Origin of the sequence: Bacillus sp. FSL K6-0073 (assembly GCF_038006085.1) — a bacterium.
Classification (GTDB): Bacteria; Bacillota; Bacilli; order Bacillales; family Bacillaceae_G; genus Bacillus_A; species Bacillus_A cereus.
In genome coordinates this window covers 3,793,365-3,851,035 of record NZ_JBBOUN010000001.1, presented here as the reverse complement: position 1 = coordinate 3,851,035, position 57,671 = coordinate 3,793,365, and the positions used below count along the sequence as shown (strand labels likewise).

The following is a 57,671-nucleotide window of genomic DNA, read 5'->3' as shown; positions in this document are numbered from 1 at the left end:
AATGGTAGCTCGCATGGAGCTGCTGGAAGATACAGTGTTAGAAGCGCTGCAAGGGAAGCAATTGCAACCGGTTGTCGTAGAAAAATTCAGATATATGAATTAAAAAACGAAAAAAAACGGACAATTTTTGATGAAACCATCATTCTTACTGTAGAATATGATAAAATTAACGTTATTAAGATCAGAAGGGGTATTGTATACTCCTTCTGATTCTAAGTTATAGAAGGATTGGTATCTAGAAAGGGGCATAGTGATGGAAAAGCAAAAAACTTTTCATGTCGCTGTAGTTGGAGCAACCGGCGCAGTTGGTGAACAAATGTTAAATACTTTAGAGAAACGAGAATTTCCAATCGGGAAATTAACGTTACTTTCATCTAAACGATCTGCAGGTAAGAAACTTGTATTTAAAGGCGAAGAATTTACAGTTCAAGAGGCAACTCCTGAAAGCTTTGAAGGAGTAGATATCGCACTATTTAGTGCTGGTGGATCTGTATCGAAACAATTAGCGCCAGAAGCAGCAAAACGCGGTGCGATTGTTGTTGATAATACAAGTGCATTCCGTATGACAGAAAACGTGCCACTTGTTGTACCTGAAGTAAATGAAAACGACTTAAAAGAACATAATGGTATTATTGCAAATCCAAACTGTTCTACAATTCAAATGGTAGTAGCTCTTGAGCCAGTTCGTCAGCAATATGGTTTAAAACGAGTAATCGTTTCCACATATCAAGCTGTATCAGGTGCTGGTGCGGCAGCTATTGAAGAACTGCATGAACAATCACAAGCAATCTTAAATGGCGAAGAAGTTAAGGCAAATGTTCTTCCTGTATCAGGTGATAAGAAGCATTTCCCAATTGCTTTTAATGCGATTCCACAGATTGATAAATTCCAAGATAATGGATTTACGTTTGAAGAAATGAAAATGATTAACGAAACGAAAAAAATTATGCATATGCCTGAATTAGAAGTAGCGGCAACATGTGTACGTTTACCAGTTGTATCAGGACACTCTGAGTCTGTTTACATCGAAGTAGAAAAAGAAGGCGTAACAGTAGCAGAATTAAAGAGCTTACTTGCAAATGCGGAAGGTATTGTTCTGCAAGATAATCCAGAAGAGCAGTTATATCCAATGCCAGCTACTGCAGTAGGTAAAAACGAAGTATTCGTTGGAAGAATCCGTAAAGATTTAAATAACGATAAAGGATTCCATCTTTGGGTCGTATCTGATAACTTATTAAAAGGCGCTGCATGGAATTCTGTTCAAATTGCAGAGCGCTTAGTAAAATTACAATTAGTGTAAACGGCTAAGAGAAGGTGCAAAATATGAAAATAATTGTTCAAAAATTTGGTGGCACATCAGTACGTGATGACAATGGACGTAAGCATGCGCTTCATCATATAAAAAAATCATTAGCTGCTGGTTATAAAGTAGTTACTGTCGTATCTGCTATGGGCCGTAAAGGTGAACCATATGCAACGGATACGTTATTAAGTCTTGTAAATCAAGAGGAATCTACTATTTCTAAACGTGAGCAAGATTTATTATTATCATGCGGAGAGTTAATCTCTGCAATTGTTTTCTCTAATATGTTGAATGAGAACGGTATAAAAGCAGCAGCATTAAATGGTGCACAAGCTGGTTTTGTAACGAATGATGACTTTACGAATGCAAAGATTATTGAAATGAATTGCGATCGTATACATGAAGAGTTAGAAAATGTAGATGTAATCGTCGTTACAGGATTTCAAGGGCAAACGAAAAAAGGTGATACGACAACACTTGGACGCGGAGGTAGTGATACTTCAGCTTCAGCATTAGGTGTTGCACTTCATGCTGAATATATCGATATATTCACTGATGTAGAAGGTGTTATGACTGCGGATCCTCGTATTGTAAAAGATGCACGTCATCTTCAAACTGTAACGTATAACGAAATTTGTAACATGGCTTATCAAGGTGCGAAAGTCGTTCATCCACGTGCAGTTGAAATTGCGATGCATGCAAAAGTGCCACTTCGTGTACGTTCTACGTATTCTGAAAGTGAAGGTACTCTTATTGCAGCATACGATGGTGCTACAAAAGGGCAGGATGTAGAAGAACGTCCTGTTACAGGTATTGCCCACGTATCGAACGTAACGCAAATTAAAGTACTTGCAAAAGAAACGGCATACGACATACAGCAGCATGTATTTAAAGAAATGGCAAACGAAGGCATTAGTGTTGATTTAATTAACATTTCTCCTACTGGTGTAGCTTACACAGTAAATGATAATGTATCAGCTCGTGCTGTCGAAGTGCTAAAACAACTTGGATATGAGCCAATTGTGACAGAACATTGTGCGAAAGTATCTATCGTTGGAGCTGGAATGGCAGGCATCCCAGGGGTTACTGCAAAAATCGTTACAGCTTTAGCGGAAAAAGGTATTCAAATCCTGCAATCGGCAGATAGTCATACAACAATTTGGGTTCTTGTAAAAGAAACTGATTTAGTGGAGGCTGTAAATGCATTACATAGTGCGTTTGAGCTTTCAAAAGAAAAGCAACTGGAACAATAAGGAGTGAGACCATGATAGATTTTGGGACAATTGCAACCGCGATGGTAACACCGTTTGATATAAACGGGAATATCGATTTTGCAAAGACAACGAAATTGGTAAATTATTTAATTGATAACGGTACAACAGCAATCGTGGTAGGAGGAACGACAGGAGAATCTCCTACATTAACTTCAGAAGAGAAAGTAGCGTTATATCGCCATGTCGTATCTGTTGTCGATAAAAGAGTGCCCGTAATCGCTGGAACAGGTAGCAATAATACGCATGCTTCTATTGACTTAACTAAAAAGGCAACAGAAGTTGGTGTGGATGCAGTAATGCTAGTAGCACCGTATTATAACAAACCGAGTCAAGAAGGAATGTATCAGCATTTTAAAGCAATTGCTGAAAGTACGCCGCTTCCGGTTATGCTATATAACGTTCCAGGACGATCTATTGTACAAATCTCCGTTGATACAGTTGTTCGTTTATCAGAAATAGAAAACATTGTTGCTATTAAAGATGCCGGCGGCGATGTGTTAACAATGACAGAAATCATTGAAAAAACAGCGGACGACTTTGCGGTATACAGCGGTGATGACGGTTTAACGTTACCAGCTATGGCAGTTGGAGCGAAAGGTATCGTTTCGGTAGCATCTCATGTTATCGGAAACGAAATGCAAGAAATGATTACAGCATTTCAAGCAGGAGAATTTAAGAAGGCACAAAAATTACATCAATTACTTGTAAGAGTAACTGATTCATTATTTATGGCGCCAAGTCCAACTCCAGTAAAAACAGCGTTACAAATGGTTGGATTAGATGTGGGCTCTGTACGTTTACCACTTCTTCCATTAACAGAAGAAGAAAGAGTAACGTTACAATCTGTAATGCAATCTATCCCTCGTTAATAAAAAATGACCTAGTGTAGAACTAGGTCATTTTTTATTATATGCAAATCTTTTCCTCTTTTTCTCACCTATATGTGTTTTTATAAGAACATTAATCGCTTCTTCATTATGTGTATAAGAAAATAATCGTACCCCTTTAACTGAGTCAAAAAATGATAGATATTATGGAATGAACGCAATAAACTACGGTGTCTGTTTTTAGAGAAATTCCCTCAAATGTGACGTAATTCATAAAAAAACTCCATTTTGTAAGTGTTTTTGTTGGATTCTAGAAAAATAAATCTTGAAACTCCCTATTATGAAATGAATTTAGCGTATGTATGGCTAGTTCTTCAAAATAATATGGAGTATAAAATCGAAGTAAATATAAAGGAAATACGTTCGATACTTTTGTTGTCATTCCGTTCTTTTACTCTTTCTTTCGCACGATTTAACTTGTGTTCTATTTCTTGTATCAGGTATAATATGGCTAAGTAGCTTAGTACGGGTATGCTTAGCAAAATTGGGAAAAATTATAATTTAATTAAATTTTCATATCATATCGAATAAGATATTTGATTTATATAATGAAAGAGAGGTGAAACCTGGTTTAAAAAATAAACAAGGACATGATATCGCATAACGGTAAGGACATTCGTCTTGGACGGTGAAAATATGGTGGTTGTAGAGTTTCCCCTGGTGTCTCTGCAATTTTAGTGAAATCAGTGTTTGCAAGATTTTTAAACCAGGCAACAACATGAAGAGAAAAGAGAATGAGTCTGTTAAAGTATTTGCTCTTGGTGGAGTAGGTGAAATCGGGAAAAACATGTACTGTGTTGAAATTGATTCTGAAATCTTTATCGTAGATGCAGGGTTAATGTTCCCGGGAGATGAAATGTTTGGAATTGATATCGTTATTCCTGATATTACATATTTAGTGGAAAATCAAGAGCGAGTAAAAGGTTTATTTATTACTCACGGTCATGAAGATCATATTGGTGGAATTGTGTATGTACTTCGTAAATTATCTATTCCAGTCTATGCAACGAAATTAACAGTAGGACTTATACAAGAAAAACTTGGTGAAGCGGGCATGTTAGGCCGTGTAGACCTAAAAACAATCGATTCAAATTCAACAGTAGAATTTAACACTACAACGGTGTCATTCTTCGGAACGACACATAGTATTCCGGACTCTGTTGGCGTTTGTTTCCATACATCAAAAGGTGCAGTCGTATATACGGGAGACTTTAAATTCGATCAAACTCCAATTGGAAATAGTGGAGCAGACCTTGGGAAAATGGCGCAAATCGGAAATGAAGGCGTACTTTGCTTATTATCTGATAGTACAAACGCAGAGCGCCCAGGTTATACAGGTTCAGAAAAAGAAGTTGGTGTAGAAATCTCTAAAGTGTTCTACGGCGCAGAAGGTCGTATTATCGTTGCTTCATTTGCATCGAATGTACATCGTATTCAACAAGTATTTGATGCAGCTGCTGAAACAGGGCGAAAAGTAGCGGTAGTAGGACGTAGTATGGTGAAAGTAGTAGATATTGCAAGACGTCTTGGTTATTTAGATGTTCCAGAAGGTATGGTTATTTCATTACAAGAAGTAGACAACTTCCCAGAGAAAAAGGTAGCTATTTTAACGACAGGTAGTCAAGGTGAACCGATGGCTGCTCTATCAAGAATGGCAAAACAAGCACATAAACAAATTTCAATTCGTAAAGGTGATACTGTTATCATTGCTGCTTCGCCAATTCCGGGTAATGAAATATCTGTATCAAAAATTATTGATTTGTTATTTAGAGCTGGAGCTGAAGTTGTTTATTACGGCGAAAGAAAAGTTCACGTTTCAGGTCACGGTAGCCAAGAAGAATTAAAATTAATGTTAAATTTAATGAAACCGAAGTACTTTGTACCCGTACATGGTGAGTTCCGTATGCAAAAAGCACATGCATATTTAGCTGAAGATGTAGGTATTACAAGAGAAAATATCTTTATCGTAGAAAAAGGCGATGTAATTGCTTTTGGTGACGATGAAGCGAACTTAGTCGGTAAAGTACAAGCTGGTAATGTTTTAATTGATGGATTAGGTGTAGGTGACGTTGGTAATATCGTTCTTCGAGATAGAAAGATGTTATCTCAAGATGGAATACTAGTAGTTGTTGTAACGCTTGGTAAAGATGAAAAGAAAATTATCTCTGGTCCAGAAATCATTTCACGTGGCTTCGTATATGTTCGTGAATCAGAAGCGTTAATTGAACGATCTACAGAGATTGTACGTATGATTGTTGAGCAGTCAATTAAAGAATATTCAATTGAATGGTCAATGTTAAAACAAAATATTCGTGAATTATTAGGGCAGTTCTTGTACGAAGAGACAAAGAGAAAACCTATGATTTTACCGATTATTATGGAAGTATAAAAAGGATCACCCTTATGGGTGATTTTTTTTCTTTTTAACCCTATCGAATGAAATTTATAACTTAAGAAATAATAGTTATATACGAGTGAAAGGGGATGCGAAATGACAGAACGTGATCGATATACAAATGAAGAAAAAGAAGCTGAGCCAAAAGAAGTTGGAAAAGAGGCTTCAATAGTTGAAAAAATTCAACAGCTTGGACAGACAAATGTACCACAGATGAATGAATCACGTATTCATTGTTTAACGATTATCGGACAAGTGGAAGGTCATGTTCAATTACCACCGCAAAATAAAACAACAAAATATGAGCATATCATTCCGCAAATTGTTGCGATTGAACAAAATCCGAAAATTGAAGGTTTGCTTTTAATATTAAATACGGTTGGAGGTGACGTTGAAGCTGGGCTAGCAATTTCTGAAATGGTAGCTTCACTTTCAAAACCAACAGTATCTCTAGTTTTAGGCGGGGGGCATTCCATCGGTGTACCGATTGCTGTTTCTACTGACTATTCGTTTATTGCGGAAACTGCGACGATGACAATTCATCCAATTCGTTTAACAGGTCTTGTCATAGGTGTGCCACAAACATTTGAGTATTTGGATAAGATGCAAGAAAGAGTCATTCGTTTTGTGACGAAGCACTCGAAAGTAACAGAAGATCGTTTTAAAGAGCTTATGTTTGCGAAAGGAAATTTAACGCGAGATATTGGGACGAATGTAATTGGTGGCGATGCAGTAAAGTACGGTCTTATAGATGATGTCGGCGGTATTGGAAATGCGATTCGAAAATTAAACGAATTAATAGATGTTCGCGCGGAAGATAGTACAGAAGGGACAATGCTACAATGATTTTATATACAATTATGCCAGAGCAACTTGTGTATCCGGCCGATTATTCACAATGTGAAAGTCAAAAAGTTGTAAATATAAATGGTGTGGAATTAATGGTTTCTGAAGAGGAACATGGATGTTATTCTATTGTACGTGTGCTAAGTACGGACCCACTTCACTATTTAGAGTTTGAGCCCGGTCAGAAAATAACCTTTTAGCAAAAAGAAGGATTTTGTTTAGAAGCTATGGTATAATATAAAAAACAAGACGGTTGAGCAGCCATGAGTAGGCTGCTTTCTTCTGTTTATTTAGCATTTTACAAGAAGTGTAAAAATAGAAGATATAAAGACCTGAAAAATAGAGAAAACAGACATATAAATAGAGCATTTTGAGGGGAGCTTTACTTATATGTAGAACACGAGGTGAAGAAATGGCAAAACAAAAGCAAAGAGGGACGAAGGCAAAGGCAAGACGTACGATAAAGCCAACTTTGTATTATGAAATCGTCGGTTTAACTCTTTTTGCACTTTCAATCATTACGATTTTACAGCTAGGCGTTGTAGGGAAATCGTTTGTGTTATTTTTTCGCTTCTTCTTTGGTGAGTGGTACATAATTGGTGTGTTAGGTGTAATAGCTTTATCGGTTTCCTTTGTTATAAAACGCGGATGGCCGAACCTTTTAAATAAACGATTAATTGGATTTTATTTAATTGTATTGGCGATATTAATGTTTAGTCATATTACATTATTTAACCTTCTTACAAAAGATGGAGCAGTGCAAAATACTTCTGTTATTGTGAGTACGAAAGATAACTTCTTTCTTGAAATGAAAAAGGGGCCAGATAGCGTTCATTTAGGTGGTGGTATGTTTGGTGCGCTTATGTTCGCAACATGTTACTTCTTATTTGACGAAGTAGGAGCTTATATCATTGGTATTATTCTAGTTATTCTCGGTATACTTTGTATAACAAATAAGCATATTGGAGAAGTGTTAGCTCCAGTTGGTAGAATTCTTAGAAGTCAGTTTCAAGTGATGCAAGGGGATTATAAAGATTGGAGAGCCAAAAGAACGGCTGAACAAACAGAAAAGAAAAAAACAACAAGAAGCACAAGAAGCAAACGTGCTGCAGAACAAGAAGAAATTATTGAGCCGATGGAAGAAATCTCAATTGATCCTCCGATTATTTCGAATTTCACTGAGAATTATCCTGTAAATGAAGAAGAGGATAAACGAATCGAAGTAGAGCAAGAAGATTTAATCACTTCACCGTTTATTGAAGAGACTCCGCCAATTGAAGAACCAAAGAAAAAGCGTGGAGAAAAAATTGTTGAATCGTTAGAGAGTGAAGCGCAAGCACCTCCTATGCAATTTTCAAATGTAGAAAATAAAGATTACAAGCTTCCTTCACTTGATATATTAAAATTTCCAAAGAATAAGCAAGTTACAAATGAAAATGCGGAAATTTATGAGAATGCTCGTAAATTAGAACGTACATTCCAAAGTTTCGGAGTGAAAGCGAAAGTAACAAAAGTACATAGAGGTCCTGCAGTTACAAAATATGAAGTGTATCCTGATATGGGGGTAAAGGTAAGCAAAATTGTCAGTTTAAGTGATGATTTAGCCCTTGCTTTAGCTGCAAAGGACATTCGTATTGAAGCGCCAATTCCCGGGAAATCAGCTGTAGGGATCGAAGTTCCGAACTCAGAAGTTTCGATGGTAACGCTGAGGGAAGTTCTTGATTCTAAGGCTAATAATCATCCGGAAGAGAAGTTGTTAATTGGTCTTGGCCGAGATATTACAGGTGAAGCTGTATTAGCCCGTCTAAATAAAATGCCCCATTTACTCGTAGCTGGTGCGACAGGTAGCGGGAAAAGTGTATGTATTAACGGTATTATTGTTAGTATTTTAATGCGTGCAAAACCACATGAAGTAAAATTAATGATGATTGACCCGAAAATGGTAGAGTTAAATGTATATAACGGTGTGCCTCATTTGTTAACGCCAGTTGTAACTGATCCGAAAAAAGCATCGCAAGCATTGAAAAAAGTTGTGAGTGAAATGGAACGTCGTTATGAATTGTTTGCTCATAGTGGTACACGTAACATTGAAGGATACAACGATTATATAAAAGAGCATAATAGTCAATCAGAAGCGAAACAACCCGAATTACCTTATATTGTAGTAATTGTGGACGAGTTAGCAGATTTAATGATGGTTGCTTCGTCTGATGTAGAGGATGCGATTATGCGTCTAGCGCAAATGGCTCGTGCTGCTGGTATTCATTTAATTATTGCAACGCAACGTCCGTCAGTTGACGTTATTACGGGTGTTATTAAAGCAAATATTCCATCACGTATTGCATTCGCTGTATCTTCTCAAACAGATTCTCGTACAATTCTTGACGGTGGTGGTGCAGAGAAGCTACTAGGTCGTGGAGACATGCTGTTTATACCAATTGGTGCATCGAAACCTGTACGTGTACAAGGCGCATTTTTATCAGATGATGAAGTTGAGAGAGTTGTAGAATATGTTATTGGACAGCAAAAAGCACAATATCAAGAAGATATGATTCCGCAAGATGTTCCTGATACGAAGCAGGAAGTAGAAGATGAATTATATGATGAAGCGGTTCAACTTGTAGTGGAAATGCAAACAGCATCTGTTTCTATGTTACAACGTAGGTTTAGAGTAGGTTATACGCGAGCTGCTCGCCTAATTGATGCAATGGAAATGAATGGTGTAGTAGGTCCGTATGAAGGTAGTAAACCGAGAGAAGTGCTCATTAATGATGTACAAGAAAAAAGTTCTTAAAAAAAGCCTAATTGTTTTTACAATTAGGCTTTTTTATATAGTGTTTTTGTTATATACTATACTCAGTAATAAAGAAAGGGCTTACATTTAGGGTCGCTCTTTAGAATACGAATACTTTGAGTATGTTTTATGTAAATGTTCGATATTTAATGCAGAAAAATGTTAGATTTTGTTGACACGTATGAGAGCAAGTGGTAAGATTACTTCGAAAAGAATCACTGCCTCATATAATCTTGGAGATAAGGTCCATAAGTTTCTACCTGGCAACCATGAATTGCTAGACTATGAGGGGAAAAGTGTGTAACAAAGGATGTAAAGGATCTTTGTGCCGAACTTTTTCTCGAAATGAGGAATGTTTATGGTGCAAAGTTTTTTTTATGCAATAAAGAGTGAAAATTTTATTTAAAAAAATTATTATTATTTATTCGACAATTATACTTATTTTGGTGGATAGTCATTTGTACTATGTTGTAAGTTGAAAAAAGAGAAAAGAAGTCTTACATCAGAGGTCGAATAATTGAAATGCGGGGGAGTCTTATGTCAGTAAAATCCGATAGTCGTCACCTATATCTACGGGTGATTGATCACATCAAAGAAAAAATTAAAGATGGGGCGTATAAAGAACGACAAAAGTTACCATCAGAGTTTGATTTAGCGAAAGAACTTGGCGTAAGTAGAGCGACTTTAAGGGAAGCGTTGCGTATTTTAGAAGAAGAAAATGTTGTCATTCGTAGACATGGTGTAGGGACATTTGTAAATGCAAAGCCATTATTTTCTTCTGGAATAGAACAACTTTCTAGTATTACAGATATGATTTCTAGTGTGGGGAAAACACCAGGAACAATCTTTTTATCATCATCTACTACAACTTTAACAGAAGAGGAAAAAGAGAAGTTTAATAGTGAAGATGGTTTTAATGCAGTGATGATTGAACGCGTGCGTACAGCAGATGGGGAACCTGTTGTGTATTGTATCGATAAACTTGCAAAAGAAATATTGCCAGATTTATCGGGTTACAATGAGGAATCATTATTAACGGTGATACATAATAACACACATAAGCGCATAACATATGCGGTTGCTCACATTGAGCCAATTGGCTATCACCCTAAAATTTCACCGATTTTAGAATGTGAGCCTGAAACAGCACTGCTTGTATTAAAACAAATGCACTATGATCAAAATGATGAGCCAATCTTATATTCTATCAATTACTTTAGAGCTGATAAATTTAGCTTCCACGTATTAAGAAAGCGTATGTAGGTAAATTCCTTTTTAGGGAGGTGACAGCAAGAAGTAAGGAACAGCAGCGTAAGAATAAATATATATCATTTTTGGAGGGGTTTCTAGTATGAAGAAAAAAGCAGGCCTTTTATTATCATTAACATTAGCAGCAAGTACAGTTTTAGGTGCATGTGGTAACTCGGATAAGGCGAGCAGTGACAAGAAAGACACGAAAGACAATAAAGACTTCAAGGTTGGTCTCGTAACGGATGTTGGGGGCGTTGATGATAAGTCATTTAACCAATCTTCTTGGGAAGGGTTACAAAAGTTTGGTAAAGATAATGGTTTAAAAGAAAAGACAAATTATCGTTACCTTCAGTCTGAAAAAGAAGCTGATTATATTCCAAATTTAAAAAAATTCTCGAAAGATAAATATGATTTAACATTCGGAATTGGTTATAAATTAGAGGGTGCAATTAAAGAAGTAGCAAAAGAATCGTCAAAACAACAATTTGCAATCGTAGATACTGTTGTAGATGCACCGAACGTAACGAGCATTACGTTTAAAGATCATGAAGGATCATTCCTTGTAGGTGCGGTAGCAGCTATGTCAACAAAATCAAATAAAGTAGGATTTGTTGGTGGAATGAAAAGTGATTTAATTAGTAAATTTGAAAATGGATTTAAAGCTGGTGCAAAGGCAGTAAATCCAAACATTGAAATCGTATCTGAATATGCAGAAGCATTCGATAAGCCTGAAAAAGGTACAGTTCTTGCTTCAGCAATGTATGGTCAAGGCGTAGACGTAATTTATCATGCTGCTGGTGGTACAGGTAACGGTGTGTTCACAGAAGCGAAAAACCGTAAGAAAAAAGGTGAAAATGTTTGGGTAATCGGTGTTGACCGTGACCAACATCAAGAAGGTATGCCTGAAAATGTAACATTAACTTCAATGATTAAACGTGTTGATGTAGCAGTAGAAAAAGTAGCTAAAGAAGCAAAAGATGGGAATTTAAAAGGTGGGAAAATTGAAGAGTTTGGCTTAAAAGATGACGGTATTGGTATTTCAAAAACAACTGATAACGTGAAAAAAGTTAACCCTGAAATTTTAACAAAAGTAGAAGAGCTTGAAAAGAAAATTACAGCCGGTGAAATTAAAGTGCCAGCTACAGATAAAGAGTATAAAGAATACGAAGCTTCTCTAAAAAAATAAATAGAGAAATAGCAAAGGTTAGTTCATAGAACTAACCTTTGTATGTATAAAACTTCCGAATTGCTTAATAAGTTAATAGTGTAATAGGGAATGTTCCCTGTTAAAAGGAGGAACACAATGGAATACGTAATTGAGATGAATAACATTACGAAAGTATTCCCAGGCATTGTAGCGAATGATGATATTACGCTGCAAGTAAAGCAGGGTGAGATACATGCTTTACTTGGAGAAAATGGTGCAGGGAAATCCACATTGATGAATGTACTATTTGGTTTGTACCAACCAGAGCAGGGTGAAATTAAAATTAAAGGTAAACCTGTAAAAATCACAAATCCGAATATAGCAAATGACCTTGGTATTGGAATGGTCCATCAACACTTTATGCTTGTTCATAATTTTACAGTTACAGAGAATATTATTCTCGGAAATGAACCGAAGAAAAAAGGGAAAATTGCTGTTGAGGATGCTGCTAAAGAAATTCAAAAACTGTCTGAACAATATGGTTTGGCTGTAGATCCATATGCGAAAATACAGGATATTTCAGTTGGTATGCAACAGCGTGTTGAGATTTTGAAAACTCTTTACCGCGGTGCAGAAATTTTAATATTTGATGAACCGACAGCTGTGTTAACACCACAAGAAATTCATGAGCTAATTCAAATTATGAAAAAGCTTGTACAAGAAGGAAAATCTATTGTTCTTATTACACATAAGTTGAAAGAAATTATGGAAGTTTGCGATCGTTGTACGATTATTCGTAAAGGAAAAGGGATTGGAACGGTTGACGTTGCAAATACGGATGAAAATAAACTTGCAGAATTAATGGTCGGACGTCAAGTGAATTTTAAAACAGAAAAAATAGACGCGAAGCCAAAAGAAGAGGTACTTTCAATTGCAAACCTTGTTGTTCACGATGCACGTCAACTACCTGCTGTAAAAGGCCTTGACTTAACTGTTCGTGCGGGGGAAATTGTTGGGATTGCAGGGATTGATGGAAACGGACAAAGTGAATTAATAGAAGCGATTACTGGTTTACGAAAAGTTGAGTCAGGTTCTATTGCAATTAAAGGAAAAGAAATAACAAATTGGCCTGTTAGAAGAATAACAGAAGAAGGAATTGGTCATATTCCAGAAGATCGTCATAAACACGGACTCGTTCTTGATTTTTCTGTTAGAGATAATATAGTTCTTCAAACGTACTATAAAAATCCGTTTTCAAAGAAAGGGATTTTAAATTTCAGCAAAATTACAGAAAAAGCAAAGGCTCTTATTGAACAGTTTGATGTACGTACACCTAGTGAGCAAACGTTAGCACGCGCTCTATCTGGGGGGAATCAACAAAAAGCAATTATTGCACGTGAAGTAGACCGAAATCCAGATTTATTAATTGCGGCACAGCCAACACGTGGTTTAGATGTAGGAGCAATTGAATTTATTCATAAGAGATTAATAGAGCAAAGGGATAAAGGAAAAGGTGTATTACTTTTATCATTAGAGTTAGATGAAATCTTAAATGTTAGCGATCGAATTGCTGTTATTTATGAAGGGGAAATTGTAGCAATAGTTGATGCGAAAGAAACGAATGAACAACAGCTTGGATTGTTAATGGCTGGAGGAACAAAGAAGGAGCAGGTGGGTACAAATGGCTAAAAAGCTTTTAACAGAACGAACGATAAATATTTTAGTCCCAGTACTATCCGTTATTTTCGGCTTACTTGTAGGAGCGATTGTAATGCTAGTTAGTGGCTATGATCCAATTGTTGGTTATAGTGCACTTTGGACAGGAATGTTCGGCAGCGCAAGTGCGATTGGTGAAACGCTCCGTACAATGATACCGCTTATTCTTGCTGGCTTATCGGTGGCGTTTGCATTTCGTACAGGTTTATTTAATATCGGGGTAGAGGGTCAATTGTTAGTTGGTTGGCTTGCAGCGGTTTGGTTCGGTTATGCAGTCTCACTACCAGCGTTCCTTCATATTCCATTATCGATTTTATTTGCCGCATTGGTGGGCGGAATTTGGGGCTTCATTCCGGGATATTTAAAAGGGAAGTTTCAAGTGAATGAAGTTATTGTAACTATTATGATGAACTATATTGCGTTGTATGTAACGTATGACATCATTAAGCGTTTCTTACATGCGGGTAATGACAAAACGTATGATATTAAAGAGAGTGCGTCACTATCTTCAGACTGGCTTGCTTCTATTACTGATGGTTCACGTCTACACTGGGGAATTATTGTAGCAATTTTAATCGCTATTTTAATGTGGTTCTTATTAGATCGAACAACTTTAGGTTACGAATTAAAGTCTGTAGGATTTAATCAGCATGCTTCTCAATATGCAGGTATGAAAGTTTCTCGTAATGTAGTATTCTCTATGACAATTGCTGGTGCATTTGCGGGGATTGGTGGAGCGATGGAAGGATTAGGGACATTCCAGAGTATGACAGCGATGTCTTCGTTTACAGGAGTAGGATTTGATGGGATTGCCGTAGCATTACTTGGAGGGAATAATCCGTTTGGTATAATCCTTTCAGCTTTATTATTTGGTGGTTTGAAAAGTGCTTCCCCTCAAATGAACTTTGAGGCAGATGTACCGTCAGAGCTTATTAATGTAATTATTGCATGTATCATCTTCTTTGTTGCATGTAGTTATGTGTTAAGATGGGCGCTTACACGCATGAGCAAGGAGGGGAAATAAATGAGCTTTTTAGATATATTAGCCATTCTTGTGACGGGTACGTTATATACATCGGCACCTATCATTTTCACAGCACTAGGTGGTGTATTTAGTGAACGATCGGGTGTTGTAAATATCGGATTAGAAGGACTAATGCTATTTGGTGCATTTATTGGAGTTGTTACAAACTTATTGATGGGTGATACTTGGGGAACGATGACTCCATGGATTGCGTTATTATTTGCGGCAATTGGTAGTGGATTATTTGCATTACTTCATGCGGTAGCTTCTATTACATTCCGAGCAGATCAAGTTGTAAGTGGTGTAGCCATTAACTTCTTATCTCTTGGTTTAACAGTATTTGCAATTAAGAAGATTTTTGATAAAGGGCAGACTGACTTTATTCAGTATCGTATTGAAAAGATTGATATTCCAGGCCTTTCGGATATTCCGGTTTTAGGGAAAATATTTTTCTCGAACGTACCAATAACGTCGTATATTGCCATTATTTTAGCATTCGTTGTTTGGTATGTTATTTATAAAACACCGTTCGGTCTTCGTCTACGTGCTGTTGGTGAACACCCAATGGCAGCGGATACGATGGGGATTAATGTATATAAAATGCGTTATATTGGAGTCTGTATTTCAGGAGTGTTTGCTGGAATTGGTGGAGCGATTTTTGCAATGTCAATTTCTAATAACTTCTCAGGGGCAACTATTACAGGACAAGGTTTCTTAGCTTTAGCTGCTATGATTTTTGGGAAGTGGAATCCACTAGGCGCATTAGGTGCAGCTCTATTCTTTGGTTTTGCGCAATCTCTAAGTGTAACGGGCGGAACAATTCCTGTATTAGATCAAATTCCAAGTGTTTTATTAACGATATTACCATATGTATTCACAATATTAGCGCTTGTTGGTTTTGTAGGTCGTTCTGAAGCTCCGAAAGCATTAGGAACTCCTTATGAAAAAGGAAAACGATAAGTATTTTATAAGTATAAAAAAGCTCGCACATTAGTGTGGGCTTTTTTACATAGAATATATTTAATACGGAATTTTACTATGTTCCTTACATATTAAAGTTTTTAGAAAGAATCATATGTAAGCATAATAAGGGAGAAAAGTTGATTTTTTATTTCTAAAAACTGTATATTGAAGAGGAATATTCCTATATACGTAAAGGAGGGCTATAAATGAAACTAATGGAACAACAACTACATGAGTTAGATGGTTTGCGCGTACATATTATTCCGACTGATAAATATAAAACGAATACCTTTGTATTTCGTTTTAAAGCGCCTTTAAATGAGGAGACGGTGACAGAGCGTGCCCTATTGCCATACGTATTGCAAAGTGCGACAGAAAAATTACCTTCTGTAATTCGTCTTCGTCAATATTTAGAAGAATTATACGGATCTTCTTTAGCGGTAGATGTAAGTAAAAAAGGGGAAGACCATATTATCTCCATTTATGTAGACATTGCAAATGAATTTTACTTACATGATGCACCACCGTTATTTGAAAAAGCGCTTTCTATGTTGTCAGATATTGTGTTACATCCAGCAACGGAGGGCAACGGTTTCCTATCTTCTATCGTAGAAAGTGAAAAAAGAGCACTGTTACAGAGAATTGAAGCTACTTATGACGATAAAATGCGTTATGCAAACGAGCGTTTAATTGAAGAAATGTGCAAAGTAGAACCGTATCGTTTAAGTGCAAATGGAAAAAAAGAGAGTGTTATGTCTATTACAAATGAAAGTCTGTATCAATATTATCAAAAGGTGTTAGCGGAAGATGAAATGGATCTATATATTATTGGGGATATTTCAGAAAACGCCGTTGATCTTGTAAGTAAGTATTTTTCTATTTCAGCTCGTCCAGTGAGAGAAAGAAATGTACTCCTTCATAGACGAAATAATGAAGAAAAAGAAGTTGTTGAAAAACAAGAATTAAAACAAAGTAAATTACACATCGGTTATCGTACATTTGTCACATATAAAGATGAAGATTATTTTGCATTGCAATTGTTCAATGGATTGTTTGGTGGCTTTTCTCATTCGAAGTTATTCGTAAATGTGCGTGAAAAAAATAGTTTAGCGTACTATGCAGCATCGCGCTTTGAAAGTCATAAAGGTTTATTATTTGTTATGTCAGGAATTGAAGCGAAAAATTATGAAAAAGCAGTTGAGATTATTAAAGAACAAATGCTTGCGATGCAAAACGGAGAGTTTTCTGAAGAAGAAATACATCAAACAAAAAGTGTCATCCAAAATCAAATATTAGAGGCAATTGATACACCACGTGGCTTTGTAGAAATGCTATATCATGGTATTATTTCAGATCGTACACGTCCAGTTGAAGAATGGCTTACAGGTATAGAAAGTGTGACAAAAGAAGAAATTGTAAAAATTGCTAAAAATATTGAACTAGATACAATTTACTTTTTACAAGGAACGGAGGGAGAGTAAATGGAGAAAATTGTTTATGAGCAATTAAAAGAAACACTCTATTATGAAAAACTTCCTAACGGATTAGATGTATATGTTTTACCGAAACAAGGATTTAATAAAACATTTGCGACGTTTACGACGAAATATGGTTCTGTAGATAATACATTTGTACCATTAGGGAAAGAAGAAATGATTCGTGTGCCAGATGGGATTGCACATTTTCTTGAGCATAAATTATTTGAAAAAGAAGATCACGATGCTTTCCAATTGTTTAGTAAACAAGGAGCATCGGCAAATGCTTTTACATCCTTCACACGAACAGCTTACCTTTTTTCAGGTACTTCAAACGTAGAACAAAATTTAAATACATTGCTAAACTTCGTACAAGAGCCCTATTTCTCTGAAAAAACGGTTGAAAAAGAGAAGGGGATTATTGGGCAAGAAATTCAAATGTATCAAGATAACCCAGATTGGCGTTTGTACTTTGGGTTAATTGATAGCTTATTTGTAAAACACCCAATTAAAATTGATATTGCGGGGACAATCGAATCTATTAGTAAAATTACGAAAGATTTATTATATGAATGTTATGAAACATTTTATCATCCGAGCAATATGTTATTATTTGTTGTGGGTGCAATTGATCCAGAGAAAACAATGGATTTAGTACGTGAAAATCAAGCGAAAAAAGATTATAAAAACCAGCCAGAAATTGTGCGTTCATTTGAAGAAGAACCAAATGAGGTAAATGAAAAGAAAAAAATTATTTCAATGCCTGTGCAAACGCCGAAATGTTTAGTTGGTATTAAAGCGACTAATTTAAAAGAAAAGGGGCAAGCACTTTTAAAACAAGAAATTGCGCTTACGTTACTTTTAGATTATTTATTTGGAAAAAGTTCGGTTCATTACGAAGCTTTATATAATGAAGGACTTATTGATGATTCATTCTCGTATGACTATACAGAAGAAAATAACTTCGGTTTTGCAATGGTTGGTGGTGATACGAAACAACCTGATGAATTGGCAGATCGTTTAAAAGATATTTTATTAAAAACAGATTATGATCAATTAGATGCGGCGGCATTAGAACGAGTGAAGAAAAAGAAAATTGGTGGTTTTTTACGCTCTTTAAATTCACCAGAATATATTGCAAATCAATTTACACGATACGCGTTTAATGAATCTAGCCTATTTGATGCATTGACTGTATTAGAAGGACTAACCGTTCAAGACTTACAAGAAGTAGCGGGATTATTGTTATCAGAAGAAAAAATGAGTGTTTGTCAGGTGTTACCGAAAAAATAAAATTTTAAAGATACCCTCATCTTATCATTGAAAAATTGTAAGATGAGGGTATTATTTAGTTGTGTGAAAATTGAAGTTGTAGAGATAAGAGAGGGAATTTATGAAAAAGTATGCGTTAGTAACTGGAGGGAGCGGAGGGATTGGCTCTGCTATTTCGAAACAATTAATTCAAGATGGATATACAGTTTATGTTCATTACAATAACAGTGAAGAAAAGGTATTGGAATTGCAGAAGGCATGGGGAGAAGTTATCCCTGTTCAAGCTAATTTAGCTTCTAGTGATGGAGCAGAACGATTGTGGGGACAAATTGAACATCCTATTGATGTTATTGTATACGCAGCGGGGAAGAGTATTTTTGGATTAGTAACAGATGTAACAAACGATGAATTGGATTATATGGTAGAACTTCAAGTGAAGAACGTATATAAATTACTTTCTATGGCACTTCCGCCTATGATCGGGAGAAGAAGTGGTAATATTGTAATTGTTTCATCTATATGGGGACAAATAGGGGCTTCTTGTGAAGTACTTTATTCAATGGTAAAAGGGGCGCAAAATTCATATGTGAAAGCTTTAGCGAAAGAAGTTTCTTTAAGTGGATTACGTGTGAATGCAGTAGCACCAGGAGCAATTGAAACGGAAATGTTAAGTGTTTTTTCTGAAGAAGATAAAATGGGAATTGCTGAAGATATACCATTAGGTAGAATAGGATTACCAGAAGAAGTAGCGAAAACAGTTTCATTTCTCGTATCACCAGGAGCGTCTTACATAACTGGACAAATTATCGGAGTGAATGGCGGTTGGCACTGCTAAAAAATTCTTACATAAAAAATGAATAGTTGCACAAATTAAGGATGATTTTATTACTCAATAGTGAGGTGCTTAATTATGTCAGTATTAGATAATTTTGATCAGTGGAAGAGCTTTTTAGGAGAACGTTTAGAGCAAGCGCAAGACAAAGGTTTAGATGGCGGTGCGGTATCAGATATGGCATTTCGTGTTGGCGACTATCTTGCTAATGAAGTAGAAGGACGCAATGACCAAGAGAAATTATTAGCTGAGCTTTGGAAAGTTGCTGATGAACAGGAGCAACATACAATTGCAAATTTAATGGTTAAGTTCGTACAACATAAGTAAAAGTAGAGAGGAGATTCTCCTCTCTACTTTTTTTGTATAATAATTACACAGGATAGATTATACATTTAGCTTCCCTATTAGGGTGAAATCATATAATATAGTACGTAGGTGTAAAGTAAGCAAGGGGAGTGATCTTGGATGATTGAATGGTATTTTGAATATGAAATACATAAAAACCGACCTGGCTTGCTTGGTGACGTTTCTTCGTTAATCGGTATGCTCGGCATTAATATTGTCACAATTAATGGTGTAGATAATGCACGACGTGGGTTACTCCTCATGTGTGATAATCAAGAGCAAATCTCTAGACTTGAATCAATTTTAAATACGATGGATAACATAACGGTAACGAAATATCGTCCGCCCAAGCTAAGAGATAAGCTAGCGGTTAGGCATGGTAGGTATATACAACGAGATGCAGATGATAAGAAAACATTTCGATTTGTGCGTGATGAATTAGGCTTACTTGTAGACTTTATGGCAGAAATCATGAAAAAAGAAGGCCATAAACTAATTGGGATACGCGGAATGCCTCGTGTCGGAAAAACAGAATCCATTGTTGCTGCAAGTGTTTGTGCAAATAAAAGGTGGTTATTTGTATCATCTACTCTTATTAAGCAAACTGTTCGCAGTCAATTAATTGAAGATGAGTATAGCGATGACAATATTTTCATCCTAGATGGAATTGTGTCAACGAAGCGTGCTAACGAAAGACATTGGCAGCTCGTTCGTGAAATTATGAGATTGCCTGCAACGAAAGTTGTGGAACATCCTGATGTATTTGTGAGTCAGTCAGAATACACATTGGATGATTTTGATTATATTATCGAGTTGCGTAACGATTATGATGAAGAAATTCAATATAATTTAGTAGATGAAATTGAGCAAGGTACGCAAAATAATTTCTCTATGTTTGACTTTTAAAGAAATATTGAGGTGTTAGTAGTGACGGAATTGGGACAAAAGCTGAAAGAAGCAAGAGAAGCGAAAGGCTTGACTATTGATCAGCTGCATGAGATTACAAAAATTCAAAAACGCCACTTAGTGGCAATTGAAGAAGGCAATTATGATGTATTGCCAGGAGCTTTTTATGCGCGTGCATTCATTAAACAATACGCAGATGCGGTTGGATTAAATGGAGAGGAACTGCTCGTAGAACATCAGAGTACGATACCACAATCTGAAAAGCGTGAAGTTCCACAAGTATCAACGGGACAAAAAACACAAGAAACAATGCAAAAATCTTCATCATGGCCAATTGCAGATCACATGCCGAAAATCTTAGTTGCGCTGTTAGTCATCGCAGTTGGAGTGGTAATCTGGTTTGTGTTTCAAGCGTTAACTGGAAAAGATGATGAAAAAGTTCCAAGCGCTCAAAGTGAGAAAATTGAAGTTCAAAAAGCGAAAGATTCTCCGTTAGATACAAAGAAAGATGAAGTGAAAGCGGAAGAGCCAAAAAAAGAGGAACCAAAGAAAGAAGAACCAAAGAAAGAGGAGCAACCAGCACAACCAACTGGACAGCAAGAAGTGAAAGTAGTTGGAACAACTGGAAAGGTATCTACTTTGGAAATTCATAATAATAAAACATTAGAACTGGAAATTTCAGCTAAGGGTACAAGTTATGTAGATGTTAAGGATGATGCGGGTAACGAAATTCTAAACACTACAGTACAAAGCGGTCAAATAGAGAAACGCGATGTATCAACATTAAAAGAAGTACGACTTAATATTGGAAGTGCACCGAATGTTGAAATTAAACTGAATGGCCAAGTGCTTGCTTTCCCGTTAGATCCACAAAAAGAATATCACCAAAGATTGGTGATTAAAAACCAAGGGATAGAGCAACCAGCACAATAACAGTCATCGCTTCGATGACTTTTTTTCGATGAACAAATGTTTTTGATATGATGGAGGAATAGCTGTGAATTTACCAAATAAAATTACAATATCTAGAATCTTCTTAATTCCAATTTTTATGGTAATTATGTTAGCGCCCTTTGATTGGGGTTCATACAAAATTGGTGATGTTGATTTGCCAATTCAACATTTAGTGGGGGCACTTATCTTTATCATTGCTTCAGCTACAGATTGGATTGATGGACATTACGCAAGAAAGTATAATCTTGTAACGAATTTAGGGAAGTTTCTTGACCCGTTAGCTGATAAATTGCTTGTTTCGGCAGCACTTATTACATTGGTAGAGATGCAATATGTACCGGCTTGGATTGTTATTGTAATTATCAGTCGTGAGTTTGCGGTAACTGGTTTACGTCTTGTACTTGCTGGAACAGGGGAAGTAGTTGCAGCAAATCAGCTAGGGAAAATTAAGACATGGACACAAATTATTGCGATTGCAGCATATTTATTACACGATGTACCTTTAAATTTAATCCATATTCCAGTTGCGGATATCTTCATATGGATTGCATTAATCTTTACTGTTATTTCAGGATGGGATTATTTCTGGAAAAATAGAGCTGCTTTTGTAAACTCAAAATAGAAGTTTATGGGGGAATTGGGATGAATGCTGAGATTATTGCGGTTGGAACTGAATTATTACTTGGACAAATTGCAAATACAAATGCCCAGTTTTTATCTGAAAAGTTAGCTTCAATCGGAATTAACGTGTACTATCATACTGTTGTTGGTGATAATAATAAGCGACTGCAAAAGGCGATTGAAGCTGCGGAAGAACGTGCTGATATACTTATTTTTACAGGTGGATTAGGACCAACAAAAGATGATTTAACGAAAGAAACGATAGCTGCTAGTTTAGATGAAGAGCTTGTGTATGATGAAAAGGCATTAGCCTTAATAAGTAATTACTTTAAGCGTACAGGCCGTGAATTTACGGAGAATAATAAAAAGCAAGCGCTCGTTTTAAATGGAGCAACAGTATTTGCAAATAACCACGGTATGGCGCCAGGTATGGGGGTAAATAAGAACGGAAAAGTTTATATTTTATTACCAGGGCCGCCAAAAGAAATGAAACCAATGTATGTAAGTTACGTAGAGCCTTTTTTACGTAATTTTACAACAGGAGAAAACATTTATTCTCGTGTGCTTCGTTTCTTTGGTATTGGGGAGTCCCAATTAGAGGTGAAAGTGCAAGATTTAATTGATGGACAAACAAACCCAACAATTGCCCCGTTAGCAAATGATGGAGAAGTGACATTACGTTTAACCGCTAAGCATCAAAATGTTAGCGAAGCGGAGAAACTAATTCAACATGTGGAAGATTTGATTTTAGAAAGAGTAGGAGAATTTTTCTACGGATATGACCAAGAATTTTTGCATTATAAGGCAATCGAGTTATTGAAGAGAAAAGGGTTAACTTTAGCGTGTGCAGAAAGTTTAACAGGTGGTCTTTTTGGAAATCAAGTAACTGAAAACGCTGGTGTTTCTTCTGTATTTAAAGGCGGTGTCATTTGTTATCATAATGATGTGAAGCAACATGTTTTACGTGTGCCTGAAGAAGTATTGCATACTGATGGTGCAGTTAGTAAAGAATGTGCTCGTTATCTTGCTGAAAATGTTAAGGATGTATTAAAAGCGGATATCGGAATTAGTTTCACTGGGGTAGCAGGGCCAGATGCTTCAGAACAGAAAGAACCAGGAACAGTATTTGTTGGGCTTTCGATTAAGGATGAGCCAACTGTAGTCTTTCCTCTTAATTTAAGCGGAAGTCGTCAACAAATTAGAGAACGAACAGCAAAATATGGATTTTATCATTTATATAAAAAGCTAGAAGAGATATAAGTTTCTTCTAGTTTTTTTTACGGTTAAATTTAGATATTATTTGATGGAAAATAAAAAAATCGAATAAATGTTCGATTTTTGTTGGCAAATTGAATTGAAAATAGGTATAATAAGATTAGCAATTCAGTTAAGGAGGAATTTTGAATGAGTGATCGTCAAGCAGCGTTAGATATGGCGTTAAAACAAATAGAGAAGCAATTCGGTAAAGGTTCAATTATGAAATTAGGAGAACAAGCGGAGCGTAGAGTTTCTACGGTTTCTAGTGGTTCTTTAGCACTTGATGTGGCACTAGGAGTAGGCGGATATCCACGTGGCCGTATTATCGAAATTTACGGACCTGAAAGTTCAGGTAAAACGACAGTTTCATTACATGCAATTGCAGAAGTACAACGTCAAGGTGGACAAGCAGCATTCATTGATGCGGAGCACGCAATGGATCCTGTATATGCACAAAAATTAGGCGTTAACATAGATGAATTACTATTATCACAGCCTGATACAGGGGAGCAAGGATTAGAAATCGCGGAAGCACTTGTACGAAGTGGTGCGGTTGACATTATCGTAATTGACTCTGTAGCAGCTCTTGTACCGAAAGCAGAGATTGAAGGCGACATGGGTGACTCACACGTAGGTTTACAAGCACGTTTAATGTCACAAGCACTTCGTAAGCTTTCAGGAGCAATCAACAAATCAAAAACAATTGCAATCTTTATTAACCAAATTCGTGAAAAGGTTGGGGTTATGTTCGGAAACCCAGAAACAACTCCGGGTGGTCGTGCGTTGAAATTCTATTCAACTGTCCGTCTTGAAGTGCGTCGTGCGGAGCAATTAAAGCAAGGTAACGACATCGTTGGTAATAAAACAAAAGTAAAAGTAGTGAAAAATAAAGTAGCACCACCATTCCGTGTTGCGGAAGTTGATATTATGTACGGAGAAGGTATTTCAAGAGAAGGTGAAATCTTGGATATGGCTTCTGAGCTTGATATTGTTCAAAAGAGCGGTGCTTGGTATTCTTATAATGAAGAACGCCTAGGACAAGGTCGTGAAAATTCGAAGCAGTTCTTAAAAGAAAATACAGATTTAAGAGAAGAAATTGCCTTCTTTATTCGTGAGCATCACGGAATTAGTGAAGATTCTGGTGCTGAGGGCGCAGAAGATTCAACTCTTCTTGATTAAAAAAATAAAAGACACGGTCTCGTGTCTTTTATTTTTTTATCTACTATTAAGGAGCATAATACTATAGATAAAAATATTTTTTGACTTCAAATGGGTTGTGTAAAGAAGGATATTTAAATATTTTAAGTAAAGAAATGGGAATTACTAAGGTTTTCCAGTATAATAGGCTCCTTACTTTTTAAATTTAGGTCACATTCAAGGCTGAAGGTAAAGAAAGTAAAAGTAGACAACGCTTGACAATGAAAATTACGATAGATACAATGAGAATGTATATTTTTTCTTATATACGATATACTCTTCTCAAGAAGAGAAGTAATATTCGGAGTAAGGTTTAAATCTTACCGAAATAATAATATGACATTTTAATTGTGAAATGAAGAAAGTCCCTTAAAAAAAGCGGGACGACGGTCTTTGCTGTATGTTGTAATTCAATGTACATGCCGACAGTCTTTTTTCATTCATAGCAAGGGGAGGTGAAATCATGAGTAGTACAGTTTGGATACTCATCTCCATTTTGCTTGCAACAACAGTCGGTGCAGTTGTTGGCTTTTTTGTTCGAAAGTCTATTGCTGAAGCGAAGATTAATGGTGCGGCTAATGAAGCAAAACGTATTCTAGACGAAGCGAATCGTGAGGCTGAAGCACTTAAGAAAGAAGCGCTTTTAGAAGCAAAGGATGAAATTCATACACTTCGTACAGAAGCTGAATTAGAAATTCGTGACCGTAGAAGCGAATTACAAAAACAAGAAAATCGTTTAATGCAAAAAGAAGAGAACCTTGATCGTAAAGACGAAACGCTCGATAAACGCGAGCAACAGTTAGAGAAGAAAGAGGAATCTCTTGTAGCGAGACAACAACAGATTGAAGAGTTGGAAAGCAAAGTGGGAGAGTTAGTTCAAAAGCAACAAACAGAATTAGAGCGCATTTCCAATCTGACACGCGAACAAGCGAAAGCAATTATTCTTGGTAAAGTAGAAAATGAAGTTTCTCATGAAATCGCTGTTATGGTAAAAGAAAGTGAAGTTCGCGCGAAAGAAGAAGCGGATAAGAAAGCAAAAGAGATTTTATCTCTTGCAATGCAAAGATGTGCAGCTGATCATGTTGCTGAAACAACCGTTTCGGTTGTAAATCTTCCAAATGACGAAATGAAGGGACGTATTATCGGGCGTGAAGGTCGTAATATTCGTACGTTAGAAACGTTAACGGGTATTGACTTAATTATCGATGATACACCAGAGGCGGTAATCCTTTCTGGATTCGACCCAATTCGTCGTGAAACAGCTCGTATCGCTCTTGATAAACTAGTACAGGACGGACGTATTCACCCAGCGCGTATTGAAGAGATGGTCGAAAAATCAAGACGTGAAGTGGACGAGTATATTCGCGAAGTCGGAGAGCAAACAACGTTTGAAGTGGGTGTTCATGGATTACATCCAGATTTAATTAAAATTTTAGGTCGTTTAAAATACCGTACAAGTTATGGTCAAAACGTCTTAAAACACTCTATGGAAGTTGCATATTTAACTGGACTTATGGCGGCAGAGCTTGGCGAGGATGAAAAACTAGCAAGACGTGCAGGTCTATTACATGATATCGGAAAAGCGATTGACCATGAAGTAGAAGGAAGCCACGTTGAAATTGGTGTTGAACTTGCAACGAAATATAAAGAGCATCCTGTAGTTATAAACAGTATTGCATCTCACCATGGTGACACAGAACCAACTTCTATCATTGCAGTTTTAGTTGCAGCAGCAGATGCTTTATCAGCTGCAAGACCGGGAGCTCGTAGTGAAACACTTGAAAACTATATTCGTCGTCTTGAAAAGTTAGAAGAGATTTCAGAGTCTTATGAAGGCGTTGAAAAATCATTTGCAATTCAAGCAGGACGTGAAGTTCGTATTTTGGTAAAACCAGATACAATCGATGACTTAGAAGCTCATCGTTTAGCTCGTGATATCCGAAAACGTATTGAAAATGAACTGGATTACCCAGGACATATTAAAGTAACTGTTATTCGTGAAACACGTGCAGTGGAATACGCAAAATAAAGTGGTGAAACACCACTTTATTTTTTTGTGTTGGAATTGGATAAAATAAAGACAGTTAGCTATATAGCATAAAAGTGAAACAAACTTATAATAAAGATATTATAAGGAATTTACTTGATGCTATAGCAATAAAAAATGCAGTACATAGAAAGGGTAAGACATATGAGAATATTATTTGTTGGGGATGTAGTAGGATCTCCTGGTAGAGGTATGATTCAACAATACGTACCGGCATTAAAGAAAAAATATACGCCTACAGTAACAATCATTAATGGAGAAAATGCAGCAGGTGGGCGTGGGATTACAGAAAAAATATATCGAAACTTTTTAGAGTGTGGGGCGCAGGCAGTTACACTTGGAAACCACGCTTGGGATAATCGTGAAGTATTTGAATTCATCGATGATGCAAAATATCTTGCAAGACCAGCTAACTTTCCAGAAGGAACTCCAGGAAAAGGACTTATCTTTGTGAACTGTAATGGAACAGAAGTTGCAGTTATTAATTTACAAGGACGTACTTTCCTTCCTCCAATTGATTGTCCATTCCGTAAAGTGGATGAATTAATTAATATTGCGAAAAAACGTACGAATATTATATTTGTTGATTTCCATGCGGAGACTACAAGTGAAAAACAAGCGCTAGGTTGGTATGTAGATGGACGTGCTACAGCAGTAGTAGGTACGCATACGCATGTCCCTACAGCGGATAACCGTATTTTACCAAGCGGAACGGCATACATTACAGATGTTGGGATGACAGGGCCGTATGACGGAATATTAGGTATGGACAGAGAAGCAGTATTGAAGAAGTTTTTAACAAACTTACCAGTACGATTTGAAGTAACAAATGGTAGAACTCAATTAAGTGCAGTGTTAATTGATGTGGATCCAAATACAGGAAAAGCAAAGAAAATTGAACGTATTTTAATTAATGATGATCAACCATTTTTTGAGTAAATTTTCGTTAAATTTTAGATAAGTTATTATATTTTAATTTTTTAGAAAAATTACGAAAATTTAGCAGGAATACGCGCCATTCCTCGTGAATATAAGTTAAAGTGAAATAATTGCTAATACTTTTTAAAGAAACGAGGAGGAAACGCGGAATGGAAATATTAAAAGTTAAAGCAACGTCGGTCCCTAATTCTGTAGCTGGTGCACTTGCAGGTGTTATTCGCGAACGCGGAACAGCAGAAATTCAAGCTATTGGTGCAGGTGCATTGAACCAAGCTGTAAAGGCAGTAGCAATCGCAAGAGGATTTGTAGCGCCTAGTGGTTTGGACCTGATTTGTATCCCAGCGTTTACAGATATTATGATTGATGGCGAAGAGCGTACAGCAATAAAATTAATTGTAGAACCTCGTTAAGTTTAAACAACCTGTTTGCAGTATGCAAACAGGTTGTTTTTATAATGGAGGAATGAAAATGAAAATTTTTGATGCTCATTGTGACGTGCTTCTTCAGTTATGGAGTGCACAAGGGAAAAGGAATTTTAAAGATGATTCACAATTACATATTACATTTGAACAGTTAAAGAGAAGAAAAGGAAGTATACAATGTTTTGCTATATATGTACCAGAAACAGTGGCATATGAAAACCGATTTGAAGTAGCATTACAAATGGTAGATATTTTTTATAATGAAATTTCATCCCTACCAGGTGTGAAGTTTATTCAGACAAAAGATGATATTAACATATTAAAACAGGACGAGATTGGAGCGATATTAACAATAGAAGGATGCGAAGCAATTGGAAAAGATGCAATGAAATTACGGTTGTTGTATCGCCTAGGAGTACGTTCTTTTGGACTAACATGGAATTATGCCAATCTCTTAGCTGATGGTGCGCTAGAGACACGTGGGGCGGGTTTAACGACTTTTGGTAAACATGTTGTACAAGAACTGAATGCGTTACATGTATGGACTGATGTGTCTCATTTGAATGAAAGAAGTTTTTGGGATGTTATAGAGATTGCAAAAAATCCTATTGCTTCCCACTCAAATTGTATGAAACTTTGCGAGCACCCACGTAATTTAAACGATGAACAACTTAAAGCTCTTATAAAGCGAAATGGCATGATTGGTGTCACTTTTGTACCGCAGTTTCTAACAAATGAAAAACAAGCGAATGTAGCAGATATAGTAAGACATATCGAATATATTTGTTCATTAGGTGGAGAGCGCAATATAGGATTTGGTTCCGATTTTGATGGGATTTTAGAAACAGTTGTAAATGTATCAGCGTATCGAGATTATGAAAATGTAATGAATGAGCTTTGTAAACACTATGCTGCATCTACTGTAGAACGATTTTTATATGATAATTTTGTAGAACATATGAGTTTTTAAATTTCGATTTAAAATTCAGAAAAATCAAAATTAATTCATTTGATTTTATTGCTTTTTTTAAGACCTAATACTAGAATGAAAAACAAAATAGCTTTATACTAAAGATTCAGGGAAATCAGAAGAGGCATAATTTGCGTCCGTTGTAGTTTATTTGCATAAAAAATGCTAAACTATTACTGTAAAAAAATACACTACAATGAATGCAGCCAAAAGGGGTGTAGGAGATGATTAGTCAACTTTCATGGAAAGTTGGAGGCCAACAAGGTGAAGGAATTGAAAGTACAGGAGAAATTTTCTGTATTGCATTAAACCGATTAGGATATTACCTATACGGTTACCGCCACTTCTCATCACGTATAAAAGGCGGCCATACAAATAATAAAATTCGTGTAAGTACAACAGAAGTACGAGCGATCTCAGATGATTTAGATATTTTAATTGCTTTTGACCAAGAAACAATTGATTTTAATTTCCACGAACTACGTCCAGGTGGAATTGTAGTTGCGGATGCGAAATTTAATCCAACAATACCTGACAATACAGATGTAAATCTATATGTGATACCGTTTACAGATATTGCTTCAGAATTAGGCACATCATTAATGAAAAACATGGTTGCTGTTGGAGCATCAAGTGCAGTATTAGGATTAGATGAAACAGCTTATTTAGATGTTGTTGAAGAAATCTTTGGTCGTAAAGGAGAGCAAGTCGTTCAAAAGAATATGGACGCAATTAAACGCGGCTCTCAATATATGAAAGAATTACTAGGTGAGAAAGTAAACATGATGCAGCTTGAAAAAGCTGATGGTAAAAAACGCATGTTTATGATTGGAAACGATGCAATCGCATTTGGTGCGGTAGCTGGTGGTGCTCGTTTTATGTCAGCATACCCAATCACACCTGCATCAGAAATTATGGAATACTTAATTAAAAAATTACCGAAAGTCGGCGGAACAGTAATCCAAACTGAGGATGAAATCGCAGCTTGTACAATGGCAATCGGTGCAAACTATGCTGGTGTTCGTACATTAACGGCATCTGCTGGTCCTGGTCTTTCATTAATGATGGAAGCAATCGGTTTAGCGGGTATTACAGAAACCCCATTAGTAATTGTTGATACACAACGTGGCGGCCCAAGTACAGGATTACCAACGAAACAAGAACAGTCTGACTTAATGGCGATGATTTACGGTACGCATGGTGAAATTCCAAAAATCGTAATGGCGCCAAGTACAGTTGAAGAAGCTTTCTATGACATTGTAGAAGCATTTAACTTATCTGAAGAATATCAAGTTCCTGTTATTTTCTTAACAGATTTACAGCTTTCGTTAGGAAAACAAACAGTAGAACCACTTAAATTAGATAAAGTGGAAATTCGTCGTGGTAAGCTTGATTTAGAAGCAGAATTACCAGAACGTGAAAATAAAGCATACTTCAAGCGTTATGAAGTAACAGAAGACGGCGTTTCACCACGTGTTTTACCTGGTATGAAAAATGGTGTTCACCATGTTACAGGTGTAGAACATGATGAAACTGGAAAACCGTCGGAATCAGCAATAAACCGTAAAGATCAAATGGACAAACGTTTCCGTAAAATGGAGAACTTGAAGTTTAATACCCCTGTTTATAAAAATGTTAAGCATGAAGAAGCAGACGTATTGCTTGTTGGATTTAACTCAACTCGTGGTGCGATCGAAGAGGCAATGACGCGTTTAGAACAAGAGGGTATGAAAGTAAACCATGCTCATGTGCGTTTAATTCACCCGTTCCCAACAGCTGAAATCGATCCACTTGTGAAAAAGGCGAAGCGTGTTGTAGTAGTAGAAAACAATGCAACAGGTCAGCTTGCTAACATTATGAAAATGAATCTTGGTAATGGTGAGAAAATTTCTAGTCTTTTAAAATATGATGGAAACCCATTCTTGCCGAAAGAGATTTACAACGAATGCAAAAAAGGGGTTGTATTAAATGGCAACATTTAAGGACTTTCGTAACAGTGTAAAGCCAAACTGGTGCCCAGGTTGCGGAGACTTCTCAGTGCAAGCTGCAATTCAACGTGCGGCAGCTAACGTTGGCCTAAATCCAGATGAACTTGCTGTTATTTCTGGTATCGGCTGTTCAGGCCGTATTTCAGGTTATATTAATTCATATGGTGTGCATAGTATTCATGGTCGTGCCCTTCCGATTGCACAAGGTGTGAAAATGGCAAATCGTGATTTAACAGTTATCGCTTCAGGTGGTGACGGTGATGGATTTGCGATTGGTATGGGACATACAATCCATTCTATTCGTCGTAATATCGACATTACGTACATCGTAATGGATAACCAAATTTATGGATTAACAAAAGGGCAAACTTCACCACGTAGTGAAGCTGGATTTAAAACGAAAAGCACACCACAAGGTTCAATTGAACCATCACTAAATGTAATGGAAATGGCCTTAACAGCTGGTGCGACATTTGTGGCGCAAAGCTTTTCGAGTGATTTAAAAGAATTAACACAAATTATTGAAGCTGGTATTAACCATAAAGGATTTTCATTAATTAACGTATTTAGCCCATGTGTTACTTACAATAAAGTAAATACTTACGATTGGTTTAAAGAGAACTTAACGAAACTAAGCACAGTAGAGGGATATGATCCATCTAATCGCATGATGGCTATGCAAACTTTAATGGAAAATAACGGTTTAGTAACAGGGTTAATTTATCAAAATACTAAGCAACCATCATATCAAGAACTTGTTAAAGGCTATAGTGAAGAGCCTTTAGTGAAATCTGATTTAAATATGGATCAGAAAATGTTTGATGAGCTTGTTGCTGAATTTATGTAATGTAAGAAAAAAAGGTTGCCGATTTGGCAACCTTTTTTTATGTACAAAATATAGGGTAGCCTTATTTACTTAGAAAATTCAGAATGATAAAATAATATATAAATCGTTGTATGAAAATGGCAAGTTCATTGCTTATGAAATGTAAGGTAATAAAAGGCCTTTGTATTGTTAAGATTGGCGAAACACGTCATACTATGGTAATGTTTATAGGGATAAAGCAATATGCTTTTGGGTAGGACAACAAGAAATGATAAAAAGGGAATGTCTATTTGCGTGGGGAAGACTTCATTCTTATGAATGATTAGATTGATTACTCAAGTTTCAAAGGACAAGTTATCTCTCCAGCTATCTAACCATTTTTGAGGTGAGTCTAAGCGCATTAAAATGGACTATAGAGTGTGTATAGTTAAGGGTGAAAGGAGATTACCGATGAACGAGCAACAACGATTAGCAAGTCAACAAGCAAATTCCTCTATGAAAAAAGAAGAGAAAGATTATAGTAAATACTTTGAAAGTGTATATCAACCACCTTCCTTAAAGGATGCGAAAAAGCGTGGGAAAGAAGAAGTTAAAATTGAACGGGATTTTGGCTTACCTGAAGAGTTTCGCAATTTTGGTACAGGAAGAAAGTTCTATATTCGTACATATGGTTGTCAAATGAATGAGCATGATACGGAAGTAATGGCAGGTATTTTCACAGCACTTGGATATGAACCAACTTTTTCAACTGAGGATGCAGATGTAGTTTTATTAAACACTTGTGCAATTCGTGAAAATGCTGAAAATAAGGTGTTTGGTGAGCTAGGCCATTTAAAGTCACTCAAACGAAGAAATCCAGACCTTTTAATTGGTGTATGTGGTTGTATGTCTCAAGAGGAATCTGTTGTAAATAAAATTATGCAAAAAAATCAGCATGTAGATATGGTATTTGGAACGCATAATATTCATAGACTACCGTACATTCTAAAAGATGCGATGTTCTCGAAAGAGACGGTAGTTGAAGTATGGTCAAAAGAAGGTGACGTAATTGAAAACCTTCCGAAAGTACGTCGTGGTGATATTAAAGCTTGGGTAAATATTATGTATGGCTGTGATAAATTCTGTACGTATTGTATTGTACCGTATACACGCGGAAAAGAGCGAAGTAGACGTCCAGAAGATATTATCCAAGAGATTCGTCATTTAGCTGCAAATGGTTATAAAGAAATTACGTTACTTGGACAAAACGTAAATGCATATGGTAAAGACTTTGAAGATATAGAATACGGTCTTGGCGATTTAATGGACGAACTTCGTAAAGTTGATATTGCCCGTATTCGTTTTACAACGAGCCATCCACGTGATTTCGATGATCACTTAATTGAAGTGCTTGGAAAAGGTGGCAACCTAGTAGAACATATCCATTTACCAGTTCAATCTGGAAGTACAGATATGCTGAAAATTATGGCACGTAAATATTCGCGTGAGCATTATTTAGAACTTGTAAGAAAAATTAAAGAAGCAATTCCAGATGTAGTATTAACAACAGATATTATCGTTGGTTTTCCAAATGAAACAGATGAGCAATTTGAAGAAACGATGTCGTTATATCGTGAAGTAGGGTTTGATACTGCCTTTACATTCATTTATTCTCCTCGCGAAGGTACACCAGCTGCAAAAATGAAAGATAATGTACCGATGGAAGTAAAGAAAGAACGTCTTCAGCGTTTAAATACACTAGTAAATACGTTAGCAATTGAAAAGAATAGTCGTTACAAAGGTCAAATTGTAGAAGTGTTAGTTGATGGGGAAAGTAAAAATAATCCGGAAGTACTTGCAGGTTATACTCGTACGAATAAACTTGTAAACTTCGTCGCTTCAAAATCTTTAATTGGTCAGCTTGTGAAAGTGAAAATAACGGAAGCAAAAACTTGGTCTCTTAACGGGGAATTAGTTGAAGAGCCGATTGAGGTGAAATAATAGATGAAAGTATATTCGAAAGATGACATTGTTGAACAAGCGAAAGAATTAGCAAAAATGATTTCTGAAACAGAAGAAGTTGATTTTTTTAAGAAAGCAGAGGCGCAAATTCATAAAAATGAAAATGTAAAGCGCGCAATCGATGAAATTAAAGCACTGCAAAAACAAGCAGTAAACTTGCAACATTACGGGAAATGGGAAGCTTTAAAAAAGGTAGAAGCTGAAATTGATGCATTGCAAGATAAGTTAGACAGTATTCCAGTCGTACAACAATTTAAATCTTCACAAACATACGTAAATGACTTATTACAGTTAGTTGCTAGTACAATTTCTAACAACGTAACAGATGAAATATTAATTTCAACTGGTGGCGATGTACTAAAGGGTGAAACTGGCGCAGCGGTAGAAAGTAAAAAAGGAAATTGTGGTTGTTAAAGAGATGTCATATTGACATCTCTTTTTTTTTGTGGATTAAACGTAAGTTCTTCTCAAAAAAAGAATGACACATTCCGCTATTGTCACGCATATGATTAAGTGAATAGTGATTGAGGAGGGTTACGAATGTCCGAATTTAGAGAGATTATTACAAAAGCAGTGGTTGGAAAAGGACGTAAGTATACAAAGTCAACGCATACATGTGAATCGAATAATGAGCCAACAAGTATTTTAGGGTGCTGGGTAATTAACCACTCGTACGAAGCAAGAAAGAATGGAAAACATGTGGAAATTGAAGGTTTCTATGATGTGAACACTTGGTATTCATTTGATGGAAATACAAAGACTGAAGTTGTAACAGAACGTGTGAACTATACGGACGAAGTAAGTATTGGTTATCGTGATAAAAACTTTTCTGGTGACGATTTAGAAATTATTGCTCGTGTTATTCAGCCGCCAAATTGTTTAGAAGCACTTGTATCACCAAATGGTAATAAAATTGTTGTAACTGTAGAACGTGAATTTGTAACAGAAGTAGTTGGAGAAACGAAAATTTGTGTAAGTGTAAATCCTGAAGGCTGCGTAGAATCAGATGATGATTTCCAAATTGCTGATGATGAATTTGAAGAATTAGATCCGAACTTTATCGTTGATGCAGAAGAAGAGTAATAGAAAGCTAGGGAGAAGTTTGAAGTGAACCCCGAAAACGGGACACCAATCAAAACACCTAAACCACTTGTTCCCTAAATTCTTTAGGGGATAGGTGGTTTAATTTTTCTTGAATTCGCACACAATTGTAGTAATGAATGTATTCTAGCACAATCTTTCGCACAGTTGTGTTGGATACTTTTGTTATCTCTTGTGAATAGAAAGCTTCACTTTTCAAATGACCAAAGAAGCTTTCCATGACGGCATTATCATGGCAATTTCCTCTCCGGGACATGCTGGTGATAATGCCGTTTTCTTTGGCATACGCTTGAAATTCTTTTGCTGTATAAATACTTCCTTGATCCGAGTGAAGAAGGACATCTTTTACTCTTCGCCCTCTCATTGCTTGTTTCAATGTCTTCATCGCTAATGTCAGTGTTTGTGATTCGCTGATGACACAACTAATAATTTCACGATTAAAGGCATCCATGATCGTTGATAAATACAAGGTACGCTCTCCAAATAAGAGATACGTCACATCTGTAAACCACTTTTCATTTGGTCTGGATGCATCGAATTCACGCTCCAATCGATGAGGGGCTACCATTGGTTCCGCACCATTGATATATTTCTTTTTCTTTCGACGTACTTTTGAAAGAATGTGATTTTGTCTCATGATTCGTAATACTTTTTTATGATTAACACACAGTCCCATTTTTTGAAGAGTAGCGGTCACTCTTCGATATCCATACCGAAATTTATGCCTAAGACAGACGTCCTTTACTTTCTCTTCTATATCATCTTTCCGATCTTCCGTTCGTTGTAACCAGCGATAAAATGTGGAACGGGGTAATTCTAATACGTTACACAATTCTTTTATCGTTATTTTTGTTTTTACATTTTTCCATAAAGTAACTACAGTTTCTGGTTTCAGCCCCTTTCGATTTCCAGATACTTTCCCCATACAAGTAATTTTGTTTTTAGATGCTTATTTTCTAAACGTAGTTGTTCTAATTCACTGAGCTCTTTTGGTCCTTTTCCATAAGAATATTGTTTTCCTACAGGTTGTTGAAAACGATACGTTTGATCTGTACGATACCATTTCATCCATGTCTTAATTTGGGAAACATTTTTAATTCCGAGTTTCTCCATAATTGTACGATTTGAATAACCATCTTTCTTCATTTCAATTACTTTCCACTTTGTTTCTTCTGGGTAATGAACTCTTGTCGTCATACGAAAAAACACCTCCATTGAATTTGCATACTTAGTATGCGAATTCAGGAGGTGTTTTTTTCATGTACCACTATTCGGGTTCACTTCAAGTTCTTCCTAGCTTTTTACTTTACATAAGTGGCGCTGAATGAACATGATTCTTTATGAAATATGTTATAATGAAGAAAGACTCCTGAAATAGGAGATAAGAGTGTCCGTGAAATGCGACATATATGAAAATAGATTATCATGTAAGAATTATGGAGGAAAAGTATGACTCAATATACGCCTATGATACAGCAATATTTAAAGGTTAAGGCAGATTATCAAGATGCCTTTTTATTTTTTCGCTTAGGCGATTTTTATGAAATGTTCTTTGAGGATGCTGTAAAAGCAGCTCATGAACTTGAAATTACATTAACGAGCCGAGATGGCGGTAGTAGTGAACGTATACCAATGTGCGGTGTACCGTATCATGCGGCTAAAAACTATATTGAACAACTTGTTGAAAAAGGATATAAAGTAGCTGTTTGTGAGCAAGTAGAAGATCCGAAAACAGCTAAAGGTGTAGTACGTCGTGAAGTAGTACAATTAATTACGCCAGGAACGATGATGGAAGGGCGTACAATTGATGAGAAAGAAAATAACTTCTTAGCCGCATTAACACATTTTGAAGATGGATCGTATGCATTAGCTTGTAACGACTTAACGACTGGACAAAATACAGTAACGTTATTGACTGGTTCAGTAGAAGATATTTTATTAGAAGTGTATGCAACTGGTTCGAAAGAAATTGTTGTTGATTCTTCATTTTCTAAAGATGAACTAAACAAGTTAACTGAAACATTGAAAATGACGATTTCGTATGAAGATGCAACGGCAATTCCGGAAGGATTAGAACATCTTGTGAAAAATGTTTCACAAGCAAAATTAATTAAAGCAGTTGGACGCTTATTTAACTATGTAATAAGAACACAAAAACGTTCTTTAGATCATTTGCAACCAGTAGAAATTTATTATACGAATCAATTTATGAAAATTGATGTACATTCAAAGCGGAATTTAGAACTGACAGAAACACTTCGAACGAAAGAGAAAACAGGATCACTATTATGGTTATTGGATAAGACGAAAACAGCTATGGGTGGTCGTATGTTAAAACAGTGGATGGAACGTCCACTTATACAGAAAGAAAGAATTGAAGAGCGTTTAGAAATGGTTGAAACGTTTGTAAATGATTACTTCTTACGTGAAGATTTAAAAGAAAAGTTAAAAGAAGTATATGATTTAGAACGCTTAGCAGGAAAAGTTGCATTTGGTAACGTAAATGCAAGAGACTTATTACAATTAAGACGTTCATTGCTGCAAGTACCAGCTATTTTAGAAGCAATTAGTTTGTTAGATAACGCTTATGCATCGAGATTAATTCAAGGTGCAGATCCATGTGAAAGCTTAACAGAATTACTAGGAAGAAGTATTCAAGAAAACCCACCGCTTTCGATTAAAGATGGAGATATTATTAAAGATGGTTATAATGACAAGCTTGATCAATATCGTTACGTTAGTAAAAACGGGAAAACGTGGATTGCTGAGCTTGAAAAAAGAGAACGTGATATTACCGGAATTAAATCATTAAAAATCGGATACAACCGTATTTTCGGTTACTACATTGAAGTAACGAAAGCGAATCTTGCAGCACTTCCAGAAGGTCGCTATGAGCGTAAACAGACGCTTGCTAATGCTGAACGTTTCATTACAGATGAACTGAAAGAAAAAGAAACGTTAATCTTAGAAGCTGAAGAAAAAATTGTACAGCTAGAATACGATTTATTTACAGCACTTCGTGAAGAAGTAAAAGTATTTATTCCGAAATTACAACATTTAGCGAAAGTAATTAGTGAATTAGACGTACTGCAAAGTTTTGCGACAGTTAGTGAAGAAGAACAGTTTGTAAAACCTGTACTGACAACGAAGCGCGAAATCTTTATTAAAGATGGTCGTCATCCTGTTGTTGAAAAAGTATTGAACGGGAAATTGTATGTACCGAATGATTGTATTATGCCAGAGAATATGGATGTCTTTTTAATTACAGGTCCGAACATGTCTGGTAAAAGTACGTATATGAGACAATTAGCACTTGTAACGGTTATGTCGCAAATCGGTTGTTTCGTACCAGCAACAGAAGCAGTATTACCTGTATTTGACCAAATCTTTACGAGAATTGGTGCAGCGGATGATTTAATTTCAGGTCAAAGTACATTTATGGTCGAAATGTTAGAAGCGAAAAATGCAATTGCAAACGCATCAGAAAGAAGTTTAATTTTATTCGATGAAATTGGACGCGGTACATCTACGTATGATGGTATGGCACTTGCACAAGCGATTATTGAACATATTCATGACCAAATTGGTGCAAAAACGTTATTCTCTACGCATTATCACGAATTGACGGTGTTAGAAGAGAGTTTAGATCAACTGAAAAATGTACACGTTTCAGCAATTGAAGAGAATGGAAAAGTAGTATTCCTTCATAAAATTCAAGATGGAGCAGCTGATAAAAGTTACGGAATTCACGTTGCGCAACTTGCGGAGCTTCCAGATAGCCTAATCGCTCGTGCGAAAGAAGTGTTAGCACAGCTAGAAGGACAGGAAGAAATTATTATTCCAAAACGAGTAGAAGTAAAAGTACAAGAAGCTGCTCCAGAACCTGTAGTTGTAAAAGAGGAAATAGCAGAAATACAGGAAACGAAAGTAGAGACTGAAGAAGAATCGCAACTATCTTTCTTTGGAGGAGAACAGTCTTCGAAGAAACAAGAAAAGCCTCTGCTAGATCAAAAAGAAACAGCAGTACTGGCGCAAATTAAAAAAATCGATTTACTTGATATGACACCTTTAGAAGCGATGAACGAATTGTATCGCTTACAGAAAAAGTTAAAGAAAGGATGAGTAAGTAGATGGGGAAAATTCGCAAACTCGATGACCAACTCTCTAACTTAATTGCGGCAGGGGAAGTAGTAGAGCGCCCTGCTTCAGTCGTAAAAGAACTTGTGGAAAATTCTATCGATGCGAATAGTACATCTATTGAAATCCACTTAGAAGAAGCTGGGTTATCGAAAATTCGTATCATTGATAACGGTGATGGTATTGCAGAAGAAGACTGTATCGTCGCTTTTGAACGCCATGCAACGAGTAAAATTAAAGATGAAAACGATCTGTTCCGCATAAGAACACTCGGTTTCCGCGGTGAGGCATTGCCAAGTATTGCCTCAGTTAGTGAATTAGAATTAATTACTAGCACAGGTGATGCGCCTGGTACACACCTTATTATTAAAGGTGGAGACATTATAAAGCAAGAGAAGACTGCGAGCCGAAAAGGAACAGATATTACAGTACAAAACTTATTCTTTAATACACCAGCGCGTCTTAAATATATGAAAACCATTCATACAGAGCTCGGAAATATTACAGATATCGTGTATCGTATTGCAATGTCACATCCAGAGGTATCGTTAAAACTGTTTCATAATGAAAAGAAATTGCTTCATACGTCAGGTAACGGTGATGTAAGACAAGTACTTGCATCGATTTACAGTATTCAAGTTGCGAAGAAGCTTGTTCCAATTGAAGCCGAATCTTTAGACTTTACAATTAAAGGCTATGTAACATTACCAGAAGTAACGAGAGCATCTCGTAATTATATGTCAACGATTGTAAATGGTCGTTACGTTCGAAACTTTGTATTAATGAAAGCAATTCAGCAAGGATACCATACATTACTGCCAGTTGGCCGGTATCCAATTGGTTTCTTATCGATTGAAATGGATCCAATGCTAGTTGACGTTAACGTACATCCAGCGAAGTTAGAAGTTCGTTTTAGTAAAGAACAAGAATTGCTAAAGCTGATCGAAGAAACATTGCAAGCTGCATTTAAAAAAATACAGCTTATTCCAGATGCAGGTGTAACAACGAAGAAAAAAGAAAAAGACGAAAGTGTGCAAGAACAGTTCCAGTTTGAGCATGCGAAGCCGAAAGAACCATCTATGCCGGACATCATTTTACCGACTGGCATGGATGCAAAACAAGAAGAACCGCAGACTGTGAAACAGCCAGCGCAGCTTTGGCAACCACCGAAGCAAGAATGGCAACCACCACAGTCGCTCGTGAGAGAAGAACAAAGTTGGCAACCATCCACTAAACCGATAATCGAAGAACCAATTCAAGAAGAGAAATCGTGGGACAGTAATGAAGAGGACTTTGAACTAGAGGAATTAGAAGAAGAAGTTCGGGAAATAAAAGAGATTGAAATGAACGGGAATGACTTACCACCGCTTTATCCAATTGGACAAATGCATGGAACATATATTTTCGCTCAAAATGATAAAGGCTTATATATGATTGACCAGCATGCTGCGCAGGAACGTATTAATTATGAATACTTCCGTGATAAAGTAGGAAGGGTAGCGCAAGAAGTACAAGAGTTACTTGTACCGTACCGTATTGATCTATCTCTTACTGAATTTTTACGTGTCGAAGAACAGTTAGAAGAACTAAAAAAAGTCGGGCTATTTTTAGAACAATTCGGCCATCAATCCTTTATCGTCCGCTCGCATCCAACGTGGTTCCCGAAAGGACAAGAAACAGAAATTATCGATGAAATGATGGAGCAAGTTGTTAAACTAAAAAAAGTTGATATTAAGAAGTTACGTGAAGAAGCAGCTATCATGATGAGCTGTAAAGCATCCATTAAAGCAAATCAATATTTAACGAACGATCAAATATTTGCTTTACTGGAAGAACTTCGTACAACAACAAACCCATACACATGCCCACACGGAAGACCGATTCTTGTGCATCATTCTACTTATGAGTTGGAGAAGATGTTTAAGAGGGTTATGTAGAGTGAATAGATTACATTTCAAAAGGGAGCAACATTTACTGTTGCTCCCTTTTAATATGTAGATTTAATAGTTAAACGAGAATATGCTGAAGTAATTTTACAGTTTATTTCTTGGTTGCATTAGCTTAAATTTATCTATGTATAAAAAAGCGCTGTATACAGCACTTTTTAAAAGGTGCATGAATTGTATAATAAAGATTTCTACATTACTAACCAAATAATTATGGATGGTTAAATGTTGCTTCTTATTTGGCTAATTGTTATAAGGATCTATACAATTACTTATTTTGATTATTATTGATTTTTTCAGTGTATAGAACTTGCTCTTTATAGTGCTTCTTAATTGGGAAGTTATGTGTATCTGTACCGTTCTTGAATTTTTTGTCAATGGGGTTCTTTAGAGGAACTGTTGTAGTTTCAGTAAATTCATATGGGTAATTTATTTTAGATTTATCTTCAAACATGAAAATGCCTCCTTTTAGGATCTCCTAAATTCTTTACTATAACATGATATGCATATAGATATTTTTTGGACTAGTTATTTATATAGGTTAATGGAATTTAATTACATAACTACTGAAACATTTTAAAGGAAAACAATTTAAGAAAGAAATGGTATGAATAGCTGTTGGCTCCTATTGTTGTTTTTTTGTTTGATAGTACAGTGAATTATGCATATAAATTCAATATAGATTGTTTTTATAATATGGTTTATATGGGGTTTTCTTGATAATATAATGTGGAATATTATAGTGTTATTAGGTTATTAGGAACATTTAATGCTGTTTCATAACTGAAAGGGAATTGAAAAAAAACTGAAACTTTTCTCATAAAAATTCAATCTAACTTGAAAAATGAAAGGAAAATGAAATTTTCCAAAAGATATTCTTTGTTAAGATAAAAAGCATACATACAAAAAGCATTGACATATCTTAAAAATTTATTTTCAAGATATAGTGGGGGAAAAGATGAGATTAGAAAAACAATTAATAAAAAAGATGTATTATGAAACGTTCCTAATGGAGAATGAAACAAAACCAACTCTTGACGTACTTGGACAAGCTTATGTAAACGAAGAAAAAAATGAGATTTCTGATGGGTCTTATATTCGTTTTGCGCAAGGTGAATTTTATTATCGTCATCAAGATTTTGAAGCAGCTATTTTTAAATGGGAGAAGGTTAGTAATGAATTAGCACCATGGGCACAAAAAAATATTGCGGATGCTTATTTCGAACTTAATCAATTACCAGATGCTGAAAATATTTATACTTCCATTACTACTGATAATAAAATATTGATGACCGAAATTAGACTACAATTACTTTCTCTTTACATTGAGCAAAATAATTTTGACTCAGCTTTCGGTGTTATTAAAGAAGCAGTTTCTTTAAATCCTGATTATCCGAATGTCACAAAAATTGCCCGTTCCTTTTATGAGGAACAGCAAGATTTTGATAGTGCAGTAGAGCTTGCTGTGAATGAGTTAATTCGAATAGAATCGTATCCTTGGTTTGAGGTGTTAAAAGGATATATCGATAAAGGGTTTACTAAACATATTTCACCAGACTATTTTTATGATGCATTAGCTACATTAAATAATGTAGATCAAGTACAATTTACACAAATGGTTTCATCACTTTGGAACAGTTATAAAGATGAACCAAATTATTTATTATGGCTTAATACAATAAATGAATTTTTCTTACATATTGAAATACATTCGTCCGATATATGGAACAAAGTTTCTGCTCTTTACGAAGAAACGTACTTTGCATTAATTCAAGGTCAATATACGCTTAGACAATTAGACGATATCATACCAAATCTGTTAGCAAACTGGTTAAAGGTAGTCAATCCATCTTATGCTGTATTTCCATCTGCAGCTGTATTGGCATGGGATGAGATTTTCCCTTCCAAAATAGATTCAGCAAATATAGAACATGCGGAAAACTTACTGTCACATTCTATTAATCATGTAAATGGCTTAGAGTACAGCTTACACCTTTTTGAATCTATTACACAGTGGGCACAAAAGCAGAATATAGAAATAGGTCACCGATTTAAGTGGTTAGTTGACGAGCTCGCAGATTTAAGAACAAATCGTATTTTAGTAACGGGAACTTCAGGAAACGGAAAAACTACATTTATTAACTCTATATTAGGAGAAAATATATTAGAAAAATCAATTTCAAATGTAGTAGTTTTAAAAAATGATGCTCATATAGAAATAAACGCTATAACAGACTCAGCAATTACAACAACGGAAGATATCACTGATTACCATAATATGATGTCTCAGCACCATCAAACATATAGAGATAGAGCGTGTGTTGAATTTAAATTACCATGCAGATTTTTAAATGAAAATAAACTTACATTTGTAGTGACACCTGGCTTTAATAGAAATAACGACACTAGAGATGAGATATTCGAATATTTAAATTCTGTAGACGAATTACTATTCGTATTGAATGCGGATTCACCTTTTACTGATAAAGAACGTGATATTCTATTAAGTATTCAAGAACATACGCCAAATTTACAAATTCATTTCTTATTAAATAAAATCGATAACATTTACAGTGAAGCAGAAGTGAAAAGGGTATTACATGATACGGCAACGAGAATAAATACATATTTCCCGTATGCGAGAATTTTCCCTTATTCCTCGTTATATACAAGTAGTCAACAATTAAATGGTCTAATCGAGTTTATTCATTTTAACTTTAATCATAAAAATATCGATGCAGAACGTACTGAAAAGTTATTATTTTTCATTCGAAAAACAATTACATATCTTTTGGATAAACGTGTTGAGAAAGAAAATAATCTGGTGGATGCTATTAATTGGAATGAAGATATGCTAGTGAAACTAAACGGTAGCATTAATAACCTTACTGCATTTGAGAGGGAAAAAATTCATTTCATTACACAATCATATCGTTCAATGAAGACTGAAATTACAAATGATCTTACCGAAAATATTCCGAAGATATTAAAGAGCTGTTCTAATTTAATTAGTGAAGAAAGTGATTTCGGGCACATGGATACGGAACTAAATAAAGCAATGAATGAAAGAGTGCATAAATATTTAGAACAAACTGTATTACCTAATCTTGCTCTTTCTATGCAAAATTGGATTGCAACTTCTAATAATGAGCTTCTTCAAAGTCAAACGTATTTAGAAGAACTTAGTGAAGGGCTTAATTCACTATTTGGAGAAAATAGAATACAGTTAGAATGTGACTTTAAAGTGCTTGATGACTGGCGCAGAGATACTGACAGGATGACGACTAAAATACAAATGGATGAAGTAAATATTTTACGTCGATTTACGCCAGCACAATTTTTACTGAAAAGTGCCGGTAAATTATTTGGAGTTCTTCCTAAAAATAAATCTATGCTATATAACAAATATAAACAGTATGTAGAAAATGAAGATTATACTGAAGTAACGGCTTCTATTATGAAGAAATTTTTCTTGCAATTTGAGCTGTTTGAAAACACACAAGAGCGAGATATTAATATATTCTTTAGGAATCCCTTTAACTCCTTAAAGCAGGCTGTAGAAAACACGCATTTAGAAATACAAGAAAAACAAGAGATGTTACATAAGATGAAATCAAATCCTGAAATCTATCATGATTCTATCATGCTCTTTGAATTGAGATTGCGTCAATGTGAAGTAATTTTAAATATAGGTGATGATAATACCTATACGGATGTAGCTTTAGAAACAAGCGTAGAATAAAAGTAAACACATCAGATTTTGTATATACACGATCTGATGTGTTATAAGAAAGTAAAAGGAGCAACTGTAATAAGTTGCTCCTTTTTCATATATAGATTATTTTTCTGTTTCTTTAATTTTAGTTTGTACTTCGCCAGTTTTAATTTTATTGCTTTCTGAGAAACGTAATAAATCGCCTTCAATAATTTTGTCAGACATTCGTAATTCATTTTGTGCACGTTTAATGAGGGCTTGAGCTTCTTTTTTTGGTAAATCTACAATTTCACCTGTTATACGGTCGTAGAAAGTGTTGTTTTTGTATGCATACTTATCTGTAACGAAGCTACCATCACGTAAAACAACAAAGCCAGTATATTCATCTGAAAACATATCATGGCCAAAACGGATATCATTCGTAGAATCAACACCTAATAAATTTAGAATAGTAGGTTTCATATCGATTTGTCCCGTAGGCTTTGAAATAGTTTGACCTTCTGTTTGTCCTGGAATATGAATATATAAAGGTGTACGTTGTAAATTTAAAGTATCAAATTCTGTTATTTGATCTTTTTCTAAAAACTGTGCCATTGCACGATTATGTTTTTCGGAAATGCCATAATGATCACCGTATAACACAATAATAGAATTATCGTAAAGCCCCTCGGCCTTTAGACGTTCAATAAATTTTTTAATGGATTCGTCTAAGTAACGTGCTGTTACGATGTAACGATCAAATACGCCATTACCAGAGGTGTATGGTTCAATGAATTTTGTATCTTCATCATACGTAAATGGATAATGGTTTGTTAAAGTAAGGAAACGAGCATAGAATGGTTGATTAACAGTTTTTAATATATCTACTGATTGATCAAAGTATTCGATATCTTTTAATCCCCAATTTAAATTTGTTTCGGGTGTGATTTTGTAATCAAGTTCATTATAGTAACGGTCATAACCAAGAGCGGAGTACATAATATTACGATTCCAAAATGTTGCGTTATTTGCATGAAATACAGAAGTGAAATAACCTTGTTGACGTAAAATTTCTGGAGTTGCAGTATAATCATTGTTACCGTGTGTGAAGAATACAGCTCCTCGATTTAATGGATACAACGACGTATCGATTAGAAATTCTGAATCGGATGTTTTCCCTTGACCAGTTTGATGGAAAAAGTTATCAAAGTAATAACTTTCATTTATGAATTCATTTAGGAATGGTGTAACTTCTTGCCCGTTCACTGATGCGCCTATTAAGAAGGTTTGCAAGGATTCAAGAGTGACGACAATTACGTTTTTTCCTTTCGCTGCACCAAACATATTAGGGTTTGGCTCGCTTTGATTTGCTTTTACGTAGTTTTCAGTTTCTTGTAATTTACTACTATCAGCAAGTGCTTTTTGTGACCCAGCTTTTACTTGCAGTGTTAAGTCATATACTTGGTGAGTATATAAGCCTAAATTTTTGACAAGCATGACTCGGTCGAATGATCTTGTTAATAATTCAGGGCGCTCTTTTTCTGCAAGATGTAGATTCGCAAAGAATACACCAATCGTTAAAAGAAAGTATAAAAAGCGCGTAGAATGAGTTACACGTTCTGTTTTAAAGACCAATGATTTCTTTTTTAATAAAATAAAGAAGAAAACAATGTCTACGAATGCGAGTATAATTTTGTAGTTTAATATTTCTATAATACTGCTGCCTAATTGGCCAAAGTTTGAGGTTTGTCCAAGTACTGGTAATGTAACGAAATCACTATAAAAATCATAGAACATTACATTTCCAACAAGTACGATTGTTAATAAGAAATTAATACAGAGCGCTATATAATTTCGCTTTTTACCAGTTGCAAATAATGCTAATCCAACAAACGCTAATGATGCGGCTAGAGGGCTAATAAATAAAATAAGCTCTTGCGTTGAAGACTCAATTTTTAAATCAAAACTGAATCGCGTAATAAGATATGTTTTTAACCATACTGCTAAAGCCATTATTATAACAAAACTTATATTTTGCATCTGTAAATTTATTTTGTTCTTCATTTTTACACCTTCTTTATATAATTTATTTAACTAAAGTTATATATTATGTTTTTATAACTATTAGAATGGAATGAACCATGTAGACTTTGTTTTCTAAAGGGAATAATTTGAAGTATTCATATACATACAATGGGGATTTTTAAAGCGTAGTAGCATAAATATAACTCTTTTTGAGAAACGGGCAGAAAAAGTCATAGTTGTAGTGAAATTGACTTATAGACATCCTACCATATTAAACACTATGATGATGTTACAAAATATCGAACAAATAAAAGTGAAAATGGATAGAGACTTTTAAAACTGTTGACATTCAATTTATTAGAATTGAATGCCAATCGTTTTAAATATACAGTTATATTACATATGTATTTTGTAAAATCCTGATTTTTTGTCGGTTAATCATTAGCCGGGAAGGATAGGGGGCTTATTAATATACTTTTACTATATATGAGTAAAGTGTTTTGAAATTAAAAATATTTGACTGACATTTTAATGATAGAAATTAAATGTCAGATAAGTACTTTCCAACATACAGACCACTTGCAGCTGCTTGAGATAATGAATGCGTAACGCCTGAACAATCTCCAATTAAAAATAGCCCATGCACACTTGTTTCAAAATAGTTATTGAGTTTTATCGTAGGAGCATAGAACTTTCCGTCAATTCCATATAACAAAGTATCTTTATCAATCGGTTCTTGTATAAATTGTTCTAAGCGTAATAAAAACTCTTTGAGCCCTTCAATATATAATTGAGGGATTTCTTGATTCAAATCTCCATAATCCCCCTGTAGTGTAGGGTGTATACGATTATGCTCCATGCTGTTTTCCGCCGTAGGTTGTTTCTTTAGTAAGTCCTCTAAGCGCTGTATAACAATCCGATCTCGTCCTTGGTTAATGTCTTTAATAATTGAACTTGCGTATACATTTGCTTCTTTGAGAGTTGGAAAATAGCGAGGAATAAATAAAGTGAAATTTAAATTAGAAGTGCCAGTTCCTTGCTCTCGAAAATTTTGACCGTCAGGCATAACTAAACCTTCTTCGTACTTTCGAATGATGCGGCCTTGTGGATTCATACAGTAAGTAGTTGCTGTGAAATGCTCACCTTGATAAGAAAGTTTTGTTTCAAAAGTATCTTTTAATATAGAACGTAATTGATGTTCTTTCATTTCTACTCTAATTCCTAAATCTAAACGTGTTTGCTCCTGAGAAATATTTAGGGAACTGCATATTTCTTTTAATCAATCGGCCCCAGAGCGCCCAGTTGCAAATACAAGTTGCTTAGTTTGAACTGTTCCTTGATTTGTCTCTATTGTAAAATGATCTTCCTGTTTCAGAATATGTTGTACATCTATATGAAATTGGATCTTTATTTTCGTCAGTAAAAATTCATAGAGCTGCTGAAAAATGTTACTGGAAAGTGTAGTACCAAGATGTCTTACTTCTGTTGTTAGCATTTGTAAACCACACGCTTCAGCTCTCTTAGTGAGACTTGAATTTTCAGTAGAATATTTTGAAACCGAACTTCCACCAAACTGACATAGAATTTCATCTACTTCAGCCATGAGTTGTATAAAACCCTCTTTACCGACTTTTTTCTCAAGTTCTCCGCCAAATCCGTTTGTATAATTAAATTTCCCTTCAGATTTTCCTAAACCACCAAACCCGAAATATTTATCACATGTAGTACAATTACACACTTTTCCTTCGTCTAAAGGACAATGGCGATCTTCTAGCGCTTTACCTTTATCAAGAATTAAAACTTTTTTGTTACTTTTAGCTAGTGAATAAGCCATAAAAATGCTACTTACTCCAGCGCCGATAATCGTAACATCATACATATTCTTCCACCTGCTAACGAATAGTTTGTTTTTTATTTTTCTAGTGTATAACAATTTTATGAAGTTAAGAAATAGCTTTTATTAATAAAGTGGGAGTTTTTGAACTTGATGCTTTATTAATTTCTACGAGTGGTGGAGTAAATACAAAAATTTTTATTTGAAAGAAGAAACAGTTTAAAAAATAACTATGTCATATGATTAATAACATCTTACATAGAAAAAAACAGACCTTTTAAGTGAAGAGGTCTGTTAATGATTTTAAATCTTATTTAGCAAATACATGGTTACCAATTACTGCTACTGTTTGACGTGTCGTAATCCACTTGTCTGTTGATGTTTTTGGATTGTAGAAATAAAGCCAGTCAGAATGTACTCCATTTGTGGAGATAGCCTCTTCTACAGCCATTTTTGCTTCTGCGCTTGCAGGCTGATTAATTCTTCCATCTGTAACAGGAGTAAATGCATATCCGTATTTAATAGGTTCATAAATAACGCCTGTTATTGTATTTGGAAAACCTTTTGCATTTACACGATTTAGTATAACTTTCGCTACTGCTACTTTTCCTTTATAGGATTCGCCACCTGCTTCAGCGGTAACTAAGCGTGCCATTAAGTCTTTTTCTTTTTGTGAAATGCTTGAGTTGATTTTTAAATGTTGTCCTGTATAAAGCTTGTTTCCGACTGTATTGTTCATTTGTTTTATAGATTGGACAGTGACATTGTAACGCCTTGCTATCGTTTCTAATGAATCTCCCGGTTGTACTTGATAAATAATTTGTCCAGAAATGTTGGCTGGCTTGGCGTTTTGAGGAACAGTGATTTCATTTGATTTCACGGACCCTGGAATATGTAACTGTTCGCCAATAAAGGTTTGATCGTTTCCTTTATTATTAGCCTGTTTAATGGATTGTATTGAAACTCCGTATTGTTTACTAATGCCCCAAAGTGTATCGTTCTTTTTTACTGTATGAATGGTAGAAGCTTCAGCTGTGCTTTGACTACATACGAATGTAATTGCAGCTGCAGATAAAGGGATTATATGTTTTAGTTTTAGTAATTTCATTGTAAATCCTCCTAAGAAAAAATTAAGGTGAAACTATTAAGTAATGTAGTTTGAAATGTATATATGCGTAATATATTAATGTAAGTATATTAGCACATATAAAATAAATAATCACTATAAGTTTCATCTTCGTGTAGTGTAGAGTCCGAATATGAAATATTGCATATGAAAATACATTGAAGTTCATATTTCTGATTACTATAATCTATTTAGTAGAAAGGGAATACGTTATAGAAATAAAATCATTATAGATTAATATAATGATTAATTATTAATTATTAATAGGAGGATTAATGCAATGAAAATATTTCAAAAAATGTGTGCGTCAACTGTAATCATTACAACACTTTTAGGAACAGGGGGTACTATCAATAGTGTACATGCTGATTCTATAGAACAGCAGATTAAATCAGGGATAGAACAAGAAACAGATAAGCAAATCATTGTAAAATTTAAAGCGGATTTGGATTTGCCATATGAAGATGGTATTGAAAAACAAATACAATCTCAAACGAATGATAAAGTAATAAAAGATTTTTTGAAAGAATATCCAGATGTAACATTTACTCGTTTATTCACATCTGTAAGCCCGGAACAAATACAAAACCTTGAAGTGAAAGCACCTAATCATGTATCTACAAGTTTATTAAACTACTATATTCTTCAAAATCAAAATAGTGGGTATGAAGAAGAAATAGTAGATAAGTTAAAGGCATCTTCTTTAATAGAAGATGCGTATATGAAGAAACAAGAGAAAATAATGCCACCTGAAGTGCAATCATCAAGTGTAGCTCTTAATCCTAGTAACAATCCTAGATTTAAAAAACAAGGTTATCTTGAAGCGGCCCCATACGGTATTAATGCGCCTTTCGCCTGGGGAATTCAAGGCGGTAATGGAAATGGTATCACTTTTGTTGATATGGAATACGGATGGTTATTAAATCATGAGGATTTATTACATCAAAAAATTGAGTTAATGTCTGGAAGAAATATAGATCAGCATGTCGGTCATGGGACGTCTGTACTAGGAATTGTATCCTCTGAGGACAATGAAGTTGGGAATATTGGGATTGCGCCAAAAGCGAAAGCAAAGGTTATCTCTCAAATAAGAGATAATGGACAGTATAATACGGCTGATGCAATATTAAGCGCTGTAAATCAGTTAGAAGCTGGGGATGTTTTATTGTTAGAGGCGCAAGCATCTTTCGATGGATATGGTGATAAATATTTACCTGTTGAAGTACAACCAGATATCTTTGATGCAATTCGTGCTGGTACAGATAAAGGGATTGTAATTATAGAGGCCGGAGCAAATGGGTGGAATGATTTAGATGAGTTCAAAGATAGAAAGGGTAAGCAAGTCTTAAATCGTAATAGTAAAGATTTTAAAGATTCGGGTGCAATTATGGTAGGAGCTGGCTCTTCATCTTTCCCTCATGAACGTATGTGGTTTTCGAATTATGGAAGCCGTATTGATGTGTACGGATGGGGAGAAAATGTAGATACAACTACAGCTGAACAAAGTAGAAGTGCTGTAAACCTTTATACTTCAAGCTTTAGCGGAACATCTAGTGCTTCGCCAATTATTGCTGGGGCAGCGACTTTAGTACAAAGCATTGCTAAAGAAAATTTAGGACAACCATATAGACCTAGTGAACTAAGAGCAATATTAAGCAACCAGAGTACAGGAACAAAATCTAAAGATCCATATGCAGATAAAATTGGTGTTTTACCAGATTTGAAGTCTATACTAGTAAACTTAGGCTATGAACAAAGAAAACCAAACGTTGGGAATGAATTACAAGTAACAGAAAATGAACCAAATAATGAGCCTAGACAGGCAAATAAAGTTAACTTTCATACACCGGTGAAAGGAACGCTACATAATAGTGATAGAGTAGATGTATTTACTTTCCAAATTGATTCGCCGGAAAATATTAATATTTCTTTACTAAATGAACAAAATATCGGAATGACATGGGTACTTCATCATGAATCAGATTTAAATAACTATGTAGCATATGGTGAAAATGAAGGCAATGTAGTTAAAGGAACTTATAATGCAAAGCCAGGTAAATATTATTTATACGTCTATAAATATGAGAATAAAGATGGTTCATACGTATTGAACATAAAATAAGTAAAAGGAACTTCAGATGAAGTTCCTTTAAATTTTTCTAATTTAGTATATGTGAATGATTTTTTAACTTTACTTCTATGCAATATTTCATATTGATGAAATGTTATTTATTTTTTCTGAACTAGCTTATATTATATTCAATAAGTTTGATGTAAAAACAGAAAAAGAGAGGGATAATAATGAGCAATAAGAAGTTAATTTTGAAATTATTCATATGTAGTACAATATTTATCACATTTGTATTTGCTTTACATGATAAGAGAGTAGTTGCAGCTAGCTCTGTTAATGAGCTTGAAAATTTATCAAAATGGATGCAACCTATACCTGATAGTATCCCGTTAGCACGAATTTCAATTCCAGGAACACACGATAGTGGGACGTTCAAGTTGCAAAATCCGATTAAGCAAGTATGGGGAATGACGCAAGAATATGATTTTCGCTATCAAATGGACCATGGAGCTCGCATTTTTGATATAAGAGGACGTTTAACAGATGATAATACGATAGTTCTTCATCATGGGCCATTATATCTTTATGTAACACTGCATGAATTCATAAACGAAGCGAAACAATTTTTAAGAGATAACCCGAGTGAAACGATTATTATGTCTTTAAAAAAAGAGTATGAGGATATGAAAGGGGCAGAAGGTCCATTTAGTAGTACGTTTGAAAAAAATTATTTTGTTGATCCTATCTTTTTAAAAACAGAAGGAAATATAAAACTTGGAGATGCTCGTGGGAAAATTGTACTACTAAAAAGATATAGTGGTAGTAATGAATCTGGAGGATATAATAATTTTTATTGGCCAGATAATGAGACGTTTACCACAACTGTAAATCAAAATGTAAATGTAACAGTACAAGATAAATATAAAGTGAGTTATGATGAGAAAGTAAAATCTATTAAAGATACGATGAATGAAACGATGAACAATAGTGAGGATTTAAATCATCTATATATAAATTTTACAAGCTTGTCTTCTGGTGGTACAGCATGGAATAGTCCATATTACTATGCCTCTTATATAAATCCTGAAATTGCAAACTATATAAAACAAAAGAATCCTTTGAGAGTGGGCTGGGTAATTCAAGACTATATAAATGAAAAGTGGTCACCATTATTGTATCAAGAAGTTATAAGAGCGAATAAGTCATTAATAAAAGAATAAAGATGATGAGAGTAAGAAGCGATAAAATATATCGCTTCTTTTTATTTTCCAATAACCAACAATATAAATTGTACTTTTATAATAGAAAAAAATAAAAACATAAGATATAATCATACATATAAAATTTGTACCAATAAATTATAAATGTATCATTAAATTTAATTTGTTGTAATGAAATGGAGGTATATACTATGAAGTTTCCACATGATTTTTTATTCGGAGCTGCTTCAGCTTCTTATCAAGTAGAAGGTGCATGGAATGAAGATGGAAAAGGTGTTACGAATTGGGACGAGTTTTCAAAAGTTCCTGGCAAAACATACAATGGAACAAATGGTGATGTAGCTGTTGATCATTATCATCGATATAAGGAAGATGTTCGCTTAATGGCTGAGATGGGATTAGAATCGTATCGTTTTTCTATTTCTTGGGCAAGAATATTGCCGACTGGAGATGGAGAGGTAAATGAAAAAGGGATTGAATTTTATAACAACTTAATTGATGAATGTTTAAAATACGGGATTGTACCGTTTGTCACTTTATATCATTGGGATTTACCATTACCGTTAGAAAAAGATGGTGGATGGACGAATAAAAGAACAGCAGAGGCTTTCGTAAAATATGCAGAAACTTGTTTTAAGGCATTTGGTGACAGAGTTAAGCATTGGATTACTTTTAATGAGACAGTAATGTTTTGTGGACTAGGTTATTTAAAAGGTGCACATCCACCAGGAATACAAAATGATGTTCCAAAGTATTTTCAAGCGACTCATTATGTATTTTATGCACATGCGAAAACAGTTGCGGTATATAAGCAGCTGAAACAATATGGTGAGATTGGGATTACACATGTTTTCTTACCTGCTTATAGTGTGGATAACCAAAAAGAAAATATACAAGCAGCAAATCATGCGAATGAATATGAAACGTATTGGTATTATGATCCAGTTTTAAAAGGTGAGTATCCGTCTTATGTTGTACAACAATTAAAGGAAAAAGGGTGGACTCCTAATTGGACGGTTGAAGAATTAGAAATTATTAAACAAAATGCAGAAGAAAATGATTTTATTGGTTTGAATTATTATCAACCAATACGAGTAGAAAGATACGATATGGATATAAAGAGTGAGGAACATTCTCGAGAAAACTCAACGCTTGCTCCAGGTAATCCTTCTTTTGATGGTTTTTATCGAACAGTTAAAATGGATGATAAAACATATACAAAATGGGGATGGGAAATATCTCCCGAAGGTTTCTTAGAGGGATTGCATATGTTGAAAGCGCGTTACGGTGACATAAAGATGTATGTAACGGAAAATGGACTTGGTGATGAAGATCCAATCATTGACGGAGAAATTGTAGATGTTCCGAGAATTAAATTTATTGAAGCGCATTTAAAAGTAATGAAGCGTGCAATTGAAGAGGGAATTAATTTAAAAGGTTATTATGCATGGTCAGTGATTGATCTTTTAAGTTGGTTAAATGGATATAAAAAGCAATATGGCTTTATTTTTGTCGATCATAATGATAACTTAAAACGTAAGAAGAAACTTTCGTTTCATTGGTATAAACATGTGATCGAAACGAGAGGGGAAGAGTTATAACAGATAAAAGAGTATTTTAGGAGAAAGTGTATGAGTGCAAAGTATAAACAAATTGCAGATATGTTAGAGCAAAACATTCGAGATGGGCTTTTTAATGAAACGAAAAAACTACCTACAGAAGAAGCGTTGATGAATCGATTTGAAGTAAGCCGTAATACGATACGTAAAGTAATTAGTCAGCTTGTGAATAGAGGTTATATTTTTCAAGTACAAGGTAGTGGTATGTTTTTACGCGAAACTTCTGTAACAGATTACATTAATTTAGGAAGTTTACGTGGATTAACGAAAAATCTTGTTTCACAAAATATTGAAACGAAAGTGTTAGAGCTTGAAGTAATAGATGCGGACGAAGAAATAGCAAAGCGAATGCAATGCGAAGCTGGAACTAGGTTGTATTTTTTGAAGCGCTTAAGAATTGTAGATGCTAAGCCGTTCTCTATTGAAGTAAGTTATTTCAAAAAGGATATTATTCCATATTTGAACGAAGAAATAGCATTAAGCTCTGTATACAGTTATTTCATTGAAGATTTACGATTAAATATTGGTTTTGCTGATAAAGTTATTAGTTGTGAAAAAGTAAATAAAGAAAATGCACAGCTTTTAGAATTAAATGAAGGTGATCCGGCGCTTCTTATTGAAAATACAGTGTATCTTGTAAATGGAACAATTTTCGAGTTATCTCAGTCGATGTTTCATTATGAAAAGACTAAACTTTTAAATCGAATTAATTTTAAATGAAAAATTATCGTGTGAAAAAAGCAACTGATCCTAAGTGATCAGTTGCTTTTTATTTTTAAAGTGGATGAGCAAAAAAACACGAAAGTGGTTGGTCCGCTTTTTACAAACATCTATTATGATAAGAGAAGAAAGGTAGTATGTTATCAACGTTTTAAAGAGGAAGGTTTTTATGTAAGTTCTTTAATTAAAATAGATGGGGCTTAGAGAGGTGAAAAGACAATGAGTTTTGCAATTTCACTAGTCGTTATTATTGTAATTGTATCGCTATTTGGGACTGTACTAGTTGCAAGAAACGTGGAGGATAATTATGGTAAGTCTACAAAAAGAAATGTGAAAAACTTATCTGCAATCTATATTCTTCTTCTTTTTGTTCTACTGCTTGGGGTAACATGGTATGCGGTAATGATCTGATAGTTTGTAAAAGAACTGAAATGAGAGTATGAAGTTGGAATTTTAGAAGGTATCGAGTAATCAGAAAGAGAGCCATTTTGGATATATTTATTTGCGGATAAGAAGATGTGACTAATTAATACTATTTTTAGAGTAAATACTGTTAGTAATAAATTGAGATTAGTTTGTTTTGAGAGGGAGCAACTATATGGAATGGAAACCAAATCGTGCAGATAAGACACCTGTATATAAACAAATCGCGGATTATATTGAAAGAGGCATTTCTTCAGGAGAATTACCTTCTGATAGTAAGTTACCTTCTGAGCGTATGTTAGCAAAGGAATTACAGGTGAACCGGAGTACAATAGTAGCTGCGTATGAAGAATTAAAATCACTTGGAGTAGTAGAACGACAAAAGGGAAGCGGAACACGGGTCAATACGGACATATGGGGTGTCTTACATAAACGAATACCGAACTGGGGTAGGTACGTGGAGGATGGATCGTTCTTACCTAACGTACCACTCGTTCAACAAATTCGAACGGAAACACAAAAAGATGATTTAATTAATTTAGCAAGCGGTGAACTGTCACCAGAATTAATTCCAAGTGATAGATTTCGAACAATTTTGTCGGAGAAAACATTTATGGAAAACCTCGGTTATGACCATCCACTTGGAAATGAGATGTTGAGAAAAACAATTGCAGCACATGTTCAGCAATATAAACAAATTGAAGCAGATTCAAGCTCTATTCTTATTACGTCAGGAGCACAACAGGCGCTTAATCTTATCGTTCAATGTTTATTAAAACCTGGTGATGCGATTGCGATTGAAGATCCTTCGTATTGTTTTTCGCTCCCAATGTTTAAATCGGCCGGTTTAAACATATTTCATTTACCTGTTGATAAGGATGGAATGAATCCAGATGACTTAATCGATTTGCACAAAAAGCATCGCATTCGTATGGTGTTTTTGAATCCAGATTATCAAAATCCAACGGGTACTGTGCTTTCATTAGCGAGACGTAAAAAAATTTTAGAACTGTCTTCTGAGTTCGGTATACCAATTGTAGAAGATGATCCGTATAGTTTAATTTCTTTTAATGGAGAAGTGAACCCGACATTAAAATCAATGGACCAAAATGGAAATGTTCTTTATATAAGTTCATTATCAAAAATTGTTGCATCAGGATTACGTATTGGATGGATAATTGGTCCTACACGCGTAATTGAGCGTTTAGCAGATGCAAAGCAACAAGTTGATTTTGGCCATAGTGTATTTACGCAGTGGGTAGCAAATCAATTTTTAGAATCAAAGGATTTCCATACACATATTACGATACTTCGTGGACAATTGAAGCAAAGAAGAGATGAATTAATTGCAGAGCTTGAAGGAACATTGGGAGAACGAGTTGAATGTTTCGTGCCAGAGGGTGGAATACATGTATGGTGTAAAGTAACAGGAAAATTTGATGAATATCACTTATTAGGTGAATCTATACGGAATGGTGTCGCATTTGTTCCGGGCAGTGTTTTAGGTTCGAAAAATGAATATATACGATTTACGTTTGGTAGAGCGAATATAGAACAAATTCAACTTGGAATTAAACGGTTTGCCGACACGCTAAATGAGATTTCATAATATGGATGTGTGATAGTGAAATGAGGGAAAGAAATGAAGTACGTGACGCTTTTACTTCAAGTAGGCGTGCTATATGTATTTAGCCTAGTGGGTACGTGGATTCAGGAAATATTCCATCTATCAATACCGGGGAATTTAATAGGGATGTTAATACTGTTCCTGCTCCTTTCCACTCGCGTTTTACCGTTAAAATGGTTTGAGTTAGGTTCGGAAAAGTTAATCGTATTTTTACCGTTATTTTTAATCCCTTCGACAACAGGGCTCATGGAATACGGGTCTTTTCTTTTCAGTAAGGGAAGTATTATATTCCTTTTAGTAGTTGCAAGTACTGTAGTAACTTTGATTGTTTCAGGGTATATAAGTCAATTATTAGTCACATCAAAAAAATAAAATCGACAAGGTGCACGATTCAAATGGTCTTAATTATTATTACTGTAGCAATTTATTTCTTGGCGACAAAGCTATATAAAAAAATTACGTTTGCATTTACGTTA

General features: G+C 35.1%; 46 protein-coding genes, 1 pseudogene and 1 riboswitch (2 of these 48 cut by a window edge). Of the genes and pseudogenes, 42 read left to right on the top strand and 5 right to left on the bottom strand.

Going from position 1 to position 57,671, the window contains the following annotated elements:
* The 31 genes from dpaB to cotE form a co-directional block, all read left to right on the top strand.
* Nucleotides 1–103: the final stretch of a dipicolinate synthase subunit B gene (dpaB, locus tag MHB52_RS19785; protein WP_061663128.1), read on the top strand. It extends 497 nt beyond the left edge of the window; 103 of the gene's 600 nt are visible here — the last part of the coding sequence; the start codon falls outside the window, past its left edge; it ends in the stop codon at nucleotides 101–103.
* Nucleotides 104–253: 150 nt separating this feature from the next.
* On the top strand, nucleotides 254–1,300 hold the full coding sequence (gene asd, locus MHB52_RS19780; protein ID WP_000414846.1) for an aspartate-semialdehyde dehydrogenase: 1,047 nt from the start codon (nucleotides 254–256) through the stop codon (nucleotides 1,298–1,300).
* Nucleotides 1,301–1,323: 23 nt separating this feature from the next.
* A complete protein-coding gene (gene dapG, locus MHB52_RS19775; RefSeq protein WP_000692454.1) occupies nucleotides 1,324–2,556 on the top strand; it encodes an aspartate kinase in 1,233 nt (410 codons plus the stop codon).
* An 11-nt stretch (nucleotides 2,557–2,567) separates the two neighbouring features.
* Nucleotides 2,568–3,446, top strand: a complete 879-nt coding sequence (gene dapA / locus MHB52_RS19770; RefSeq protein ID WP_000564763.1) for a 4-hydroxy-tetrahydrodipicolinate synthase — start codon at nucleotides 2,568–2,570, stop codon at nucleotides 3,444–3,446.
* 736 nt (nucleotides 3,447–4,182) lie between these two features.
* On the top strand, nucleotides 4,183–5,853 hold the full coding sequence (locus tag MHB52_RS19765; RefSeq protein ID WP_000823096.1) for a ribonuclease J: 1,671 nt from the start codon (nucleotides 4,183–4,185) through the stop codon (nucleotides 5,851–5,853).
* Between the two features lie 102 nt (nucleotides 5,854–5,955).
* On the top strand, nucleotides 5,956–6,705 hold the full coding sequence (gene tepA / locus MHB52_RS19760; protein WP_000139818.1) for a translocation-enhancing protein TepA: 750 nt from the start codon (nucleotides 5,956–5,958) through the stop codon (nucleotides 6,703–6,705).
* Complete coding sequence (locus MHB52_RS19755; RefSeq protein WP_000605020.1) at nucleotides 6,702–6,905, top strand: YlzJ-like family protein; 204 nt, start codon at nucleotides 6,702–6,704, stop codon at nucleotides 6,903–6,905. Before tepA ends, MHB52_RS19755 begins: the two co-directional genes overlap by 4 nt.
* Before the next feature lie 212 nt (nucleotides 6,906–7,117).
* Nucleotides 7,118–9,499: a DNA translocase FtsK gene (locus MHB52_RS19750; protein ID WP_001118777.1), complete on the top strand. Its 2,382-nt coding sequence runs from the start codon at nucleotides 7,118–7,120 to the stop codon at nucleotides 9,497–9,499.
* A 203-nt stretch (nucleotides 9,500–9,702) separates the two neighbouring features.
* Nucleotides 9,703–9,804, top strand: a riboswitch (purine riboswitch).
* 232 nt (nucleotides 9,805–10,036) lie between these two features.
* Nucleotides 10,037–10,762, top strand: a complete 726-nt coding sequence (locus tag MHB52_RS19745; RefSeq protein ID WP_000114182.1) for a GntR family transcriptional regulator — start codon at nucleotides 10,037–10,039, stop codon at nucleotides 10,760–10,762.
* An 88-nt stretch (nucleotides 10,763–10,850) separates the two neighbouring features.
* Complete coding sequence (locus MHB52_RS19740; protein ID WP_000725771.1) at nucleotides 10,851–11,936, top strand: BMP family lipoprotein; 1,086 nt, start codon at nucleotides 10,851–10,853, stop codon at nucleotides 11,934–11,936.
* 117 nt (nucleotides 11,937–12,053) lie between these two features.
* Complete coding sequence (locus tag MHB52_RS19735; protein WP_000456907.1) at nucleotides 12,054–13,586, top strand: ABC transporter ATP-binding protein; 1,533 nt, start codon at nucleotides 12,054–12,056, stop codon at nucleotides 13,584–13,586.
* The gene (locus MHB52_RS19730) at nucleotides 13,579–14,637 is read left to right on the top strand and encodes an ABC transporter permease (protein ID WP_001085254.1); all 1,059 of its coding nucleotides are present in this window, start codon (nucleotides 13,579–13,581) and stop codon (nucleotides 14,635–14,637) included. The genes MHB52_RS19735 and MHB52_RS19730 overlap by 8 nt, the downstream gene beginning before the upstream one ends.
* Entirely contained in the window at nucleotides 14,638–15,597 is a 960-nt protein-coding gene (locus MHB52_RS19725; RefSeq protein WP_000008857.1) for an ABC transporter permease, read from the top strand. It begins immediately after the preceding gene.
* Nucleotides 15,598–15,806: 209 nt separating this feature from the next.
* Nucleotides 15,807–17,081, top strand: coding sequence for an EF-P 5-aminopentanol modification-associated protein YfmF (yfmF, locus tag MHB52_RS19720; protein WP_061663129.1), 1,275 nt, complete (start codon nucleotides 15,807–15,809; stop codon nucleotides 17,079–17,081).
* Entirely contained in the window at nucleotides 17,082–18,368 is a 1,287-nt protein-coding gene (gene yfmH, locus MHB52_RS19715) for an EF-P 5-aminopentanol modification-associated protein YfmH (RefSeq protein WP_000411983.1), read from the top strand. It abuts the gene before it with no gap.
* A gap of 100 nt (nucleotides 18,369–18,468) precedes the next feature.
* Complete coding sequence (gene ymfI / locus MHB52_RS19710) at nucleotides 18,469–19,182, top strand: elongation factor P 5-aminopentanone reductase (RefSeq protein ID WP_000759607.1); 714 nt, start codon at nucleotides 18,469–18,471, stop codon at nucleotides 19,180–19,182.
* Between the two features lie 75 nt (nucleotides 19,183–19,257).
* Entirely contained in the window at nucleotides 19,258–19,506 is a 249-nt protein-coding gene (locus tag MHB52_RS19705; protein WP_000114450.1) for a DUF3243 domain-containing protein, read from the top strand.
* A 138-nt stretch (nucleotides 19,507–19,644) separates the two neighbouring features.
* Nucleotides 19,645–20,430: a DUF3388 domain-containing protein gene (locus MHB52_RS19700; RefSeq protein ID WP_000574107.1), complete on the top strand. Its 786-nt coding sequence runs from the start codon at nucleotides 19,645–19,647 to the stop codon at nucleotides 20,428–20,430.
* A 21-nt stretch (nucleotides 20,431–20,451) separates the two neighbouring features.
* Nucleotides 20,452–21,363: a helix-turn-helix domain-containing protein gene (locus tag MHB52_RS19695; RefSeq protein WP_000137475.1), complete on the top strand. Its 912-nt coding sequence runs from the start codon at nucleotides 20,452–20,454 to the stop codon at nucleotides 21,361–21,363.
* 64 nt (nucleotides 21,364–21,427) lie between these two features.
* The gene (pgsA, locus tag MHB52_RS19690; protein ID WP_001052967.1) at nucleotides 21,428–22,006 is read left to right on the top strand and encodes a CDP-diacylglycerol--glycerol-3-phosphate 3-phosphatidyltransferase; all 579 of its coding nucleotides are present in this window, start codon (nucleotides 21,428–21,430) and stop codon (nucleotides 22,004–22,006) included.
* Nucleotides 22,007–22,026: 20 nt separating this feature from the next.
* Entirely contained in the window at nucleotides 22,027–23,265 is a 1,239-nt protein-coding gene (gene cinA / locus MHB52_RS19685) for a competence/damage-inducible protein CinA (RefSeq protein WP_061663130.1), read from the top strand.
* Between the two features lie 144 nt (nucleotides 23,266–23,409).
* The gene (recA, locus tag MHB52_RS19680; RefSeq protein WP_001283860.1) at nucleotides 23,410–24,441 is read left to right on the top strand and encodes a recombinase RecA; all 1,032 of its coding nucleotides are present in this window, start codon (nucleotides 23,410–23,412) and stop codon (nucleotides 24,439–24,441) included.
* A gap of 481 nt (nucleotides 24,442–24,922) precedes the next feature.
* Nucleotides 24,923–26,488: a ribonuclease Y gene (gene rny, locus MHB52_RS19675; RefSeq protein WP_000099770.1), complete on the top strand. Its 1,566-nt coding sequence runs from the start codon at nucleotides 24,923–24,925 to the stop codon at nucleotides 26,486–26,488.
* Between the two features lie 162 nt (nucleotides 26,489–26,650).
* Nucleotides 26,651–27,445, top strand: a complete 795-nt coding sequence (locus MHB52_RS19670; RefSeq protein ID WP_001221095.1) for a TIGR00282 family metallophosphoesterase — start codon at nucleotides 26,651–26,653, stop codon at nucleotides 27,443–27,445.
* 149 nt (nucleotides 27,446–27,594) lie between these two features.
* Nucleotides 27,595–27,855: a stage V sporulation protein SpoVS gene (gene spoVS / locus MHB52_RS19665; protein ID WP_000404341.1), complete on the top strand. Its 261-nt coding sequence runs from the start codon at nucleotides 27,595–27,597 to the stop codon at nucleotides 27,853–27,855.
* Between the two features lie 58 nt (nucleotides 27,856–27,913).
* Nucleotides 27,914–28,837 carry a dipeptidase gene (locus tag MHB52_RS19660; RefSeq protein ID WP_061663131.1) on the top strand — a complete coding sequence of 308 codons (924 nt, stop codon included), beginning with the start codon at nucleotides 27,914–27,916 and terminating at the stop codon, nucleotides 28,835–28,837.
* Nucleotides 28,838–29,061: 224 nt separating this feature from the next.
* Nucleotides 29,062–30,819, top strand: coding sequence for a 2-oxoacid:acceptor oxidoreductase subunit alpha (locus tag MHB52_RS19655; protein ID WP_000625417.1), 1,758 nt, complete (start codon nucleotides 29,062–29,064; stop codon nucleotides 30,817–30,819).
* On the top strand, nucleotides 30,806–31,672 hold the full coding sequence (locus tag MHB52_RS19650) for a 2-oxoacid:ferredoxin oxidoreductase subunit beta (RefSeq protein ID WP_000190155.1): 867 nt from the start codon (nucleotides 30,806–30,808) through the stop codon (nucleotides 31,670–31,672). The genes MHB52_RS19655 and MHB52_RS19650 overlap by 14 nt, the downstream gene beginning before the upstream one ends.
* 429 nt (nucleotides 31,673–32,101) lie before the next feature.
* The gene (miaB, locus tag MHB52_RS19645) at nucleotides 32,102–33,631 is read left to right on the top strand and encodes a tRNA (N6-isopentenyl adenosine(37)-C2)-methylthiotransferase MiaB (protein ID WP_001005375.1); all 1,530 of its coding nucleotides are present in this window, start codon (nucleotides 32,102–32,104) and stop codon (nucleotides 33,629–33,631) included.
* A gap of 3 nt (nucleotides 33,632–33,634) precedes the next feature.
* A complete protein-coding gene (locus MHB52_RS19640) occupies nucleotides 33,635–34,066 on the top strand; it encodes a RicAFT regulatory complex protein RicA family protein (protein ID WP_000870461.1) in 432 nt (143 codons plus the stop codon).
* 126 nt (nucleotides 34,067–34,192) lie between these two features.
* Nucleotides 34,193–34,735: an outer spore coat protein CotE gene (cotE, locus tag MHB52_RS19635; RefSeq protein WP_001288799.1), complete on the top strand. Its 543-nt coding sequence runs from the start codon at nucleotides 34,193–34,195 to the stop codon at nucleotides 34,733–34,735.
* A gap of 58 nt (nucleotides 34,736–34,793) precedes the next feature.
* Here the strand turns inward: cotE and MHB52_RS19630 are convergent.
* A protein-coding gene (locus MHB52_RS19630) for an IS3 family transposase (protein ID WP_088121897.1) occupies nucleotides 34,794–35,950 on the bottom strand; the annotation gives its coding sequence in 2 pieces (ribosomal slippage) (nucleotides 34,794–35,698 and nucleotides 35,698–35,950; 1,158 coding nt in all).
* Between the two features lie 252 nt (nucleotides 35,951–36,202).
* On the opposite strand from MHB52_RS19630, the gene mutS reads away from it, so the two are divergent.
* Both mutS and mutL read left to right on the top strand, forming a co-directional pair.
* Nucleotides 36,203–38,875: a DNA mismatch repair protein MutS gene (gene mutS, locus MHB52_RS19625; protein ID WP_000196027.1), complete on the top strand. Its 2,673-nt coding sequence runs from the start codon at nucleotides 36,203–36,205 to the stop codon at nucleotides 38,873–38,875.
* Between the two features lie 8 nt (nucleotides 38,876–38,883).
* Nucleotides 38,884–40,827, top strand: a complete 1,944-nt coding sequence (gene mutL, locus MHB52_RS19620; protein WP_000516456.1) for a DNA mismatch repair endonuclease MutL — start codon at nucleotides 38,884–38,886, stop codon at nucleotides 40,825–40,827.
* A 277-nt stretch (nucleotides 40,828–41,104) separates the two neighbouring features.
* Here mutL and MHB52_RS19615 read toward each other — a convergent pair whose 3' ends face one another.
* Complete coding sequence (locus MHB52_RS19615; protein WP_000461136.1) at nucleotides 41,105–41,290, bottom strand: hypothetical protein; 186 nt, start codon at nucleotides 41,288–41,290, stop codon at nucleotides 41,105–41,107.
* Between the two features lie 504 nt (nucleotides 41,291–41,794).
* Here MHB52_RS19615 and MHB52_RS19610 point away from each other — a divergent pair.
* Nucleotides 41,795–44,578, top strand: coding sequence for a dynamin family protein (locus tag MHB52_RS19610; protein WP_061664431.1), 2,784 nt, complete (start codon nucleotides 41,795–41,797; stop codon nucleotides 44,576–44,578).
* Between the two features lie 96 nt (nucleotides 44,579–44,674).
* Here MHB52_RS19610 and MHB52_RS19605 read toward each other — a convergent pair whose 3' ends face one another.
* From MHB52_RS19605 to MHB52_RS19595, 3 genes and pseudogenes are all read right to left on the bottom strand, one after another.
* Complete coding sequence (locus MHB52_RS19605) at nucleotides 44,675–46,594, bottom strand: LTA synthase family protein (protein ID WP_061664432.1); 1,920 nt, start codon at nucleotides 46,592–46,594, stop codon at nucleotides 44,675–44,677.
* Between the two features lie 502 nt (nucleotides 46,595–47,096).
* Nucleotides 47,097–48,434, bottom strand: a pseudogene (locus MHB52_RS19600) (NAD(P)/FAD-dependent oxidoreductase).
* Nucleotides 48,435–48,699: 265 nt separating this feature from the next.
* Nucleotides 48,700–49,497, bottom strand: a complete 798-nt coding sequence (locus tag MHB52_RS19595; RefSeq protein ID WP_000771175.1) for a cell wall hydrolase — start codon at nucleotides 49,495–49,497, stop codon at nucleotides 48,700–48,702.
* Between the two features lie 298 nt (nucleotides 49,498–49,795).
* Between MHB52_RS19595 and MHB52_RS19590 the strand changes: the two genes are divergently transcribed.
* The 8 genes from MHB52_RS19590 to MHB52_RS19555 all read left to right on the top strand — a co-directional run.
* On the top strand, nucleotides 49,796–51,637 hold the full coding sequence (locus MHB52_RS19590) for a S8 family peptidase (protein ID WP_000689189.1): 1,842 nt from the start codon (nucleotides 49,796–49,798) through the stop codon (nucleotides 51,635–51,637).
* A gap of 179 nt (nucleotides 51,638–51,816) precedes the next feature.
* On the top strand, nucleotides 51,817–52,806 hold the full coding sequence (gene plcA, locus MHB52_RS19585; protein ID WP_000066294.1) for a phosphatidylinositol diacylglycerol-lyase: 990 nt from the start codon (nucleotides 51,817–51,819) through the stop codon (nucleotides 52,804–52,806).
* Between the two features lie 191 nt (nucleotides 52,807–52,997).
* The gene (locus MHB52_RS19580; RefSeq protein ID WP_000671637.1) at nucleotides 52,998–54,407 is read left to right on the top strand and encodes a glycoside hydrolase family 1 protein; all 1,410 of its coding nucleotides are present in this window, start codon (nucleotides 52,998–53,000) and stop codon (nucleotides 54,405–54,407) included.
* Nucleotides 54,408–54,437: 30 nt separating this feature from the next.
* On the top strand, nucleotides 54,438–55,145 hold the full coding sequence (locus MHB52_RS19575; RefSeq protein ID WP_001274901.1) for a GntR family transcriptional regulator: 708 nt from the start codon (nucleotides 54,438–54,440) through the stop codon (nucleotides 55,143–55,145).
* A 219-nt stretch (nucleotides 55,146–55,364) separates the two neighbouring features.
* Nucleotides 55,365–55,556, top strand: a complete 192-nt coding sequence (locus MHB52_RS19570) for a hypothetical protein (protein ID WP_000006452.1) — start codon at nucleotides 55,365–55,367, stop codon at nucleotides 55,554–55,556.
* Between the two features lie 187 nt (nucleotides 55,557–55,743).
* A complete protein-coding gene (gene pdxR, locus MHB52_RS19565) occupies nucleotides 55,744–57,177 on the top strand; it encodes a MocR-like pyridoxine biosynthesis transcription factor PdxR (protein ID WP_044796952.1) in 1,434 nt (477 codons plus the stop codon).
* A 33-nt stretch (nucleotides 57,178–57,210) separates the two neighbouring features.
* Complete coding sequence (locus MHB52_RS19560; protein ID WP_000878485.1) at nucleotides 57,211–57,567, top strand: CidA/LrgA family holin-like protein; 357 nt, start codon at nucleotides 57,211–57,213, stop codon at nucleotides 57,565–57,567.
* Between the two features lie 23 nt (nucleotides 57,568–57,590).
* A protein-coding gene (locus MHB52_RS19555) for an LrgB family protein (RefSeq protein WP_044796956.1) crosses the window boundary here: on the top strand, nucleotides 57,591–57,671 show its 5' portion. Its footprint extends 591 nt past the window's final position; the window shows 81 of its 672 coding nt (coding positions 1–81); its start codon is at nucleotides 57,591–57,593; its stop codon lies off the right edge, out of view.

Bases quoted from the DNA above. Each gene is read 5' to 3' on its own strand.
- MHB52_RS19605 (WP_061664432.1), bottom strand. From the start codon at position 46,594: ATGAAGAACAAAATAAATTTACAGATGCAAAATATAAGTTTTGTTATA.
- dapA (WP_000564763.1), top strand. From the start codon at position 2,568: ATGATAGATTTTGGGACAATTGCAACCGCGATGGTAACACCGTTTGAT.
- MHB52_RS19575 (WP_001274901.1), top strand. From the start codon at position 54,438: ATGAGTGCAAAGTATAAACAAATTGCAGATATGTTAGAGCAAAACATT.
- recA (WP_001283860.1), top strand. From the start codon at position 23,410: ATGAGTGATCGTCAAGCAGCGTTAGATATGGCGTTAAAACAAATAGAG.
- MHB52_RS19745 (WP_000114182.1), top strand. From the start codon at position 10,037: ATGTCAGTAAAATCCGATAGTCGTCACCTATATCTACGGGTGATTGAT.
- MHB52_RS19765 (WP_000823096.1), top strand. From the start codon at position 4,183: ATGAAGAGAAAAGAGAATGAGTCTGTTAAAGTATTTGCTCTTGGTGGA.
- MHB52_RS19560 (WP_000878485.1), top strand. From the start codon at position 57,211: ATGAAGTACGTGACGCTTTTACTTCAAGTAGGCGTGCTATATGTATTT.
- MHB52_RS19580 (WP_000671637.1), top strand. From the start codon at position 52,998: ATGAAGTTTCCACATGATTTTTTATTCGGAGCTGCTTCAGCTTCTTAT.
- cinA (WP_061663130.1), top strand. From the start codon at position 22,027: ATGAATGCTGAGATTATTGCGGTTGGAACTGAATTATTACTTGGACAA.
- MHB52_RS19705 (WP_000114450.1), top strand. From the start codon at position 19,258: ATGTCAGTATTAGATAATTTTGATCAGTGGAAGAGCTTTTTAGGAGAA.
- MHB52_RS19640 (WP_000870461.1), top strand. From the start codon at position 33,635: ATGAAAGTATATTCGAAAGATGACATTGTTGAACAAGCGAAAGAATTA.
- pdxR (WP_044796952.1), top strand. From the start codon at position 55,744: ATGGAATGGAAACCAAATCGTGCAGATAAGACACCTGTATATAAACAA.
- yfmF (WP_061663129.1), top strand. From the start codon at position 15,807: ATGAAACTAATGGAACAACAACTACATGAGTTAGATGGTTTGCGCGTA.
- tepA (WP_000139818.1), top strand. From the start codon at position 5,956: ATGACAGAACGTGATCGATATACAAATGAAGAAAAAGAAGCTGAGCCA.
- MHB52_RS19750 (WP_001118777.1), top strand. From the start codon at position 7,118: ATGGCAAAACAAAAGCAAAGAGGGACGAAGGCAAAGGCAAGACGTACG.
- MHB52_RS19700 (WP_000574107.1), top strand. From the start codon at position 19,645: ATGATTGAATGGTATTTTGAATATGAAATACATAAAAACCGACCTGGC.
- dapG (WP_000692454.1), top strand. From the start codon at position 1,324: ATGAAAATAATTGTTCAAAAATTTGGTGGCACATCAGTACGTGATGAC.
- mutS (WP_000196027.1), top strand. From the start codon at position 36,203: ATGACTCAATATACGCCTATGATACAGCAATATTTAAAGGTTAAGGCA.
- MHB52_RS19615 (WP_000461136.1), bottom strand. From the start codon at position 41,290: ATGTTTGAAGATAAATCTAAAATAAATTACCCATATGAATTTACTGAA.
- MHB52_RS19610 (WP_061664431.1), top strand. From the start codon at position 41,795: ATGAGATTAGAAAAACAATTAATAAAAAAGATGTATTATGAAACGTTC.
- MHB52_RS19725 (WP_000008857.1), top strand. From the start codon at position 14,638: ATGAGCTTTTTAGATATATTAGCCATTCTTGTGACGGGTACGTTATAT.
- spoVS (WP_000404341.1), top strand. From the start codon at position 27,595: ATGGAAATATTAAAAGTTAAAGCAACGTCGGTCCCTAATTCTGTAGCT.
- MHB52_RS19735 (WP_000456907.1), top strand. From the start codon at position 12,054: ATGGAATACGTAATTGAGATGAATAACATTACGAAAGTATTCCCAGGC.
- MHB52_RS19570 (WP_000006452.1), top strand. From the start codon at position 55,365: ATGAGTTTTGCAATTTCACTAGTCGTTATTATTGTAATTGTATCGCTA.
- miaB (WP_001005375.1), top strand. From the start codon at position 32,102: ATGAACGAGCAACAACGATTAGCAAGTCAACAAGCAAATTCCTCTATG.
- MHB52_RS19730 (WP_001085254.1), top strand. From the start codon at position 13,579: ATGGCTAAAAAGCTTTTAACAGAACGAACGATAAATATTTTAGTCCCA.
- MHB52_RS19655 (WP_000625417.1), top strand. From the start codon at position 29,062: ATGATTAGTCAACTTTCATGGAAAGTTGGAGGCCAACAAGGTGAAGGA.
- MHB52_RS19755 (WP_000605020.1), top strand. From the start codon at position 6,702: ATGATTTTATATACAATTATGCCAGAGCAACTTGTGTATCCGGCCGAT.
- MHB52_RS19595 (WP_000771175.1), bottom strand. From the start codon at position 49,497: ATGAAATTACTAAAACTAAAACATATAATCCCTTTATCTGCAGCTGCA.
- MHB52_RS19670 (WP_001221095.1), top strand. From the start codon at position 26,651: ATGAGAATATTATTTGTTGGGGATGTAGTAGGATCTCCTGGTAGAGGT.
- cotE (WP_001288799.1), top strand. From the start codon at position 34,193: ATGTCCGAATTTAGAGAGATTATTACAAAAGCAGTGGTTGGAAAAGGA.
- rny (WP_000099770.1), top strand. From the start codon at position 24,923: ATGAGTAGTACAGTTTGGATACTCATCTCCATTTTGCTTGCAACAACA.
- plcA (WP_000066294.1), top strand. From the start codon at position 51,817: ATGAGCAATAAGAAGTTAATTTTGAAATTATTCATATGTAGTACAATA.
- yfmH (WP_000411983.1), top strand. From the start codon at position 17,082: ATGGAGAAAATTGTTTATGAGCAATTAAAAGAAACACTCTATTATGAA.
- ymfI (WP_000759607.1), top strand. From the start codon at position 18,469: ATGAAAAAGTATGCGTTAGTAACTGGAGGGAGCGGAGGGATTGGCTCT.
- mutL (WP_000516456.1), top strand. From the start codon at position 38,884: ATGGGGAAAATTCGCAAACTCGATGACCAACTCTCTAACTTAATTGCG.
- MHB52_RS19740 (WP_000725771.1), top strand. From the start codon at position 10,851: ATGAAGAAAAAAGCAGGCCTTTTATTATCATTAACATTAGCAGCAAGT.
- MHB52_RS19650 (WP_000190155.1), top strand. From the start codon at position 30,806: ATGGCAACATTTAAGGACTTTCGTAACAGTGTAAAGCCAAACTGGTGC.
- MHB52_RS19590 (WP_000689189.1), top strand. From the start codon at position 49,796: ATGAAAATATTTCAAAAAATGTGTGCGTCAACTGTAATCATTACAACA.
- asd (WP_000414846.1), top strand. From the start codon at position 254: ATGGAAAAGCAAAAAACTTTTCATGTCGCTGTAGTTGGAGCAACCGGC.
- MHB52_RS19660 (WP_061663131.1), top strand. From the start codon at position 27,914: ATGAAAATTTTTGATGCTCATTGTGACGTGCTTCTTCAGTTATGGAGT.